This is a genomic window from Umezawaea endophytica, assembly GCF_025061645.1.
In the GTDB taxonomy this organism is placed as follows: Bacteria; Actinomycetota; Actinomycetes; order Mycobacteriales; family Pseudonocardiaceae; genus Umezawaea; species Umezawaea endophytica.
Genome location: NZ_JANYMP010000040.1, coordinates 1 through 57,671, shown reverse-complemented (window position 1 = coordinate 57,671; position 57,671 = coordinate 1). Strand labels below are relative to the sequence as shown.

General features: G+C 71.3%; 46 protein-coding genes and 2 pseudogenes (1 of these 48 running past the window's edge). 31 read left to right on the top strand and 17 right to left on the bottom strand.

Going from position 1 to position 57,671, the window contains the following annotated elements:
- The 6 genes and pseudogenes from NZH93_RS45010 to NZH93_RS51100 all read right to left on the bottom strand — a co-directional run.
- Positions 1–2,422: the 5' portion of an NACHT domain-containing protein gene (locus NZH93_RS45010; RefSeq protein ID WP_259629491.1), read on the bottom strand. Its footprint begins 536 nt before the window's first position; only the first 2,422 of its 2,958 coding nucleotides appear in the window; its start codon is at positions 2,420–2,422; the stop codon falls past the left edge of the window.
- A 78-nt stretch (positions 2,423–2,500) separates the two neighbouring features.
- Positions 2,501–5,308 (bottom strand): hypothetical protein, encoded by a 2,808-nt coding sequence (locus NZH93_RS45005; RefSeq protein ID WP_259629490.1) that lies wholly within the window; start codon positions 5,306–5,308, stop codon positions 2,501–2,503.
- Complete coding sequence (locus NZH93_RS45000; protein WP_259629489.1) at positions 5,305–7,089, bottom strand: HSP90 family protein; 1,785 nt, start codon at positions 7,087–7,089, stop codon at positions 5,305–5,307. Before NZH93_RS45000 ends, NZH93_RS45005 begins: the two co-directional genes overlap by 4 nt.
- Positions 7,090–7,171: 82 nt before the next feature.
- A pseudogene (locus NZH93_RS51490) lies at positions 7,172–7,357 on the bottom strand (hypothetical protein); the annotation flags it as partial.
- 653 nt (positions 7,358–8,010) lie between these two features.
- A complete protein-coding gene (locus NZH93_RS51105) occupies positions 8,011–8,151 on the bottom strand; it encodes a hypothetical protein (protein WP_259629516.1) in 141 nt (46 codons plus the stop codon).
- A gap of 142 nt (positions 8,152–8,293) precedes the next feature.
- Positions 8,294–8,458 (bottom strand): annotated as a pseudogene (locus NZH93_RS51100) (molybdopterin molybdotransferase MoeA); the annotation flags it as partial.
- Positions 8,459–8,553: 95 nt separating this feature from the next.
- Here NZH93_RS51100 and NZH93_RS44980 point away from each other — a divergent pair.
- Genes NZH93_RS44980 through fdhD form a run of 3 tightly spaced genes read left to right on the top strand, consistent with a single transcriptional unit; the run spans position 8,554 to position 11,124 of the window.
- The gene (locus tag NZH93_RS44980) at positions 8,554–9,858 is read left to right on the top strand and encodes an OFA family MFS transporter (protein WP_259629488.1); all 1,305 of its coding nucleotides are present in this window, start codon (positions 8,554–8,556) and stop codon (positions 9,856–9,858) included.
- Positions 9,855–10,430 (top strand): hypothetical protein, encoded by a 576-nt coding sequence (locus NZH93_RS44975; RefSeq protein ID WP_259629487.1) that lies wholly within the window; start codon positions 9,855–9,857, stop codon positions 10,428–10,430. Before NZH93_RS44980 ends, NZH93_RS44975 begins: the two co-directional genes overlap by 4 nt.
- Complete coding sequence (fdhD, locus tag NZH93_RS44970; RefSeq protein WP_259629486.1) at positions 10,321–11,124, top strand: formate dehydrogenase accessory sulfurtransferase FdhD; 804 nt, start codon at positions 10,321–10,323, stop codon at positions 11,122–11,124. The genes NZH93_RS44975 and fdhD overlap by 110 nt, the downstream gene beginning before the upstream one ends.
- A 74-nt stretch (positions 11,125–11,198) precedes the next feature.
- Here the strand turns inward: fdhD and sucD are convergent, their stop codons facing one another.
- Both sucD and sucC read right to left on the bottom strand, forming a co-directional pair.
- On the bottom strand, positions 11,199–12,080 hold the full coding sequence (gene sucD / locus NZH93_RS44965) for a succinate--CoA ligase subunit alpha (RefSeq protein ID WP_259629485.1): 882 nt from the start codon (positions 12,078–12,080) through the stop codon (positions 11,199–11,201).
- 1 nt (position 12,081) lies between these two features.
- Positions 12,082–13,239 (bottom strand): ADP-forming succinate--CoA ligase subunit beta, encoded by a 1,158-nt coding sequence (gene sucC / locus NZH93_RS44960; RefSeq protein WP_259629484.1) that lies wholly within the window; start codon positions 13,237–13,239, stop codon positions 12,082–12,084.
- Between the two features lie 243 nt (positions 13,240–13,482).
- Between sucC and NZH93_RS44955 the strand changes: the two genes are divergently transcribed.
- From NZH93_RS44955 to NZH93_RS44930, 6 genes are all read left to right on the top strand, one after another.
- The gene (locus NZH93_RS44955; protein WP_259629483.1) at positions 13,483–15,237 is read left to right on the top strand and encodes a thiamine pyrophosphate-binding protein; all 1,755 of its coding nucleotides are present in this window, start codon (positions 13,483–13,485) and stop codon (positions 15,235–15,237) included.
- 30 nt (positions 15,238–15,267) lie between these two features.
- Positions 15,268–16,497: a formyl-CoA transferase gene (gene frc, locus NZH93_RS44950; protein WP_259629482.1), complete on the top strand. Its 1,230-nt coding sequence runs from the start codon at positions 15,268–15,270 to the stop codon at positions 16,495–16,497.
- A gap of 21 nt (positions 16,498–16,518) precedes the next feature.
- Positions 16,519–18,663, top strand: coding sequence for an acetate--CoA ligase family protein (locus NZH93_RS44945; protein WP_259629481.1), 2,145 nt, complete (start codon positions 16,519–16,521; stop codon positions 18,661–18,663).
- 167 nt (positions 18,664–18,830) lie between these two features.
- The gene (locus NZH93_RS44940; RefSeq protein ID WP_259629480.1) at positions 18,831–20,237 is read left to right on the top strand and encodes an Nramp family divalent metal transporter; all 1,407 of its coding nucleotides are present in this window, start codon (positions 18,831–18,833) and stop codon (positions 20,235–20,237) included.
- 1 nt (position 20,238) lies between these two features.
- Positions 20,239–20,784 carry a hypothetical protein gene (locus NZH93_RS44935; RefSeq protein WP_259629479.1) on the top strand — a complete coding sequence of 182 codons (546 nt, stop codon included), beginning with the start codon at positions 20,239–20,241 and terminating at the stop codon, positions 20,782–20,784.
- A 2-nt stretch (positions 20,785–20,786) separates the two neighbouring features.
- Entirely contained in the window at positions 20,787–21,773 is a 987-nt protein-coding gene (locus tag NZH93_RS44930; RefSeq protein ID WP_259629478.1) for a TerC family protein, read from the top strand.
- A gap of 273 nt (positions 21,774–22,046) precedes the next feature.
- On the opposite strand, the gene NZH93_RS44925 is transcribed toward NZH93_RS44930, so the two are convergent.
- Both NZH93_RS44925 and NZH93_RS44920 read right to left on the bottom strand, forming a co-directional pair.
- Positions 22,047–22,232 carry a hypothetical protein gene (locus NZH93_RS44925; protein WP_259629477.1) on the bottom strand — a complete coding sequence of 62 codons (186 nt, stop codon included), beginning with the start codon at positions 22,230–22,232 and terminating at the stop codon, positions 22,047–22,049.
- A gap of 225 nt (positions 22,233–22,457) precedes the next feature.
- A complete protein-coding gene (locus tag NZH93_RS44920) occupies positions 22,458–23,192 on the bottom strand; it encodes a GntR family transcriptional regulator (RefSeq protein WP_259629476.1) in 735 nt (244 codons plus the stop codon).
- 213 nt (positions 23,193–23,405) lie between these two features.
- Here NZH93_RS44920 and NZH93_RS44915 point away from each other — a divergent pair, with 213 nt between their 5' ends.
- From NZH93_RS44915 to NZH93_RS44870, 10 genes are all read left to right on the top strand, one after another.
- Positions 23,406–24,395, top strand: a complete 990-nt coding sequence (locus NZH93_RS44915; RefSeq protein ID WP_259629475.1) for a 2-dehydropantoate 2-reductase — start codon at positions 23,406–23,408, stop codon at positions 24,393–24,395.
- Between the two features lie 795 nt (positions 24,396–25,190).
- Positions 25,191–27,146, top strand: a complete 1,956-nt coding sequence (locus NZH93_RS44910; protein ID WP_259629474.1) for a molybdopterin oxidoreductase family protein — start codon at positions 25,191–25,193, stop codon at positions 27,144–27,146.
- Positions 27,147–27,165: 19 nt separating this feature from the next.
- Positions 27,166–28,965: an NAD(P)H-dependent oxidoreductase subunit E gene (locus NZH93_RS44905; protein WP_259629473.1), complete on the top strand. Its 1,800-nt coding sequence runs from the start codon at positions 27,166–27,168 to the stop codon at positions 28,963–28,965.
- Positions 28,962–29,885: a 2Fe-2S iron-sulfur cluster-binding protein gene (locus NZH93_RS44900; RefSeq protein WP_259629472.1), complete on the top strand. Its 924-nt coding sequence runs from the start codon at positions 28,962–28,964 to the stop codon at positions 29,883–29,885. Before NZH93_RS44905 ends, NZH93_RS44900 begins: the two co-directional genes overlap by 4 nt.
- A 16-nt stretch (positions 29,886–29,901) precedes the next feature.
- Complete coding sequence (locus NZH93_RS44895; protein ID WP_259629471.1) at positions 29,902–31,443, top strand: aldehyde dehydrogenase family protein; 1,542 nt, start codon at positions 29,902–29,904, stop codon at positions 31,441–31,443.
- A gap of 17 nt (positions 31,444–31,460) precedes the next feature.
- A complete protein-coding gene (locus NZH93_RS44890; protein WP_259629470.1) occupies positions 31,461–32,522 on the top strand; it encodes an acyl-CoA dehydrogenase family protein in 1,062 nt (353 codons plus the stop codon).
- A gap of 208 nt (positions 32,523–32,730) precedes the next feature.
- Positions 32,731–33,798 carry a phenylalanine--tRNA ligase subunit alpha gene (locus NZH93_RS44885; protein WP_259629469.1) on the top strand — a complete coding sequence of 356 codons (1,068 nt, stop codon included), beginning with the start codon at positions 32,731–32,733 and terminating at the stop codon, positions 33,796–33,798.
- A gap of 3 nt (positions 33,799–33,801) precedes the next feature.
- Positions 33,802–36,276 (top strand): phenylalanine--tRNA ligase subunit beta, encoded by a 2,475-nt coding sequence (gene pheT / locus NZH93_RS44880; protein ID WP_259629468.1) that lies wholly within the window; start codon positions 33,802–33,804, stop codon positions 36,274–36,276.
- A 299-nt stretch (positions 36,277–36,575) separates the two neighbouring features.
- Positions 36,576–37,073, top strand: a complete 498-nt coding sequence (locus tag NZH93_RS44875) for a hypothetical protein (RefSeq protein ID WP_259629467.1) — start codon at positions 36,576–36,578, stop codon at positions 37,071–37,073.
- Between the two features lie 2 nt (positions 37,074–37,075).
- A complete protein-coding gene (locus NZH93_RS44870; protein WP_259629466.1) occupies positions 37,076–37,852 on the top strand; it encodes a hypothetical protein in 777 nt (258 codons plus the stop codon).
- A 2-nt stretch (positions 37,853–37,854) separates the two neighbouring features.
- On the opposite strand, the gene NZH93_RS44865 is transcribed toward NZH93_RS44870, so the two are convergent.
- Complete coding sequence (locus NZH93_RS44865) at positions 37,855–38,526, bottom strand: DNA alkylation repair protein (RefSeq protein WP_259629465.1); 672 nt, start codon at positions 38,524–38,526, stop codon at positions 37,855–37,857.
- 37 nt (positions 38,527–38,563) lie between these two features.
- Here NZH93_RS44865 and NZH93_RS44860 point away from each other — a divergent pair, with 37 nt between their 5' ends.
- Complete coding sequence (locus NZH93_RS44860) at positions 38,564–39,211, top strand: O-methyltransferase (protein WP_259629464.1); 648 nt, start codon at positions 38,564–38,566, stop codon at positions 39,209–39,211.
- Here the strand turns inward: NZH93_RS44860 and NZH93_RS44855 are convergent.
- Together NZH93_RS44855 and NZH93_RS44850 are read right to left on the bottom strand one after the other, a co-directional pair.
- A complete protein-coding gene (locus tag NZH93_RS44855; RefSeq protein ID WP_259629463.1) occupies positions 39,189–39,746 on the bottom strand; it encodes a hypothetical protein in 558 nt (185 codons plus the stop codon). The genes NZH93_RS44860 and NZH93_RS44855 overlap by 23 nt on opposite strands.
- A complete protein-coding gene (locus tag NZH93_RS44850; RefSeq protein ID WP_259629462.1) occupies positions 39,743–40,465 on the bottom strand; it encodes a MerR family transcriptional regulator in 723 nt (240 codons plus the stop codon). The genes NZH93_RS44855 and NZH93_RS44850 overlap by 4 nt, the downstream gene beginning before the upstream one ends.
- A gap of 87 nt (positions 40,466–40,552) precedes the next feature.
- Here NZH93_RS44850 and NZH93_RS44845 point away from each other — a divergent pair, with 87 nt between their 5' ends.
- Positions 40,553–44,149, top strand: coding sequence for an nSTAND1 domain-containing NTPase (locus NZH93_RS44845; RefSeq protein WP_259629461.1), 3,597 nt, complete (start codon positions 40,553–40,555; stop codon positions 44,147–44,149).
- A gap of 13 nt (positions 44,150–44,162) precedes the next feature.
- Here the strand turns inward: NZH93_RS44845 and NZH93_RS44840 are convergent, their stop codons facing one another.
- Genes NZH93_RS44840 through NZH93_RS44830 form a run of 3 tightly spaced genes read right to left on the bottom strand, consistent with a single transcriptional unit; the run spans position 44,163 to position 46,265 of the window.
- Positions 44,163–45,032 (bottom strand): ABC-2 membrane transporter-related protein, encoded by an 870-nt coding sequence (locus NZH93_RS44840; protein ID WP_259629460.1) that lies wholly within the window; start codon positions 45,030–45,032, stop codon positions 44,163–44,165.
- Positions 45,029–45,871 carry an ABC transporter ATP-binding protein gene (locus tag NZH93_RS44835; protein ID WP_259629459.1) on the bottom strand — a complete coding sequence of 281 codons (843 nt, stop codon included), beginning with the start codon at positions 45,869–45,871 and terminating at the stop codon, positions 45,029–45,031. Before NZH93_RS44835 ends, NZH93_RS44840 begins: the two co-directional genes overlap by 4 nt.
- Positions 45,872–45,881: 10 nt before the next feature.
- Complete coding sequence (locus tag NZH93_RS44830; protein WP_259629458.1) at positions 45,882–46,265, bottom strand: GntR family transcriptional regulator; 384 nt, start codon at positions 46,263–46,265, stop codon at positions 45,882–45,884.
- Between the two features lie 157 nt (positions 46,266–46,422).
- Here NZH93_RS44830 and NZH93_RS44825 point away from each other — a divergent pair, with 157 nt between their 5' ends.
- From NZH93_RS44825 to NZH93_RS44785, 9 genes are all read left to right on the top strand, one after another.
- Complete coding sequence (locus NZH93_RS44825) at positions 46,423–47,262, top strand: SAM-dependent methyltransferase (protein WP_259629457.1); 840 nt, start codon at positions 46,423–46,425, stop codon at positions 47,260–47,262.
- 183 nt (positions 47,263–47,445) lie between these two features.
- Positions 47,446–48,468 (top strand): N-acetyl-gamma-glutamyl-phosphate reductase, encoded by a 1,023-nt coding sequence (gene argC, locus NZH93_RS44820; RefSeq protein ID WP_259629456.1) that lies wholly within the window; start codon positions 47,446–47,448, stop codon positions 48,466–48,468.
- Positions 48,465–49,637 carry a bifunctional glutamate N-acetyltransferase/amino-acid acetyltransferase ArgJ gene (argJ, locus tag NZH93_RS44815; protein WP_259629455.1) on the top strand — a complete coding sequence of 391 codons (1,173 nt, stop codon included), beginning with the start codon at positions 48,465–48,467 and terminating at the stop codon, positions 49,635–49,637. The genes argC and argJ overlap by 4 nt, the downstream gene beginning before the upstream one ends.
- Positions 49,634–50,512 (top strand): acetylglutamate kinase, encoded by an 879-nt coding sequence (gene argB, locus NZH93_RS44810; RefSeq protein ID WP_259629454.1) that lies wholly within the window; start codon positions 49,634–49,636, stop codon positions 50,510–50,512. The genes argJ and argB overlap by 4 nt, the downstream gene beginning before the upstream one ends.
- Positions 50,509–51,672 (top strand): acetylornithine transaminase, encoded by a 1,164-nt coding sequence (locus NZH93_RS44805; protein WP_259629453.1) that lies wholly within the window; start codon positions 50,509–50,511, stop codon positions 51,670–51,672. The genes argB and NZH93_RS44805 overlap by 4 nt, the downstream gene beginning before the upstream one ends.
- Complete coding sequence (gene argF, locus NZH93_RS44800) at positions 51,672–52,604, top strand: ornithine carbamoyltransferase (protein WP_259629452.1); 933 nt, start codon at positions 51,672–51,674, stop codon at positions 52,602–52,604. The genes NZH93_RS44805 and argF overlap by 1 nt, the downstream gene beginning before the upstream one ends.
- Positions 52,601–53,098, top strand: a complete 498-nt coding sequence (locus NZH93_RS44795; RefSeq protein WP_259629451.1) for an arginine repressor — start codon at positions 52,601–52,603, stop codon at positions 53,096–53,098. The genes argF and NZH93_RS44795 overlap by 4 nt, the downstream gene beginning before the upstream one ends.
- Before the next feature lie 167 nt (positions 53,099–53,265).
- Positions 53,266–54,627: an argininosuccinate lyase gene (gene argH, locus NZH93_RS44790; protein WP_372506998.1), complete on the top strand. Its 1,362-nt coding sequence runs from the start codon at positions 53,266–53,268 to the stop codon at positions 54,625–54,627.
- Positions 54,617–55,243 (top strand): DNA-3-methyladenine glycosylase, encoded by a 627-nt coding sequence (locus tag NZH93_RS44785; RefSeq protein WP_259629449.1) that lies wholly within the window; start codon positions 54,617–54,619, stop codon positions 55,241–55,243. Before argH ends, NZH93_RS44785 begins: the two co-directional genes overlap by 11 nt.
- A gap of 49 nt (positions 55,244–55,292) precedes the next feature.
- On the opposite strand, the gene NZH93_RS44780 is transcribed toward NZH93_RS44785, so the two are convergent.
- Entirely contained in the window at positions 55,293–55,850 is a 558-nt protein-coding gene (locus NZH93_RS44780) for a hypothetical protein (RefSeq protein WP_259629448.1), read from the bottom strand.
- A 109-nt stretch (positions 55,851–55,959) separates the two neighbouring features.
- On the opposite strand from NZH93_RS44780, the gene tyrS reads away from it, so the two are divergent.
- Entirely contained in the window at positions 55,960–57,234 is a 1,275-nt protein-coding gene (gene tyrS, locus NZH93_RS44775) for a tyrosine--tRNA ligase (protein ID WP_259629447.1), read from the top strand.
- Positions 57,235–57,671 lie beyond the last annotated feature (437 nt).

Genomic DNA, 57,671 nt, shown 5'->3' with positions numbered 1-57,671 from the left:
CCTGGCACCGGATCGCGTACCCGAGTTCGCCGCGGTTCGCCGTCAGCCGTTCCACGAAGGGCAACTGCTCCTGCACGATCGCGCGCAGCGCCTTGACCGCCTGGGTGCTGAGCCCGTCCTCGACGGAGTCCGCGAGGTAGCCCGCGTGGATCGCGAACCACAGGTACACCAGCCGGTCCTGGTCGTCCTCCCGGCCGACCGACCCCCGGAGCAGTTCGCCCAGCAGTTCGATCACCACGTCCTTGTGGTGGTAGGACGACTCCAGGACGAGGCTCATCGCCCCCACGCGCCCGACGGGGACCTGGCGGACCGTGTACCCCAGCAGTTGTTGCAGGGCCGCGCGGCTCATCGGGACGCAGTCGGACATCTTGACCACGTACATGAGGACCGACTCCCGCAGCACGGTCTGCCTGCGGAACGCCTCCCGCAACGATTCCCTCTCCACCCCGGAGGACGTCTTCGTCAGGTCCGGATCGGGGAGCGGCAGCTTCTCCTCCAGCGCGGCCAACATCGACAGGACGACCTCCGACCCGCCCGCCGCGTTGCCGATGTTGTGCAGGGACACGCAGATCTGCGCGTACACCTCCGCCCGGCCGCTCGTCGCGTGCGGCCAGAGGTGCTCCGCCAGTTCGGCGCTGTTCGCGCAGTTCCTGATCAGGTAGAGGGCTTCGAAGTACTCGCGGAAGCTCGCGTGGGTGAAGGCGAACACCTCTTCGTGGTCGACGTCGAGGCCGACGTCGGTGAAGATCCACGCCCTGCCCCGGCAGATCGCCAGCAGGTCCCGCACGAAGGCCGCCGCGGACTTCGCGCTGCCCTTGCCCTCCTGGAGCAGGAAGGGCACCAGGTCCTCCTCGATCACCCGTGACGTCAACCGGGGCGAGGCCTTCTCCAGCCTGGACGAGAGCGACGCGATCCTGGACAGGGTGATTTGCAGCAGTTCGAGGTCGGGGACCTCGTCGATGATCTCCCTCGTCTTGTCCCACTCGCCGAGCAGCAGTTCGACGCACCGGCTGTAGAGCCGGGCCCTGGTGCGCGGGATCGTCTTCCTGCCCCGGTAGAGGATGCAGATGAACGCCAGCAGCAGCGGGTTCGTGACCAGGTCGTTGAGGGTGGCGGTCTCCCGCTTGAACCGGGAGGCGATCTCCGTGGTCGTCCACCGCCCGGCCGCGGTCTGGTTGCGGAACCACTTGTCCACGTAGTCGTCCACCTGCGCGCGGTCGAACGCGCAGATCGCGTACTCGTTGAACTGCGCGGGGTTGAGCCGGGCGATCGGGTAGCCGATGATCCGCGACGTCACCACGACGCGGGTGTAGGGGTACGCGCGCGAGATGCCCTCGATCGTCCGCGCGATCCGGACGCGGTCCGCTCCGCGGGGGATCTCGTCCAGGCCGTCGAAGACCAGCAGGGCTTCACCCTCGTGCAGCAGGCGTTCGACGGACGACCGCGGGACCGTCACCTGGTGGTGGGTCGAGAGTTGGTCGCACAGCAGCCCGGTGATGCTGAACTCCGGTGTGCCGACGTGCCGCAGCACCACGATGAACGGGACCGCCTGCCCGGTCTCGGCCGCGGTGACGGCCAGGATCGTGCTCGCCGTGGACTTGCCCGCGCCCGGATCGCCGAGCAGGACGGCCTGCCTGGTCAACGTGGTGAACCCGACCTCGTCCGCGACCAGTTCCGCTTTCGACCTGGTGGTGCGGAAGAGCAGGGTCTCGCTGTCGATCTCCCGGATCGTGGGTTCGACGAAGAGCTCGGTGTAGGCGACCTCCCGCCGGGTGCCGAGGTCCGGGATGTCGATCATGCGGTGCGCCTCGGCGAACCGCTTCCGGTAGTCGTCGACCCACTTCCGGTAGTCGCCGTGCGATTCCTTCTGTGCCACCAGGGTGGTGGCGTACTTGTCGATGGAGGCCAGCGTCTGCGAGACGATGGTCGACTCCGCCCAGGTGATCAGCTCCTGGGAGTTGCCGATCGAGTCCCGCAGCTTGCGCGCGACGCCTCGGGACGCTTCCAGGAGGTGGTCCGCGAACGCCTGCACGTACGGCGTGATCCGCTCGCGGCTGACTCCCGGCACGTGCGGCGCGATCGACAGGGTGAGGCTCGTCGTGATGGTGTTGCGGTACACCGGTTCCGCGTTCATGATCGCCACCGCGATGGCCTGCCGCGCGCACGTGGCGAACTCGGGGGTCTTCGTGAAGGCGTCGACCTGGCGCTGGGTCACGCCGTGCGGCAGCAGCTCCAGCAGGCTCGCGGGCCAGTAGTTCGCGCTGTGCGGGCCGGGGATCCGCTCCAGCAGCGTCAGCACGTCGGCGGGCCCGTAGCCGCGTTGGGCCAGGTTGCGCTTGAACTTCGCCAGCAGCGGTTCGAGGAGCGGTTTCGACGCCTGGACCGCGGCGCGCCCCAGAGCGGTTTCCACAACGCCGGTCATCGCGCTCCCTCGGGTCGGCGGACCTCCAAGGTCACAGTCGCGGGCCGTGCGGGCTTCGTTAGCCCAGGACGGGCTCCGTCAGCCGTCCAGCCGAGCCGTCAACGCCCGCACGAGCGGATCGGTTCCCGTCGGCCGGTCGAGTTCCGCCAACGCGTCCTCCAGCACCGACACCACCTCGGCCACGACCTCGGTCGGCGTCTCGTCGCCGATCAGCTCGGCGGCCCGGCGGGCGGCCGTCTCGGCGGCGGGCGCGTCGCCCGCGCGCAGGCGGAACCGGCCGCCCCGCGCGACGAGGAACGCCTGCCAGCCCGCGTCCTCCAGGTCGATCGCCGCCTGTTCGGCCAGCGCGTTCTGCTCGATCGCCAGGTCGTACTCGCCCGCCTGCGCGTGCAGGAACGCCCGGATCGCGGCGATCCTGGCGGCGATGTGGGTGCGGCCCCCGACGTCGTCGATCCCCGGCAGCAGGTGCTCCGCCTGGGCGAGGGCGGCCAGGCCCTCGGTGGACTGGCCGGCGGGCAGGACGTTCGCCGCTTCGACCCAGGACCCGGCGGCTTCGCCGGGCTGGTCGATCAGCGTCCAGAACCGCGCCGCCTCGGCGTAGGTGTGCGACGACTCGACGAGCTGGTCGAGCCTGCGGCGGGCGTTGGCGAGCGCGTCCAGCGCGACCGCGCGCTGCCAGTGCTCGTCGGGGCCGATGTGCTCCAGCGAGATCGTCAGGTGGCGCAGCGCGGCCTGGTTCTCGCCGAGCTGCGCGCACGTCTGGCCCAGCCGGAACCGCACCTGGAGACCCAGCTCGGCCTCGACGCCCGCGGACTGGACGAGCCGCAGCGCCTCCTCCAGCGTCTCCGCCGCCTCGACCAGCCTGCCGGTCTTGAGGTAGCCGCCGCTGAGCGAGTAGCACGCCTGCGCGGTGTGCGCCTCGCCGCCGAACTCGCGGCACGCGGCCACGGCTTCGCGCAGCTCACCGAGGTGGGTGGCCTCCAGGCCCAGCTCCTCGACGGTGATCGCCCGCAGCCGCTGCGCCTCCGCCCGCCACCGGCCCGGATACCGGGATGCCCTAGCCACCAGGGTTTCCGCGGTGCGCATGGCGGGTTCGCCCTGCCCCAGCACGGTTTCCAGGCGCAGCTTGATCCTCAGCCCGTCGAACCGCACGCTCTCCGGCAGCTCGTCGGCCAGCACCTCGCCGACCGCGACGAGCGCTCCGGTCAGGTCCTGGCGGCGGGCCAGGTGTTCGGCGTGGTCGACCCGCACCCTGGCCACGAGCTTCGGCGCCTCCGCCTCGGCCTGGGCGCGCGCCTCGGCGATCAGGAACGCGGCGGGCTCGTGCTCGTGCGCGTGGTCGAGCAGTTCGGCCAGCACGAGCCGCGCCAGGACGGCGGTGATCGGCGTGCCGTTGACGTCGGCCTCGGCCAGGCACTCCTGGGCCACGGCGGTGCTCGCCTCCAGTCCGTCCTCCGGCAGCCGCCACACCGAGAGCCTGGCCCGGTAGCGGTTGGCCAGGTCGGCCTCGCCCGCGTCGGCGAGCTGGTCGACGACGTCGGCGAACCCGGCCAGCAGTTGCTCGCGCGGGATGCGGGACGCACCGGCGGTCAAGCGCTTCGCCATGAGCTGCGCGGCGAGCGCGTCCGGCAGCAGCGCGTCCATGTCCGCGGGCAGCGACCGCAGCAGCCTGCTGCCGGTGACGAAGTCGCCCGCGTCGAACGCGGTGTTGGCGCGTTCCGCCAGTTCGACCGGGTCCGACGCGAGGTCGAGCCCGTCCGGTTCCTCCACGACGTCGGCGGGCGTGAGGACGGGAACGGCCAGCGGCACGTGCTCGGTGTCCGGGCGCAGCAGCGTTTCGCGCACCCCGTCGCCGACCGCGCTCGTGCCGTTGCGCTCGTCGAAGCGCTTGGCCAACGCGAGCGCGGACTCCTCCAGCTCCGCGCGGAGTTCCGCCGCGTCGAGGGTGCGCGTGGTGACGCCGTCCGCCTGCGGCACCTCGAACTCGACGTGCGCGGGGACCCGGCTGAGCAGCAGCGCCGCGGCGGCGGCGAAGTCCATCGCCTCGGCCGGGCTGGGGGAGTGGTGGACGCGGTGGAGGTTCCCGGAGAGCAGGTCCACGCCGCGCGCGACGTGCCCCGCCGTGGCGCAGAACTCGAGGTGCGTGTTGAGGTAGTTCGCGAGCTTGTCGTCCTTGATCAGCCTGCACGCCACCAGGTGCGCGTTGCTCGCCCGCTCGTGGTCGCCCAGCGCGATGAACGCGGGCAGCAGCGCCGTGAGGATGCCCTGCGGCTGCGTCGAGCACGTGGTGTCCTGGCGCAGCACGGGTTCCGCGAGCGCCACGGCCTCCGCGTGCCTGCCCAGCCTGCTCAGGTGGGTGGCCTGGTCCTCGACGACGCACGCCTCGCAGTCGCTCATCGGACCGCGGTCGAGCGCGAGGAACTTCGTCAGGTGCTCGCGGTACGCCGCGTCGTCGCCGACGTGCAGCGCCAGCGTCGCCCGCACGCCGTGCACCGGCTGCTGCGAGAAGCCGTGCTTGCGGTAGCGGTCCGCGAACTGGTCGACCACGGCGTTGAGCTGGGCCAGGCTGAACCGGGGGTCGCGGCGCAGCCCGTTCGCGATCCACTTGTGGCACCAGTCGAACGTGTGCGACTCCCAGCGGCCGAAGTCCTCCGGCCCGCGCTTCTCCGCGGCGGTGCACCAGGCGAACGGCGCCAGCATCAGGTCGTAGCGGCCGAGGTCGTAGCAGGAGCGGATCAGCGCGACCCGGCACGACACCGCCAACTGCTGGTGGTCCGCCGCGTCCGCGACCCGTGCCGCCTGTTCGAGCGCCTCGTGCCGCTGCATGCCCGGCGGCAGGTGGTAGGCCTCGGTGAACTGCTCCTCGGCGGCCAGCTTGTCGGTCATCGGTCCCCCACGGCCCGGTTGAGCAACTCCAGGAACGAACGGTTCAGCGCCGCGGTGTCCTTGGGCCGCATCGGGCGTCGCGCTTGCAGCAGCGCGTGCACGTACAGCGACTCGACCGTCAGCGCGACCAGCGCGGGGTCGGACAGCGCGGCCAGCCTGCGCACCAACGGGTTGCGGCAGTTGAGGACCAACTGCTGGCTCGCCGTCGGCGCGTCCCCCACCAGCTCGCCGAGCAGCTCCGCCCACAGCGGGTCCGCCTCACCGGAGATCTCCTCGGTGTCGCGCTTGCGCTGACCGTCCACAGTGGAGATGAGCAGCGCGGGCAGCGACACGGGGTCGAAGTCGCGCGTCACGGCCTCGCAGTCGTGGCGGTCCAGCACGCCGCGGGCCTCGGCCAGCCGCGACTTCAGCTCCGAGTCGAACAGCGGCTCCGGGTGGTCCAGCGCGGCCAGCAGCTCACCTGGCGCGACCTGGCGCGCGGCGACCGCGCCGTCCAGCGCCACCAGCCGGTCCAGGATCTCCACGTCGTAGGCGTACCCCGCGTTGAGCAGCCCGATGCCCTGCGCCTGCGCGACCGGCGCGAGCTGGCGGAACTCGTCCACGTTCGGCACGTACAGCACGGTGCCGTGCATCCGGCGGAACTGCCGCAGCGGCACCGCGCCCTCGGTCGTCTCGAACGGCAGCCAGCGCTCGACGAGGCGCAGCATCTCGTCGTCCGCCCGCGCCAGCGACTTGATGCCGAGGTGGTGCGCGGACAGGAGTTGCGACGTGCGGTCCGGGTCGGTCGCGTCCAGGCGCACCAACCAGTCCCGCACCTGCTTGCCCAGTTCGTCGCGCACGGCCAGCAGCGTTTCGTCCTGGTACAGGGATTCGCGGCTCGCGGTCGGCCGCAGCGCCGACGAGTCGACCACGCAGCGCACGAAGTACGCCCAGTCCGGCAGCAGCCCCTCGACGCCGTCCCCGACCAGCATCCGCTTCAGGTACACCCGGTGCGACTGGCGCGTGCCGGGGTGCACGCCCTCGGGCAGCACGAACGCGACCCCGGACAGCCCGACCGTCGGCACCTCGATCGGGATCGCGTCGAACGGCCGGAACCCGAACAGCTCCTCGCCGTAGTCGGCCATCCGCTCGGTCAGGTCCGAACCGGTCTCCTCCGACCGGCGCCCCCACGGCAGCTCCCCGGTCGTCGCGACCTCACCCGCGACGTGCACCGCGACCGGCAGCAGGTCGCCGTACTCGGTCACCAGGGCGCGCACCATGTCCGTCGTCAGCCAGTGCTCCGCGTCGCGGTTCGGCACCAGCTCGATCGTCGTGCCGACGGCGTCGTGCGCGCCGTCGTCGACCTCGACCCGGTAGTTGCCCGACGCGTCGGCCGTCCACCGCACGGCCGGGCCGCCACCCGCTGACCGAGTGGTCAACCTGATCTCCTCGGCGACCAGGAACGCCGACAGCATGCCGACCCCGAACTGGCCGAGGAAACCCTGCCGCGCGAACCCCAGGTCGTCTCGTTTGGACGTCCTCCCCAGGGTCGACAGGAGGTCGTGCACCTCGCCCTCGGACAGACCGATGCCCGTGTCCGTGACGCGCAGCACACCGCCCGCCGTCTCGATGGGCTCGATGCGCACCTCGGCGGGGGCGTCCGGGTCCAGAGCGCGGCGCGCGGTGATGGCGTCGACCGCGTTTTGCAGCAGTTCCCGCACGTAGACGCGAGGGCTGCTGTACAGGTGGTGGCTCAGGAGGTCGATCATCCCGCGCAGGTCGACACCGAAGGTGTGGGACATGGGTGTGCTGCTCACCTCGGGGTCGCGTGGTCTGAACCTACGATCCTAGTGCGCCACACGCCTTCACAGGCGGTCGTTTCCACTAGCCGGACAGGTGCAATACCTCGACCGGGCTACCGGACCAGCCCGGAGGCACGACGGCGAGCGCGTCGGCCAGCGCGGCGCCCCACAGCGTGCCCGGTCGGTCATGACCGACCGGTGCGGCGGTCGAACCGGACAGGACGACCGGAACCAGCCGGGTGTCCCGCGGGTGCGCGACCACGGCCCCCCGCAGCTCCACCGTGACCGCGGGCTTCACGAGCCGTCCCGCCAGGGCTCCTACCAGCGGTTCCACCAGCGTGACGCACGCTCCGAGCGCCGCGAACGGGTTCCCCGGCAGCCCCACCACGCACCGCCCGTCCGGGAAGACGGCCAGCAGTTGCGGATGCCCCGGCCTGCACGCGACCCCGGCGACCCGCACGTCGGCCCGCAGGTCGGTTGGTGGGGAACTGCTAGGGCCTGGCGCGGGGTCGGTGGGGGTCGGTTCGGGGCTGTGAAGGTCGGGCGCGGAACCGGTGGGGGTCGGTTCGTAATCACAGGAGGCCGGCTGAGAGTTGTCAGAGGGTGACCTGAAGTTGCTGGAGGCTGGCTCGGGACTGCTGGAGGTCGTGCGGAGTCCCGCGTAGCTCTCGCTTTCGCGGCACCCGGTAGGCGCTCCCGAGGCCCCGTCCGCCCCTCGCTCGCCCTCGCCCACCAGCGCATCGCACGACCGGACGGCACGATCGACCACCGGAATTTTCCAGTCGTCCGCGCTCAGGCCTCGCTTGGCCCGGTCTCCCACGCTTGCCTCTCCCGCATCTCGATGTCCCGCGCCCCCGCTTCCCAAGCCTTGTTCTCCTGCGTCTCCGTCTCCCCGGCCTTGGTCTCCTGCGCTCCCGCTTCCTAGGCCTTGGCGGTCCGCGCCCCAGCCTCCTGATTCTTGGTCTCTAGTGGTCCCGCCTCCCGGACCTTGGTCTCCAGTGGCCCCGCCTCCCGGACCTTGGTCTCCCGCATCCCCGCCTCCCCGGCCGAGATCTCCCGCACCCCCACCTCCCCGACCCAGGTCTCCCGCAGCCCAACCCACCCCGGCCCAACCCACCCCACCACCCCCATCCCCCCGACGAACCACCACAAGCCCACCCGCCCGCACCTCCCCGACCAGCGTCCACGGCGGCGGGCCCGCGACGGCGTAGCCGTCCATCGCCGCCGTGTCGAAGGCGGGCATGGGGGTGTGGGCCATGAGTGGTTCGGCGAGCGCGGCGCCCAGGGCGTCCGCCAGTGGGACCTCCACCGCTTCCAGGGGCTTCGCGGCGTCGCGGGCCGCTTGTCGGGCTGCTGGCCAAGTGGTCATGAGAGCGCTCCCGACGTGGACATCCGGCACGGGCGGTGTTATAAAAGAGGTTACTTAATACTGTATACGATCTCCAATGTAAGTGGGGTGGGAGTGTGCCCGAACCACAGGAGATGCGGGACGTCTACGGCAGGCGGTACCGCGTTGGCGAGTCGGACCGGGAGCTGCTGGGCCGGTCGAGGAACTGGATGTTGTGGTCCGCCTGGGCGGCGATGTTCGCCGCCGGGATCCAGCAGTACGGGTTCGGCGCGGTGGTCCCGGTGCTCGTGGAGCGCCACCGGCTGACCGACGTGGTCTGGGCGCTGGCGTTGTGGACCGTCTGCCAGGCGGGCACGGCGTTCCCCGCCGCGTGGCTGCGCGACCGGGGCCACCTGCCCCCGGCGCTGGCGGTGGTCGTCGGCGGGGTGCTGTGCGGGATCGGTCTCACGACCCTCGCCCACGCCACGAGCCTGGTCACCATCTACCTGGGCTACTCGCTGCTCGGCGGCGTCGGCGCCGGTCTGGTCTACGCGGCCTGCGTGGGCACGGTGGTCCGCTGGTTCCCCGAGCGCGTGACGTCCGGGGTCGGCGTCGTCAGCGGAGCGTTCGCCTACGGCTGCGTCCCGTTCGTGCTGCTGGCGGGTCTCGTGCTGAACACGGGCACCAAGACCCTGTTCCTCGACGCCGCGGCGATCGTCGTGCTCGCCGTGATCGTCGGCGCGGGCATCGCGCTGGAGGACCCGCCGAAGCACTGGTGGCCCGCGCACGTCGAGCCGCGCGCGTGGGCGCTGGACAAGGCCCGGCGGCGCAACCAGTCGGCGGTCCGCCAGTACCTGCCCGCCGAAGCCCTGCGCAGCGGGGCGGTCGCGCCGATGTTCCTGGCGGTGGCGCTCGCGGCGGCCGTGTCGCTGTTCGACCTGGCCTTCCTGGCCACGTTCAGCGGCACCGACCCGCTGTGGGCCGCGGTGGCGCTCAGCGCGCTCGCCGCGTGCACGGGCGGCGGCCGGGTACTGGTCGGCCGGATCTCCGACCGGCTGGGCCGACGCCGCACCTGGTACCTGTCGCTGCTCACCGGCAGCGCCGCCCAGTTCCTCCTGCTGTGGGCGGGCACCCACGACCGCCCGGCCGCGCTGCTGCTGGGCGCCTGCCTCGCCGGGCTGGGCACGGGCTGCTGCTACACGCTGCTGGTGGCGCTGGTCCGCGAGTACTTCGGCGAGGAGAGCGGCTTGCAGAACTTCGGCCTCCTCTACAGCGCGAAGGCGCTCGGCGGTGTGCTCGGCGTCGGCGTCGCGGGCGCGGTGGTCACCACCCACGGCTACCCGGTCGCGTTCATCGCCGCCGGACTGGTCGGCCTCACCGGCGCACTGCTCACCAGGGCTCTGGTGCAGCCGGGCCGCTCCCGACTCCTCCCGACGTCATGACCCGCGTGCCGAGGCTGTCGCGCGGCAGGCACCCGACGCCGGGCCACGGCCAGTGCCTGCTGGAACTGGTGTCGACGCTGGCGGGTGAGGTCTGGTCGGACCGCCCCGCCGCCGTCCACCCGGTGCTGGCGTCGATCGCGAGGTCCGTCAACGACGAGTGCACCGACGACGGACGGCAACTCCTCCTCCCGTTCGCCGCGGGACTCCTGCACACGACCCGCGCGCCGGTGGTGGACCTGGTCCTGCACTGCACCTCGCTGGCGGGCATCAAACCGTTGCGCGGCAGGCTGATCGCGCCGACCGTGGTGGCGCACGCGACCAGGATCGTCGCCCTCAGGGCGGGGGACCGGCGCGACGACGTGCTGCACCACCTGCTGGCCGACTGCCTGGCGCTCTGCCACGACCCGACGACGAACTGGTGGACCAATGGGACGAGTGACGACCAGACGCAGGGTGTTCCGCGTGCTGGACGGGAAGGTGACCGCGCGACCGGACACGCTGACGGTGGAGGAACCGCTGGAGATCCGGGTCGGCGGCAAACCGCTGTCCGTCACGATGCGCACCCCCGGTGACGACTTCGACCTGGCCGCGGGATTCCTGGTGGGCGAGGGCGTGACCAGGGGAGTGTCGGACGTGGCCGCGATCCGCTACTGCGCGGGCGCGACCGCGGACGGCGTCAACACCTACAACGTCCTCGACGTGAGCCTCGCGGACGGCGTGGCGCCGCCGGACCCGTCGATCGAGCGCAACTTCTATACCACGTCGTCGTGCGGCCTGTGCGGCAAGGCGAGCCTGGACGCGGTCCGGATGGCGTCCACCTGGCCGGTGCACGACGACGCGCTGCGGATGGACCTGGCGACGCTGTGCACGCTGCCGGACAAGCTCCGTGCGGCACAACGGGTCTTCGACCGGACGGGGGGCCTGCACGCGGCGGGGCTGTTCTCGGCCGAGGGTGAACTGCTGTGCCTGCGGGAGGACGTCGGCAGGCACAACGCCGTGGACAAGGTCATCGGCTGGGCGGCGCGGTCGAACTGGCTGCCCGTCAGCGGGACCGTGCTCATGGTCAGCGGCCGGGCGTCGTTCGAGCTGGTGCAGAAGGCGGTCATGGCCGGCATCCCGATGCTGGCCGCGGTGTCCGCGCCGTCGTCGCTCGCGGCCGAGTTGGCGGCCGAGATGGGCCTGACGCTGGTCGGTTTCCTGCGCGGCACGTCGATGAACGTCTACACAGGACCGCACCGCCTGGGCCTGGTGCCCGCGCCGGTGTGAGGTTTTCGGGAGCGCCGTCCCCCGCTCCCGAATCCCTGCCGGGGCCCACCCGCGACGGGTGGGCCCCGGCAGGTTCACGCCTCCAGCAGGGCCCTCGCCAACGCCGCCGCCTCACCGGGCGTCCGCCCGACCCGGATCCCGGCCGCCTCCAGGGCTTCCTGCTTCGCCGCGGCCGTGCCGGACGAGCCGGACACGATCGCGCCCGCGTGCCCCATCGTCCTGCCCTCGGGCGCGGTGAACCCGGCGACGTACCCGATGACGGGCTTGGACACGTTGTCCCGCACGAACTCCGCGGCCCGCTCCTCCGCGTCACCGCCGATCTCGCCGATCATCACGATCAGCTCGGTGTCCGGGTCCTCCTCGAACGCGGCGATGGCGTCGATGTGCGTGGTGCCGACGATCGGGTCGCCGCCGATCCCGACGCACGTGGAGAACCCGAAGTCCCGCAGCTCGTGCATCAACTGGTAGGTCAGGGTTCCCGACTTCGACACCAGCCCGATGCCGCCGGGTTTGGTGATGTCGGCCGGGATGATGCCCGCGTTGGCCTTGCCGGGGGAGATGACGCCGGGGCAGTTCGGTCCGACGATCCGCGTGCGCCCTGATCTCACCGCGTGCGCCCAGAACGCGGCGGTGTCGTGCACCGGGATGCCCTCGGTGATCACCACCGCCATCCCGATGCCCGCGTCGACGGCCTCGACCACGGCGTCCCTGGCGAACCTCGGCGGCACGAACAGCACGGACACGTCCGCGCCGGTCTTCGCCATCGCCTCGGCCACGTCGCCGAAGACCGGCAGCGAACGGCCGTCGAAGTCGACGGACAGCCCGGCCTTGCGGGCGTTCACCCCGCCGACGACGTTCGTGCCCGCGGCCAGCATCCGCCGCGTGTGCTTGGTGCCCTCGGAGCCGGTCATGCCCTGCACCACGACCCGGCTGCCCTCGTTGAGGAAGATCGCCATCTCACACCCCCTGAGCCGCGAGCGAGGCCGCCTGGTGGGCCGCGCCGTCCATGGTGTCCGCCAACGTGATCAGCGGGTGGTCGGCGGTCTTCAGTATCCGCCGCCCCTCGTCGACGTTGTTCCCGTCCAGCCGCACGACGATCGGCTTGCGCGCCTGGTCGCCGAGGATCTCCAGGGCCCGCACGATCCCGTCCGCGACGGCGTCGCACGCGGTGATGCCGCCGAAGACGTTCACGACGACGCTGCGCACGCCGGGGTCGCCGAGGACGACCTCCAGCCCGTCGGCCATCACCTGCGCCGACGCGCCGCCGCCGATGTCCAGGAAGTTCGCCGGACCCGACCCGCCGAGTTCGGTGCTCGCCTGCGCCACGACGTCCAGCGTCGACATCACCAGCCCGGCGCCGTTGCCGATGACGCCGATCTCGCCGTCGAGCTTGACGTAGTTGAGGCCCTTCTCCCGCGCCGCCCGTTCCAGCGGGTCGCCCGCGTGGTCGTCGGCGAACGCGGCGTGCCCCGGATGCCGGAACGCGGCGTTGTCGTCCAGGGTCACCTTGCCGTCCAGGGCGAGCACCTCACCGGTCTTGGTGCGCGCCAACGGGTTCACCTCGACCAGGGTGGCGTCCTCGGTGACGAACACCTCCCACAGCGCGACGACGACCGGTGCGACCTCGACCGGAAGTCCCGCCGCCGCAACGATCTCGTGCGCCTTGGCGAGGTCGACGCCCGCGAGCGCGTCGACGGGGACCCTGGCGAGCGCGGAGGGGGTGGACGCGGCGATCTCCTCGATCTCCACGCCCCCCTCCACGGACGCCATCGCGAGGAACGTCCGGTTCGCCCGGTCCAGCAGGAAGGAGAAGTAGTACTCCTGGGCGATCTCGCTGGCCGCGGTCACCAGCACCTTGTGGACGGTGTGGCCCTTGATGTCCATGCCGAGGACCGCGTCCGCCGCACTCGCCGCGTCGTCGGGCGACGGGGCGAACCGCACCCCGCCCGCCTTGCCCCTGCCACCGGTCTTGACCTGCGCCTTGACCACCACGGCCCCGCCGATCGCGGTGGCGGCGGCGCGGGCCTCCTCGGGTGTCGTGGCGACGAGACCGGCGGACACCGGTACTCCGTGGGCGGCGAACAGGTCTCTCGCCTCGTGTTCGTAGAGGTCCAAGGCGGCCGTCCTCTCTGCGCGCGACCGGGCCGCACGGGCGTGGGACCCCGTGCGGCGACCGGTCTGGGAGGGATAACGGGCCGACCGGGTCACGTCACCGAAATCTTCCTGACGCCCTCTGGACATCGGCCCCAACGAGGCGTAACTATATGCCTACCCCATACGGTATGCAATCTACAGAGAACATCACCGGAGCGGCCAGCCGGACCGGCCGAGTGGAGCGAACTAAGGAGTTGACCAGTTATGGCGCGGACAGCGACCGAGGCTGCCTCAGGCGGCAGCGTTGCGCCCGGCACCGACGGCACCCCGACCGATCCCACCCCGGCCGGTCCGGAACTGATCTCCGGTGGACACCTGGTGGCCAAGGCGTTGAAGGCCGAGGGCATCGACACGATCTTCACCCTGTGCGGCGGCCACATCATCGACATCTACGACGGCTGCGTCGACGAGGGCATCAAGGTCATCGACGTGCGCCACGAGCAGGTGGCGGCGCACGCGGCCGACGGGTACGCCCGCGTCACCGGCAAGCCCGGCTGCGCCGTCGTCACGGCGGGCCCCGGCACCACCGACGCGGTCACCGGTGTGGCGAACGCGTTCCGCGCGGAGAGCCCGATGCTGCTGATCGGCGGCCAGGGATCGTTGAGCCAGCACAAGATGGGCTCGTTGCAGGACCTGCCGCACGTCGACATGATGACGCCGATCACCAAGTTCGCCGCCACCGTCCCGGCCACCGCGCGGATCGCCGACCTGGTGTCGATGGCGTTCCGCGAGTGCTACCACGGCGCTCCTGGCCCGTCGTTCCTGGAGATCCCGCGCGACGTCCTGGACGCCAAGGTTCCCGTGGACAAGGCCCGCGTCCCCGAGGAGGGCCGGTACCGCGCCTCCACGCGTTCCGGCGGCGACCCCGCGGACGTGGAGCGGCTGGCGGACCTCCTGGTGGGCGCCAAGAAGCCCGCGATCCTGCTGGGCAGCCAGGTCTGGACGACGCGCGCCACCGACGCGGCCGTGGACCTGGTGCGGCAGCTCAACATCCCGGCCTACATGAACGGCGCGGGCCGCGGCAGCCTGCCGCCCGGCGACCCGCACCACTTCCAGCTCTCCCGCCGGTACGCGTTCGACAACGCCGACGTGATCGTCATCGTCGGCACGCCGTTCGACTTCCGGATGGGCTACGGCCGCAGGCTCTCGGCGAAGGCGACGGTCGTGCAGGTCGACCTGGACTACCGCACCGTCGGCAAGAACCGCGACATCGACCTCGGCATCGTCGGCGACGCGGGCCTCGTGCTGTCCGCCGTCGCCGCCGCGGCCTCCGGGCGGGTCGACAACGGCGCCGTGGGCCGCAAGGCGTGGCTGGAGGAGCTGCACGGCGTGGAGGAGCAGGCGCGGCAGCGCAGGCTCCCCAACCTGATGTCCGACGCCTCGCCGATCCACCCGTACCGGCTGGTGCACGAGATCAACGAGTTCCTGACCGAGGACTCGATCTACATCGGCGACGGCGGCGACATCGTCACGTTCTCCGGCCAGGTCGTGCAGCCCAAGTCCCCCGGCCACTGGATGGACCCCGGCCCGCTGGGCACGCTCGGCGTCGGCGTCCCGTTCGTCCTCGCCGCCAAGCTCGCCCGCCCGGACAAGGAGGTCGTCGCGCTGTTCGGCGACGGCGCTTTCAGCCTCACCGGCTGGGACTTCGAGACCCTCGTCCGCTACGACCTCCCGTTCGTCGGCATCGTCGGCAACAACTCGTCGATGAACCAGATCCGCTACGGCCAGGCCCAGAAGTACGGCGTGGAGCGGGAACGCGTCGGCAACACGCTCGGCGACGTGAAGTACGACCAGTTCGCCAAGATGCTCGGCGGCTACGGCGAGGAGGTGCGCGACCCCAAGGACATCGCGCCCGCGCTCCGGCGCGCTCGCGAGTCCGGGCTGCCCTCGCTGATCAACGTCTGGGTCGATCCGGACGCGTACGCGCCCGGAACCATGAACCAGACCATGTACAAGTAGCGCGCGCCCCTCTAGCGGGAGGACTTCCCCATGGGAAAGGCACTGGAGGGCGTCCGCGTCCTCGACATGACGCACGTCCAGTCGGGACCGTCGTCCACGCAGCTCCTCGCGTGGCTCGGCGCCGACGTGGTGAAGCTGGAGACCCCCGGCCGCGGTGACATCACCCGCGGCCAGCTCCGGGACATGCCCGGCGTGGACAGCCTCTACTTCACGATGCTCAACGCCAACAAGCGCAGCATCACGCTGAACATGAAGAGCGAGCAGGGCAAGGAGGTGTTCACGAAGCTGGTCGAGAACACCGACGTGCTGGTGGAGAACTTCGGCCCCGGCGTGATCGACCGCTTCGGGTTCCCGTGGGCGAGGCTGTCCGAGCTCAACCCCGGCCTGATCTACGCCTCAATCAAGGGTTTCGGCCCCGGCCGCTACGCGGACTTCAAGGCCTACGAGGTCATCGCGCAGGCCATGGGCGGTTCGATGAGCACCACCGGCTTCGAGGAGGGCCCGCCGACCGCGACGGGCGCGCAGATCGGCGACTCCGGCACCGGCATCCACCTGGTGGCGGGCATCCTCGCCGCGCTGTACCAGCGGACGTCCACCGGCCGCGGCCAGCGCGTCCAGGTCGCCATGCAGGACGCGGTGCTGAACCTGTGCCGGGTCAAGCTGCGCGACCAGCAGCGGCTCACCCACGGCCCGCTGGGCGAGTACCCCAACGAGTCCTTCGGCGAGGACGTCCCGCGCTCGGGCAACGCCTCCGGCGGCGGCCAGCCCGGCTGGGCGGTGCGCTGCGCGCCGGGCGGGCCGAACGACTACATCTACGTGATCATCCAGCCCGTCGGCTGGAAGCCCATCACCGAGCTGATCGGCAAACCGGAACTCGGCGCCGACCCGGAGTGGGCGACGCCGGAGGCTCGTCTGTCCAAACTGGACAAGGCGTTCGCGCTGATCGAGGACTGGACGCTCAAGCACACCAAGTGGGAGGTGATGGACCGGCTCAACGCCCACAACGTCCCGTGCGGGCCGATCCTGTCCACCAAGGAGCTGATCGAGGACGAGACGCTCGCGGCGATCGGCACCGTCGTCGAGGTGCCGCACCCGCAGCGCGGCTCGTTCAAGACCGTCGGTTGCCCGATCAAGCTGTCCGACTCGCCGGTCGACATCGAGACCTCGCCGCTGCTCGGTGAGCACAACGACGAAGTGCTGGGCGCACTGGGCTACAGCCCCGAGCAGCTCGGCGAGCTCCGCACCGCAGGCGTCATCTGATACCCGAGGAGACAGCCGGACATGCCTGACACAGCAACGGGTTACGACCGCGCGGCGGTCGAGGGAGTGCTCAGGGCGGTGAGCGCCGACGGCCGCGACTCGCTGACCGCGCCCGAGGGCAAGCGGGTCTGCGACGCCTACGGCATCAAGACGCCGGAGGAGGCTCTCGCGGTCTCGTCGGAGATGGCCGTCGCGATGGCCGAGGAGATCGGCCTCCCGGTCGTCCTCAAGATCGTCTCACCGGACATCCTGCACAAGACCGAGGCGGGCGGCGTGCTCGTCGGCCTGAAGACGGCCTCCCAGGTGGCCGAGGGCTTCCGGACGATCGTCGACAACGCCAAGGCCTACCGGGCGGATGCGAAGATCGTCGGCGTGCAGGTGCAGCAGATGCTGACCGAGGGCCAGGAGGTCATCGTCGGAGCGGTCACCGACGAGACGTTCGGCAAGATCGTCGCGTTCGGCCTCGGCGGCATCCTGGTCGAGGTGCTCAAGGACGTGACGTTCCGGCTCGCGCCGACCGACTCCGAGACCGCCGCGTCGATGGTCGACGGGATCGCCGCCGCGGAGATCCTGCGCGGCGTGCGCGGAAACCCCGGTGTGGACCGCAAAGCCCTCGCCGACCTCATCACCAGGGTGTCCGACCTCGTCACGGACTTCCCGCAGTTGGCCGAGGTCGACCTGAACCCCGTGCTCGCCACGCCGACCGGCGCGACCGCGGTCGACGTGCGGATCCTGGTCGACGCGGACGCGGCGAAGGTGCCGCACCGCTTCACCCAGGACGAGATCCTGGCCTCGATGAACCGCGTCATGCGGCCCGTCGCCGTCGCCGTGATCGGCGCGTCGGCGGAGGAGGGCAAGATCGGCAACTCGGTGATGAGGAACCTGGTCGACGGCGGCTACGCGGGGGAGATCTACCCGATCAACCCCAAGGCCACCGAGATCATGGACCGCAAGGCGTTCAAGAGCATCACCGACGTGCCGGGCGACATCGACGTCGCGGTGTTCGCCATCCCGGCCAGGTTCGTGCCGCAGGCGCTGGAGGAGGTCGGCGCCAAGGGCGTGGCGGGCGCGATCCTGATCCCGTCCGGCTTCGGCGAGACCGGCAACCACGAGCTCCAGGACGAGGTCGTGGCCATCGCCCGCAAGCACGGCACCCGGATACTCGGACCGAACATCTACGGCTACTACTACACGCCGGAGAACCTGTCGGCGACGTTCTGCACGCCCTACGACGTCAAGGGCGGTGTGGCGCTCACGTCGCAGAGCGGCGGCATCGGCATGGCCATCCTGGGCTTCAGCCGGTCGGCGGGCATGGGCGTGTCGTCCATCGTGGGCGTGGGCAACAAGGCGGACATCGACGAGGACGACCTGCTGACGTTCTTCGAGTCCGACCCCAACACCCAGCTCATCGCGATGCACCTGGAGGACCTCAAGGACGGGCGCTCGTTCGCCGAGACGGCCAAGCGCGTGTCGGCGAAGAAGCCCGTCGTGGTGCTGAAGGCCGGGCGCACCGCTCAGGGCGCCAAGGCCGCCAGCTCGCACACCGGGGCCCTCGCGGGCAACGACCGCGTGTACGACGACATCCTGCGGCAGAGCGGCGTCATCCGGGCACCGGGCCTCAACGACATGCTGGAGTACGCGCGCGGCATCCCGCTGCTGCCCACCCCCAAGGGCGAGAACGTCGTCATCATCACCGGCGCGGGCGGCTCCGGCGTGCTGCTGTCGGACGCCTGCGTGGACAACGGCCTGACGCTCATGGAGATCCCGGACGACCTGGACGCGGCCTTCCGGGAGTTCATCCCGCCGTTCGGCGCGGCGGGCAACCCGGTCGACATCACCGGCGGGGAACCGCCGTCGACCTACCGCAACACGATCGCGCTCGGGTTGGCGGACGAGCGGATCCACGCCCTGATCCTGGGGTACTGGCACACGATCGTCACGCCGCCGATGGTGTTCGCGAAGCTCGTGGTCGAAGTGGTGGAGGAGTACCGGAGCAACGGCATCGACAAGCCGGTCGTCGCCTCGCTCTCCGGGGACGTCGAGGTGGAAGAGGCCAGCGACTACCTCTACCGGCACGGCGTCGTCGCGTACCCGTACACCACCGAGAAGCCGGTCGCGGTCCTCGGCGCGAAGTACCGCTGGGCGCGGTCCGCCCGGCTGCTCTAGCGCCGACCACCGCTGCCTTGGAGGTCAGTCGAGAAGCCAGTTCCGCATCTCCCGTGGGAGGCCCAACCGTGGACTCGTCGAACGCCCCGGCCGCAAGCTCGTCCGAGAGCGGAGTGACCCCTCCGCCCTCGGTCGAGCGGGTGTGGCCAGCGGGGCGACTGGAACCGATGCCCATCCGCAAGTTGCCCGACGCACCACCTTCCATCCACCTGCTAGGACCGACCGTCTTCCTCGTCGCGCTCGGCGTCGGCATGGGGGAGTCGTACATGTGGCCCCGTCTCGTGCTGCTGTTCGGGCCCGAGATCCGGTGGCTGTTCCTCATCGGCGTCACGCTCCAGGCGGTCGTGATGCTGGAGATGGCCCGCTACGCCATGGCCACCGGGGAGAGCATCTTCTTCGGCGCCGCGCGCGTGTTCAAGCCGATCATGTGGTTCTTCTTCGTGGTCGCGATGCTCGTCTACATCTGGCCTGGCCACCTCTCGGCCGGTGCGGCCGCGCTGGAGAGGATCACCGGTATCCCCTGGGTGGTCTCGGCCTGCGTGGGCCTGGTGCTCGTCGGCATCCTCTTCAGCATGGCCAGGGTCATCTACCCGTTGCTGGAGAACGTCCTGGCCATGCTGATCGGTCTGCTCGTCGTGAGCACGTCGGTCGTCGCGGCGATGGTCGGCCAGTGGTCGGACGTCGTCTCCACGATCACCGGGATGTTCCACTTCGGGTACTTCCCCGAGCAGGCGATGTCGGCCGCGTGGTTCCCGATCATCGTCGGCTCGATCGCGTTCGCGGGCCCGTCCGGCATGCAGCAGATGTGGTACACGCTGCACCTGCGCGACAGCGGCGCCGGCATGGGCGCGCACATCCCGAAGGTGCGCGGACTCCGGCACGCGGGCGAAGAGGAGGAGATGCCGTCCCGCGGCTTCATGTTCGACACGTCCGACGCGGACGAGATGAAGAAGTGGAAGGGCTGGCGGCGCTGGGTCACGTTCGACGCGCTGCTGCTGTTCTGGGGCATCACGATGCTCGTCACGATCTCCTTCACCGTGCTCGCCCAGGCCGCGTCGCGGCAGAGCCCGGACGTGAAGGGGCTCATCGAGTCCGGCGAGCGCGAAGCGGCGCTCAACGCCATGTCCGACGCGTTCGCCTCGGCGGGCGGATCGGTGCTCGGCGGCGTGTTCCTCGGGTTCATCGCGCTGATCGGCCTCAACGCCACGCTGGGCCTGTTCGACTCGTTCTCCCGCGGCCAGTCCGACATGGCGTACCACTTCGTGCCCGGTGCCAAGAAGTTCGGCGTCTCCAAGCTCTACGCCGGGTTCCTCTGGGGCGTCATCCTGTTCGGCATCGTGATCCTGCTGTGGGGTCCCGCCGACGGGCCGGGCGCGATCCTCGACGTGCTCGCGTTCCTGTCGACGTTCGCGATGGGCGCCTACTGCGTCGTGCTCCTGCTGGTGAACAACAGGATGCTGCCGAAACCCATCCGCCCCAAGCTGGTCACGAACCTGATCATCGGGTTCGGTGCGGTGTTCTACCTGGGGATGCTCATCTTCAGCCTGGTCAAGTTCGGCGTCGTGGTCGGCTGACATGGCCATCGCACAGGTGAGACGACTCGGCGAACTGGCCGTGCCCGGCGCGGTCGTCGGCATGACGGCGGGCTTCGTGGCGGGCGCGCTGGCGCTGGTGGTGGGGCAGCCACCGGGGTGGGCGATGGTCACCGCGCTGACCCTCGGCGTGCCGCTGGCCGTGCTCGGCGGGATCTACGGCGTGCTGGTCGGATCGGGGAAGGTCCGGATCGGGGTCTTCGCACCCGCCGCGCTGTTCTGGTTCGTCGGCTTCCCGTTGGCGCGACTGGCGCACGAGGTGCTGTCCGGGTGGATCCTCGGCGGCGCACCGGGTCTGCCGTCCGACCTGCTCGGGTTCCTGGCGTACCAGGCGATGGTGAGCGTCGGCTGGGCCATCGGGTTCCTCTGGCTGCACGAGCGGATCGCGCCGGGGTGGATGAGGCGCGTGCGAACGGGTAACCCAGCGGCAGCCGAGCTGTTCGAGCGGTACGTCGCGCACGCGGCGGCGTTGGCGGAAGCCCGTGAGCGCAGGCGGTCCCGACATCCGTCCCGCGCCGGAAAGGCTTGAGCATGGACCTGCACACCTGGGTGTGGCTGGCGACCATCGGCGGGCTCGTGGCCGTGATCGCGTTCGACTTCTGGCTCGTGGCACGGAATCCGCGCGACCCCTCGTTCCGGGAATCACTGCTGTGGGTGCTCGGCTACGTGTCGCTGGCCGTCGTCTTCGGCCTCGGGGTCACGCTGTTCGCGGGCGGTCGGTACGGCGGGGAGTTCTTCGCGGGCTGGATCACGGAGTACTCGCTCAGCGTCGACAACCTGTTCGTGTTCGTGCTGATCATGTCCAGGTTCGCCGTGCCGCGCGAGTACCGGCAGAAGGTGCTGCTCGTCGGCATCGTGCTGGCGCTGGCGCTGCGGGCGGTCTTCATCGTGGCGGGAGCGAGCGCGATCTCCCGGTTCGACTGGCTCTTCTACGTCTTCGGCGCCTTCCTCGTGTTCACGGCGTGGAAGCTGCTGAGGCAGGACGAGTCGTCTGGCGAGGCCGAGTTCTCCGAGAACGCGGCGCTGCGCCTGGTGCGGCGGGTGGTGCCGACCTCGGACGGCTACCGCGGCGCGGCGATCACCACCCGCGTCGGTGGGCGGCGGGTCGTCACGCCGATGCTGATCGTGATGGTCGCGGTCGGCACCACGGACCTGCTGTTCGCCGTCGACTCGATCCCGGCGATCTTCGGGCTCACCAAGGAGCCGTACCTGGTGTTCACGGCCAACGCGTTCGCCCTCATGGGGCTGCGCCAGCTCTTCTTCCTCGTGGGCGGGCTGCTCGACCGGCTCATCTACCTGAGCAAGGGCTTGGCCTTCGTGCTCGCGTTCATCGGCCTCAAGCTGATCTTCGAGGCCCTGCACCACCACGGCGTCCCGTGGGCGCCGGAGGTGCCGATCACGCTGTCCCTCGGCGTGATCGTCGTGACCCTGCTGGTCACCACGGTCGCGAGCCTCGTCGGGACCCGACGTCGCGCCGCGGCCGTGATGAGGGAAGCGGAGTCGCGGAGCGGAGGATGACGGACGGTCGGGTGGTGCCGCTCAGTCCACCACCCGGCTGTTCTTCCACCGGACGTGCAAGCCTGCCTCCGCGCCCCACCCGGCGCGGAGGCGGTGCCGGTACCGCACCGCCCGGCTGCCGCGCCACCGCCGACCCTGCCCGCCGCGGTGCCGAACCGCCGCGGCGGCGGTGGTGGTCGCGGGGGCTCTGTGCTGAACCGTCGTGGCTGTTCTGCGCCGAACCGCTGAGCCGCCTCGGCCGTCTTGGCTGCCCTGGTGCTCGTGGACGCGGTGTCAGTGCATCGCCGAGCTGCCCTGGTCCTTCGCGGCGGTCTCGCGGAGGTAGTCCTCGACGTCGGTGACGGACTCGTCCTTGCGGCGCTGCGCCTCCATGGCGGTCGCCAGGCCGAGACCCAGCACGCGGCCGTCGGCGGAGAACCCGCGCGGACGGCGGAACGCTTCGGTGAACCGGTTTCCCATGATCTTCTCCTCACTGTGATCCGTCCACTGTGGACGGTTGGTTTCGGGTGCGCGCCCTCCCGTCAACGATGGCCCTTCCAGGCCTGACGTGCCGGGTGGGGGCTCCTCGGGTCGACGCTGACCCTGCCCTGATGGATTCAGAATACAGGCTTTCGTATGCAATGTGGGCGGTAGTGGTGACCATCACCGCCCTCGTGGAGGTAGGTGCTGGTGCCACCGCTGTTGTTACGCCCGATCGCCCCGAGGCCGGTCGTGGTACGCCTGCCGGGTCCGGTCGGTGTGCTGGGTCATGATCGTGCCCGCGAGTTCGACGTCCTTCGCGGAGATGGCCCGGATCAGGTCGGCGTGCTCGATCCAGGAGTCCGCGCCGCGCCTGCCCGCGATCGGCGTGTAGTACCACCGCACGCGGCGGTCGACCATGCCGATCATCTCGGCGAGCACGGTGTTGCCGGACAGTTTGGTGACGAACGCGTGCAGTGCGGCGTTGGCGGCCACGACGCCGTCGATGTCGTTGACCTCGACGGCGGCCTGGCCCCTCGCCTGGAGTTCCCACAGGTGGTCGACGTCGGCTTCCTCGGCGCGTTCCGCCGCGAGGCGGGCCGAGTGCGTCTCCAGCACCGCGCGGACGCTGAGGAGCTGGTCGGCCTCTTCCTCGGTCGGCATGTGCACGAACGCGCCCTGCGCGGGCCGCAGGTCGACCCAGCCCTCGGTCTGGAGGCGTTGGAGCGCCTCGCGCACCGGCTGCCTGCTGACCCCGAGGTACTCGGCCAGCTCCACCTCGACCAGGTGTTGGCCGGGCTGGAGGGTGCGGTTCACGATCAGGTCGATCAGCGCCTCGTACACCGCCTGGCGCAGCGGTGCCGGTCGCTCCACGCGCTTGGCCGCGGCGCCGCTCAACGCGGCTCGCGAACCGCGGCGTCCGGTGGTCACGTCGCCGGGGAACGGTGTCGGCTGGTTCATGGCCACCTCCTCGCTCGTCGGATGAATGGTTTCAGCATACAGGTTGTTGTATGCAAAGTTCAGGTGCGGTACGTCACGTTGATCGTCAACCGGGTCAATTGTCGCCGATGTCGGACTCTGGGTAATCACCCGATTGCGTTTCGTGCGCGATGGCCTGGTGTTGTCCAGGTTATTCAGTATACTGTATGCAATCACGCAGAGATGAGGCAGGACATGAGAGTCGCCGTTCTCGGAGCAGGAGCGATCGGCGCCTATGTGGGCGCTGCCCTGCATCGCGCTGGAGTCGAGGTCCACCTGGTGGCACGGGGGCCGCACCTGGAAGCGCTGCGGGCGCGCGGGGTGCGGGTGCTCAGTCCGCGGGGGGACTTCACCGAACACCCGCACGCCACCGACGATCCGGAGGAGGTTGGGGAGGTCGACCACGTGTTCCTCGGGTTGAAGGCGCATTCGTACGCGTCGGCCGGGCCGTTGCTGAAGCCGCTGCTCGGTCCGGACACGTCGGTGATCGCGGCGCAGAACGGGATTCCCTGGTGGTACTTCCACGGGCTGACGGGGCATCCGCTGGAGGGGCGGCGGATCGAGGCGGTGGATCCGGGAGGGGCGGTCAGCGCGGTGCTCGACACCCGTCGGGCGATCGGCTGCGTCGTGTACTGCTCCACCGAGATCGAGGCCCCCGGCGTCATCCGGCACCTGGAGGGCACCCGGTTCTCCATCGGGGAGCCCGGCGGCGGGGTGTCGGACCGGTGCCTGGCGCTCAGCGAGGCGATGGTCGCGGGCGGGCTGAAGTGCCCGGTGGAGTCCAACCTGAGGGATGACATCTGGATCAAGCTGATGGGGAACGTGGCGTTCAACCCGTTGAGCGCGTTGACCAGGGCGACGATGGCGGAGATCTGCGCGCACCAGGACACCCGCCGGTTGGTCGCCGACATGATGGCCGAGACCGTGGCCATCGCCCGCGCCGCCGGGAGCAACCCCGAGATGTCCATCGAGAAGCGGATCGACGGGGCGCAGCGGGTGGGGCACCACAAGACGTCGATGTTGCAGGACCTGGAGGCCGGGAAGACGCTCGAGATCGACGCGATCATCGGCGCGGTGGTGGAAATCGCCGACCTGACCCGGATTCCGGCGCCTGCGTTGCGGAACGTGTACGCGGCGATCGACCTGCTGAACCGCACCACGGCCGCTGTGGTGCCTACGGCTTGAGGGATTCGCACCGTGGGGCACGTGCCTCGGTGGGTGGTTTCGCTCGTCAGGGCGGGAAGGTGCCTTGGCGGGCGGAACATCCGCGAACGGGCTGAGGGCAGGGCAGGGCGGCAGGGCAGGGTGGCGGGGGAGAGGGGTGGCGGGGGAGAGGGGTGCCTGCCGGTCGGTGGCGCGGCAGGCAGGTGGCTGGGTCTGGTTTCAGACGGTTGGTTGGTGATGCGGCGGTGGAGTGGTTGGGGCGTGGCGTCTGCGGTGCGGTTGGTCGGTGGTGCGGCGGGGGCGAGTGGCTGAGGCGCGGTGTCGGCGGTTGGTCGGTGGCGCGGGTGTTGGTGGTTGTTGGGTGTGAGGTGGTTGTCGGGTGGGGCGAGCGTTGTCGTGGCTGTGGTGTGGTGGTGGGTCATTGGTTGGTTCTGGCTTTGGTTGCGTTGGTGGCCCGGCAGCAGTTCTTGCCCCACCCCCCTGAGGCTGGCCTCGGTGCCACCTTCTAGCCCCAGCCCTTTGGTCCGACTTGGCGCCACCTTCTAGCCCCGACCCCTTGGCCCGACTTGGTGCCACGTGCCAGTCCTAACCCCTTGGCCCAACTCGGTGCCACCTTCTAGCGCCAGCCCCATGGTCCGACTCAGCGCCACCTGCTAACCCCAGCCCCGGCCCAACCCCGACCCCACCCTCCGGTTTCGCCCAGATTCCGCCCACCCGGCCAGCCTTCACCGCCCTTCCCCCTTCCCTTCCCGCGATCACTCGAATAACGTATGTTGCATACAGTCGACGATCAGCGACGTGTGTGGAGGTCTGCCGATGAGGCGCAGGAAGAGTGAGCCCTACGTGCGACTGGTCGAGCCGTTGGTGCGGGAGCACGGGGTGTTGAGGCCTGCCGGTTGGGAAGAGGCGTTGGAGCGGGCGGCTGAGGGGTTTCGGCGGAACGTCGCTGCGAAGGGGCCGGACGCGTTCGGGATGTTCTCGTGTGCGCGGGCCACCAATGAGATGAACTACGTGGCGCAGAAGTTCACCCGTGCGGTGATCGGGACCAACAACGTGGACTCCTGCAACCGCACCTGTCACGCGCCCAGCGTCGCCGGGTTGGCCCGTGTGTTCGACAGCGGTGGTGGGACGTCGTCGTACCGGGAGATCGAGGACGCCGACGTGGTGGTGCTGTGGGGGTCTAACGCGCGGGAAGCGCACCCGATCTTCTTCCAGCACGTGCTGAAAGCGGTGCACAAGGGGGCGAAGCTCTTCGTGGTCGACCCGCGGAAGACGAGCACCGCGAAGTGGGGGCACCGGTGGCTCCAACTGCACGTGGGCACGGACATCCCGTTGGCGCACGCCGTCGCGCGGGAGATCATCCACTCCGGGTTGGCGAACGAGGCGTTCATCGAGCGGGCGACCGAGGGGTTCGCCGAGTTCAAGGCGTCGGTCGAGCCGTGGACGCTGGAGGTCGCCGAAGAGGTCACCGGGGTGCCGAAGGAGCTGATCCGGGAACTGGCCCACGCCTACGCGCGCGCCGACCGCGGGCAGATGTCGTGGACGCTCGGGATCACCGAGCACCACAACGGCACCAACAACGTGCTGTCGTTGATCAACCTGGCGCTGCTCTGCGGGCACGTCGGCCGCTACGGGGCGGGCCTGAACCCGTTGCGCGGGCAGAACAACGTGCAGGGCGGTGGTGACATGGGGGCGATCCCGGACCGGCTGCCGGGGTTCCAGGACATCCTCAGCCCCGAGGTCCGCGCGAAGTACGACGCGCTGTGGGGCTCGACCATCCCGCCGTACAAGGGCCAGAACCTCACCCAGATGCTGGAGGCGATGGAACGCGGGGACATGACCTGCGTGTACATCATCGGCGAGAACCCGGTGCAGTCCGAGGCCGACTCGGAGCACACGCGCAAACGCCTGTCGAACCTGGACCACGTGGTGGTGCAGGACATCTTCCTCACCAAGACCGCGCAGCTCGCGGACGTCGTGCTGCCCGCCTCTGCCGCCTGGTGCGAGACCGACGGCACCTTCACCAACAGCGAGCGCCGCGTCCAACGCGTGCGCAAAGCACTCGAAGCGCCCGAAGGAGCGCGGGACGACATCGCGATCCTCTGCGACCTGGCCCGCAGGCTCGGGCACGACGAGTGGGACTACACCAGCGCCGAACAGGTGTGGGACGAGCTGCGGCAGCTCTCGCCGATGCACGCCGGGATGACCTACCAGCGGCTCGCCGACCTCGGTGGGATCCAGTGGCCCTGCTACAGCGAGGACACGATCGAGCCGAGCTTCCTGCACGGTCGGCTGTGGGAGGAGGACCCGGCCAAGCGCGGGCGGCCCGCGCCGTTCTCGGTGCTGGACCACAGCCCGCCGGTCGACCTGCTCTCCGACGAGTTCCCGTTGCGGCTCACCACCGGCCGACGGCTGGACTCCTACAACACCGGTGTGCAGTCGAGCGGGTTCGAGTCGCCGCTGCGGCGCGGGGAAACGCTCGACCTGTGCCAGGAGGACGCCGAACTGCTTGGCGTGCGCCAGGACGAGTTGGTGCAGATCTCGTCACGACGCGGCGCGATCGTCGCGCCGGTCCGGATCGACGACGGGCTCAGGCCGGGGCTGGCGTTCATGACGTTCCACTTCCCGGACGAGATCGACGTCAACTCGATCACCATCGAGGCGACCTGCCCGATCGCGGGCACCGCCGAGTACAAGGCGTCCGCGATCCGGGTGGAGAAGCTGCCGCCGGGGATCACCGAGGACGACCGGTTCACCGTCGTGCCCGTCTGAACCAGCGTGAGGAGTCACCGTGGACCTCCAGTTCCTCAGCTCCACGCCCACCGACGACGAGCGGGCCGCCGTGGACGCGGCGGTCGCCGGGCAGGCGCCGTCGCGGGACCTGCTGCTGCCCGCGCTGCACGCGGTCAACGACCGGGTCGGCTGGATCAGCCAGGGCGCGCTCAACCACATCTGCCGGACGCTGGAGGTGCCGCCCGCCGACGCGTACGGCGTCGCGAGCTTCTACTCGCTGTTCTCCCTGGTGGAACGGCCGAAGCGGGTCGTGCACGCCTGCGTCGACCTGGCCTGCAAGGTCAACGGCGCGGAACGGCTGACCGACGCGCTCACCGACGCGTTCGGCCCGGCGAGCGGCAAGACCGGTGACGTCACGTGGTTGCGCAGCCCGTGCCTCGGCGTCTGCGAACGCGCGCCCGCCGCGCTGGTGTTCCAGGCGGGCGAGCCCGCGACCGAGCAGCTACTGGCGCCGGTCGCGTCGGAGGCGCTGGTGGAGGTCGCCACGCTCGGTCCCTCCACTGTGGACGTCCCGACACTGGTTCCCCAGCAGGGGGACGGCGGTCTGCGGCTGCTCAAGCGGATCGGGGTCGTCGACCCGACCAGCCTGGACGACTACCGCGCCACCGGCGGGTACTCGGGCCTGCGCAACGCGCTGCTGCTCGGCCCGGTCGGCGTGATCCGCGAGGTCTCGGACTCGAAGCTGATGGGGCGCGGTGGCGCGGCGTTCCCGACCGGCCGCAAGTGGGACGCCACGGCGCGGCAGCCGGTCCGGCCGCACTACCTGGTGTGCAACGCGGACGAGAGCGAGCCGGGCACGTTCAAGGACCGCGTGCTGATCGAGGGCGACCCGTTCGCGCTGGTGGAGGCGATGACCATCACGGCGTTCGCCACCGGCTGCGCCAAGGGCTACCTGTACCTGCGCGGCGAGTACCCGAAGGCGCTGCACCTGCTGGAGAACGCCATCGCGAAGGCCCGCGAGCGCGGCTTCCTCGGCGAGAACATCATGGGGCACCAGGGTTTCTCGTTCGACATCGAGATCAGGCGCGGCGCGGGCGCGTACATCTGCGGCGAGGAGACCGCGATCTTCAACTCGATCGAGGGCTTCCGCGGCGAACCCCGCAGCAAACCGCCGTTCCCGGTAGAGCAGGGGCTGTTCGGCAAGCCGACCGTGGTCAACAACGTGGAGACGCTGGTCAACATCCCGCTGATCCTCACCGAGGGCTGCGAGGCCTACGCCCGGATCGGCACGGCGGGCTCGTCCGGCTCGAAGCTGTTCTGCCTGTCGGGCAACGTTCGCAGGCCCGGCGTCTACGAGGTCCCGTTCGGCGCGACCCTCGGCGAGCTGCTGGAACTCGCGGGTGGTGTGCCGGAGGGCCGCGAGCTGCGGGCGATCCTGCTCGGCGGCGCGGCGGGCGGGTTCGTCCGGCCCGACGAGCTGGACCTCAAGCTCACAATGGAGGACGCGCGCGCCGCGGGCACCACGTTGGGCTCGGGGGTGGTGCTGGTGCTGGACGACACCGCCGACCTCGGCGGGTTCCTGCTGCGCATCGCCGCGTTCTTCCGCGACGAGTCGTGCGGGCAGTGCGTGCCGTGCCGCATCGGCACCGTGCGCCAGGAGGAGGCGCTGCACCGGGTCGTCGGCGGGAAGAAGCTCAGCACCGGCGGCGACGACCTGCTGGTGCTGCGCGAGGTCGGCCAGGTCATGCGGGACTCGTCCATCTGCGGGCTCGGCCAGACGGCGTGGAACGCCATCGAGTCGGCCATCGACCGGCTAGGAGCCCTGGAGAAGCCGCTGGAGAGGGGAAAGCGCGCATGACCGCCATCGACATCGGGTTGCCGCGCAGGCTCGTCGAGTTCGAGCTGGACGGCGAACCCGTGCGGGTGCCCGAGAACGCCACGATCCTGGACGCCTGCACGGCGGCGGGCACGAAGATCCCCACGCTCTGCCAGGGCGACACGCTGCAACCCGCGAACGCCTGCCGCGTCTGCATGGTGGAGGTCGAGGGCTCGCGGACGCTAGTGCCGTCGTGCTCGCGCAAGGTCGAACCCGGCATGGTCGTGCGCACCGACACCGAACGCACGAAGACCAGCCGCAAGGTCGTGCTGGAGCTGCTGGCGTCGGCGACCGACCTGTCCACCACGCCGGAGGTCAAGGGCTGGCTGGAGGAAACCGGCGCCGAGCCCGAGCGCTTCGGCCCGCCCGCGCCGCCGAGCGACGACCGCGACCACCGGCAGCCGGGCGAGCACGAGGTCCCGGACGGGATGACCGCGGCGACCGTGCGGCAGCCGGTCAAGGTCGACAACGACCTCTACGTGCGCGACTACGGCAAGTGCATCCTCTGCTACAAGTGCGTCGACGCGTGCGGCGACCAGTGGCAGAACTCCTTCGCCATCACGGTCGCGGGCCGCGGTTTCGACGCGCGGATCTCCACCGAGTTTGCGAACCCGTTGCCGGAAAGCGCTTGCGTGTACTGCGGCAACTGCGTCGAGGTGTGCCCGACGGGCGCGCTGAGCTTCAAGGCCGAGCACGACCGGCGCGAGAACGGCACGTGGGACGAGGAGCGGCAGACCGAGACCACGACCATCTGCACGTTCTGCGGCGTCGGCTGCAACCTCACGCTCCACGTGCAGGACAACGAGATCGTCAAGGTCACGTCACCGCACGACAGCTCGGTGACCCACGGCAACCTCTGCATCAAGGGCCGTTTCGGGTGGCAGCACGTGCAGAACCGCTAGACCGGGAGGTCCGCACATGTCCTTGATCCTCAAACCGGGAACGTCGTGGCGCGAGCTGTACGCCCGCTGCGCCGAGATCGCCCCGGAGGCGTTCCACGACGACCGGCTCCTCAACTTCTACGGCGGCCGCTGGCGCCGCGAGGGCTTCCCCAGCCCGGCCACGTCCCCGGTCGACGGCACCACCGTCGCCGGACCACCCCGACTCGACGCGGGCAGCGCCCGAGCCGCCGTCGCCGCCGCGGTCGACGACCACCGCGTGTGGGCCGAAGTCCCCCTGGAACAGCGGAAGGCCCGCGTCACGGCCGCGCTGGACGACCTCCAGGCGCACCGCGACCTGCTGGCCCTGCTGCTGGTCTGGGAGATCGGCAAGCCGTGGCGGCTCGCGACCGCCGACGTGGACCGGTGCGTCGAAGGGGTCCGCTGGTACGTCGAGGAGATCGACCCGATGCTGGACGGCCGCGCGCCGCTGAGCGGCCCGGTCAGCAACATCGCGAGCTGGAACTACCCGATGAGCGTGCTGGTGCACGCGATGCTCGTGCAGGTCCTCGCGGGCAACGCGGTCATCGCCAAGGCGCCGACCGACGGCGGCGTGAGCTGCCTGACGCTGGCGACCGCGCTGGCGTCCCGCCACGGCCTGCCGCTGACGCTGATCAGCGGCAGCGGCGGCGAGCTGTCGCCGGTGCTGGTCGGCTCGCCGGACATCGGCTGCCTCTCGTTCGTCGGCGGGCGCGGGGTCGGCGGCGAGATCGTGGCGAGCCTGGTCGACTCCGACAAGCGGCACGTCCTGGAGCAGGAGGGCCTGAACTGCTGGGGCATCTGGGAGTTCGGCGACTGGGACAGCCTCGGCCCGCAGATCCGCAAGGCGTTCGACTACGCCAAGCAGCGCTGCACGGCCTACCCGCGCTACGTCGTGCAGCGGGAGCTGTTCGACCGCTTCCTGGCCGTCTACCTGCCCGCCGTGCGCGGGGTCGCGTTCGGCCACCCGCTGGCGGTCGAACACCCGGACGACCCGTTGCCGGAACTGGACTTCGGCCCGCTGATCACCGACGCGAAGGCCAAGGAGCTGGCCGACGTGGTGGACGAGGCAGTGCGGATGGGCGGTGTCCCGCTCTACCGCGGGTCGCTCGCCGACGGCCGCTTCCTGCCCGGCCAGCAGACCGCCGCCTACCTGCCGCCGACCGCGATCCTCTCGCCGCCGCGCTCCTCACCCCTGCACCACGCCGAGCCGTTCGGACCCGTCGACACGATCGTCCTCGTGGACACGGAAGCCGAACTGCTGTCCGCGATGAACGCCAGCAACGGTGCCCTCGTGGCCACGCTGGCGTGCGACGACCAGGCCACGGCCAGGAGGCTGGCCGCCGACCTCCAGGCGTTCAAGGTCGGCATCAACAAACCGCGCTCGCGCGGCGACCGCGACGAGGTCTTCGGCGGCCGGGGCGCGTCGTGGCGCGGCGCGTTCGTCGGTGGCGCGCTGCTGGTGCACGCCGTCACGGAGGGGCCGTCCGGCGAGCGGCTGTACGGCAACTTCCCGTCCTACTCGCTCTACCCGCCGACCTGACCCCGAAGGGGAGGACGATGTCGCTCCGCTCCGACCTCACCCGGATCACCAGGACCGTCGTCGCCCCCGCCGCGGTCGAGACCGACCGCGGCCACCGGTTCCCGCGCGCGGCCGTCGAGGCGTTCGGCCGCGCCGGGATCCTCGGCATGACGGTCCCGCGCGGCCTGGGCGGCGGCGGACAGGGACCGGCGGAGGCGAGCCGGGTCGTGGAGGAGGTCGCCCGCCACTGCGGCGGCACCGCGACCGTCCTGCGCTCGCACTTCGCCGCGGTCGCCGTGCTGAACCGGCACGGCGACCGCGCCCTCCGCGCCGAGGTCGCCGCCGGGCGGCACCTGAGCACGCTCGCGGTGTTCGGGACCGGCGACCTCCTCACCCCGACCGGCACCGCCCGGCAGCGCGGCGACGTCGTCTCCCTGCACGACCGCAAGACGTGGGTGGTCTCCGCGGGCGAGGCCGACAGCTACGTCTGGTCCTCGCAACCGGTCACCGCCAAGGGCACGTCCACCCTGTGGCTCGTCTCCGGACAGGCCCCCGACCTGCTCGTCCCCGCGTCCCACGACGGCATCGGCCTGCGCGGCGGCGCCTCCACCACGGTCTGGGCCGACCCCGTCCGGGTGCCCGCGAGCTGCCGACTCGGGGCCGACGGCGCGGGCCTCGACACCGTGCTGCACGACGCACTGCCGTGGTTCGCGCTGCTCGGCTCCTCCGTCGCCCTCGGCCTGATGGAAGGCGCCCTCGCCGCCACCCTCGAGCACCGCCGGGACCGGACCGCCGACCTCGCCCGGATGCGCCTGCGCACCGACGCCGTCCGCGTCCTGCACGACGACGCGGTGGCCGCGCACGGCTGGGAGCCCGAACGGGCCAGGCGGAAGGTCTGCCAGCTCACGCTCGCCGCCGCGGACGCCGTCCTCACGGTGACGGACCTCGCCATGAAGCTGTGCGGCGACGCGGCGTTCCGCCGGGACCTCGGCGTGGAGCGGCGGTTCCGCGACGCGAGGGCCGCCACCGCGGTCGAGCCCACCGCCGAATCGGTGCTCGACCTGGTCGCACGGGGCCCGTGGCCGGACGCGAGACCGTGACCTGGGGAGCGGCATTCCGGGTCGGGTGGATTCGTGGCGGCCGTCACCCGTTCCGCTGACGTCACAGATCGCCCGCTGGGCGCACGGGCGGCACGCGGGAGAAGTCCGTTCGGCTGATCGCCTACTATCGGCCTGCTCCGCCGCGTGTCGGGTGGTGGAGTCGATTCCGCCTATCCGCGACGTGCCCAACGGGAGCTGTCCACCAACCATGTCCGGAGCAAACGACCCGTACGACCCCAAGGAGGTCGCGGCGCTCGCGCCGGAGGCCCTCGACGCGGCCGTGCAGAAGGCCCAGGAGGCGTTCGCCGCCGCGGCCGACCTCGACGCCCTCGCCGCGCTGAAGCCCGCCCACGTCGGCGACCGGTCGCCCGTGCTGCTCGCGCGCCGCGAGATCGGCGCGCTGCCGCCCAAGGCGAAAGCCGAGGCGGGCAAGCGGGTCAACGTGGCCCAGGCCGCCGTGAAGAAGGCGTTCGAGGAACGCCTCGTCGTGTTGCAGGCCGAGCGGGACGAGCACGTGCTCCGCGAGGAGTCCGTCGACGTCACGCTGCCGTGGGACCGGACGCCGCGCGGCGCCCGCCACCCGATCACCACGCTCGCCGAGCGGGTGGCCGACGTCTTCGTGGCCATGGGCTACGAGGTGGCCGAAGGCCCCGAGCTCGACACCGAGTGGTTCAACTTCGACGCGCTGAACTTCGGCAAGGACCACCCGGCGCGCACGATGTCGGACACGTTCTACGTCGCGCCCGCCGACTCGGGCCTGGTGCTGCGCACGCACACCTCGCCGGTGCAGGCCCGCACGATGCTGGAGCGCAAGCCGCCGATCTACGTGGTGTGCCCCGGCCGCACGTTCCGCACGGACGAGCTGGACTCCACGCACACGCCGGTGTTCCACCAGGTCGAGGGCCTCGCCATCGACGAGGGCCTCACCATGGCGCACCTCAAGGGCACCCTGGACGCGTTCGCGCGGTCCATGTTCGGCGAGGGCTCGAAGACGCGGCTGCGCCCGCACTTCTTCCCGTTCACCGAGCCGTCCGCCGAGGTGGACGTGTGGTTCCCGGAGAAGAAGGGCGGCGCTGGCTGGGTCGAGTGGGGTGGCTGCGGCATGGTCAACCCGAACGTCCTGCGCGCCACCGGTGTCGACCCGGACGTCTACTCGGGCTTCGCCTTCGGCATGGGCCTCGAACGCACCTTGCAGTTCCGCAACGGCCTGCCCGACATGCGCGACATGGTCGAGGGCGATGTCCGCTTCACCCTGCCCTTCGGAACGGAGGCCTGACCGGTGCGTATTCCGGTTAGCTGGTTGACCGAGCACCTCGAGTTCGCCGAGGCGCCCACGCCGGAGGAGTTGGCCGACGCCTTCATCCGGATCGGCATGGAGATCGACGACGTGCGCCCGCTCGGGCCCGTCACCGGTCCGATCGTCGCCGCGCGGGTCGTCGAGATCACCGAGCTCACGGAGTTCAAGAAGCCCATCCGCTACTGCCAGGTCGAGGTCGGTCCCGACCAGGTCAACGGCATCGTCTGCGGCGCGACGAACTTCGTCGAGGGCGACACGGTCGTCGTGGCGCTGCCCGGCGCGGTCCTGCCCGGCGACTTCACCATCTCCGCGCGCAAGACGTACGGGCACACCAGCGACGGCATGATCTGCTCCGCCTCGGAGCTGGGTCTCGGCGACGACCACTCGGGCATCCTCGTGCTGCCCAGCGGCACCGCCCAGCCCGGTGACGACGCCGTGGAGCTGCTCGGCCTGGACGACACCGTCCTGGAGGTCACGCCCACGCCCGACCGCGGCTACGCGTTCTCGGTGCGCGGACTCGCCCGCGAGATCGCCTGCGCGTTCGACGTGGCGTTCGGCGACCCGGCCGTGGTCGAGGTCCCGGAGGCCGAGGGCGAGGTGTGGCCCGTCCACCTCGAGGACGGCGCGGGCTGCGCCCGGTTCGTCGCGCGCCAGGTCAGCGGGGTCGACCCGACGGCGCCGACGCCGTGGTGGATGCGCCGCAGGCTGATGCTCGCGGGCATCCGCTCGATCTCGCTGCCGGTCGACGTGACCAACTACGTGATGATCGAACTCGGGCACCCGCTGCACGCGTTCGACGCCTCGAAGGTCCGCGGCGGCCTGGTCGTGCGGCGCGCGAAGGCGGGCGAGAAGCTCACCACGCTCGACGACACCGTGCGCGTCCTCGACGCGGACGACATCGTCATCACCGACGACAGCGGCGTCATCTCCATGGCCGGTGTCATGGGCGGCGCGTCGACCGAGGTCGGCGACAAGACGGGCGACATCCTGCTGGAGGCCGCCATCTGGGACCCGGCGACCATCGCCCGCACCGTGCGCAGGCACAAGCTGCCCAGCGAGGCGGCGAAGCGCTACGAGCGCACGGTCGACCCGGCGCTGTCCCCGGTGGCCCTGGAGCGCGCGGCGAAGTTGCTGCACCTCTACGGCGACGGCTCGATCAAGCCCGGCCGCACCGACGTCGGCTCGCCGGAGCTGCCCGGCCCGGTCACCATGCCGATCAACCTGCCGGACCGCGTCGCGGGCGTGCGCTACGCCCGCGGCGTGACCGCGCGCAGGCTCGGCCAGATCGGCTGCCAGGTCGAGGTCAGCACCGGCGATGACGGCACGACCCTGGTCACCGCGACGCCGCCGACGTGGCGCTCGGACCTCGTGCAGCCCGCCGACCTGGTCGAGGAGGTGCTGCGGCTGGAGGGCTTCGAGACGATCCCGTCCACGCTGCCGCCCGCCCCGGCCGGTCGGGGCCTGACCGAGCAGCAGCGCCGCCGCCGCACGGTCTCCCGCGCGCTGGCCGAGGACGGCTACACCGAGGTGCTGCCGTTCCCGTTCATCTCGCCCGCGGTGTTCGACTCGTTCGGGCTGATCCCGGACGACTCGCGCCGCAACGTGGTCAGCGTGCTGAACCCGCTCGAGGCGGAGAAGCACGCGCTGGCGACCACGCTGCTGCCCGGCCTGCTGGACGCGGTGCAGCGCAACCTCGCGCGCGGCCAGAAGGACGTGGCGCTGTTCAACATCGCCCAGGTCACGCTGCCGCGCACCCAGCAGGTGCCGGTGCCGGACGTCGGCGTGGCCGAGCGGCCGACCGACGCGCAGGTGGCGTCCATGTTCGCGGCGCTGCCGCAGCAGCCGGTGCACGTCGCCGTCGTGCTGGCCGGGCACCGCGAGCACGCGGGCTGGTGGGGCAAGGGCCGCCAGGCCGACTGGGCGGACGCGGTCGAGGCCGCGAAGCTCGTCGGCAAGGCGTACGGCGTCACGCTGCGCGTGGTCGCGTCCGACCTCGCCCCATGGCACCCCGGCCGCTGCGCCGAGCTGCGCGTCGGCGACTGGCCCGTGGGCCACGCCGGTGAGCTGCACCCGAAGGTGGTCGAGGCGCTCGGGCTGCCCAAGCGCACGGTCGCGATGGAATTGGACCTGGACGCGCTGCCGCTGAACGACAACCGGCCCGCGCCGATCATCTCGGCGTACCCGCCGGTGCTGCTCGACGTCGCGGTCGTCGTCGACGCGGCCGTGCCCGCCGCTGAGGTCTCCGCTGTGCTCGAATCGGGCGGCGGTGACCTCCTGGAGGACATCCGGCTGTTCGACGTCTACACGGGCGAGCAGGTGGGCGAGGGCAAGCGTTCGCTGGCGTACGCGCTGCGGTTCCGCGCGCCGGACCGCACGCTGACGGTCGAGGAGGCCACCGCCGCGCGGGACGCCGCCGTGGCCTCGCTGGCCGAGCGGCACGGCGCCACCCTGCGTTAGCGCCACGTCACCCGGTCGGTCTGACTAGGCCGACCGGGTGAATCGCGGTCGCGCGGAATATCGGTGTACTGCCTGATCACCGTCCTGTGGGTGGTCGTAGAGGGGTCCTAAGTCTCTAGTGACGCGGGCTCACGTTAGGTGAATGGTCCTTGCGTCTCAGTTGAAAGTTCTCCAAGATTGGCGGGCGGCCCGCAGGGCCGAGGGGCGAAGCGATGAACTGCCGGGCGAGTTGGTCGCCGGTCCGGTAGGGAGCTAGCGGCGAACCCACCGCCTGGAGCAACGGCCTGTGGAGTTGCGCCATGCGAAGTCTGGGCCCGCGAATGGAAGTCGCCGTCGCCACGACCATTCTGGGTGTCGGCGCGGCCGTCGTCGCCGCCATGCACCTGACCTGGCCGGACCCCCAGCTCCCCGCGATGGCGTACTCCGTGAGCGCGGGCGAGGCCGGTGTCTCGGACCTCAAGCCGTTCGAGATCAACGACGTGTCCGGTGCGGCCGTGGAGCTGTCGCCCGGCACCGAGGGCGTCCGGCAGGTCCGGCTGTCCAACCCGAACGCCGTCGACATCATCGTGGTGAAGCTGTCCGCCATCCCCGGCCAGCCGGTCGACTCGGCGCGCAACAAGGTCGACGGCTGCCCGTCCGGCCTGCTCAGCGTGGTGCCGATGGACACCCCCGTGATCATCCCGCCTGCGGGCGAGATCGAGGTCCGGATGGTCGTGCAGGTGGCGCACGACGTGCCCGCCGCGTGCAAGGACCTCGTGTTCCCGCTGACCTACTCGGGTCACGCGACCAGGGGCTGAGATTGACCCGCTGGACCGTCGAACCGGTCGACCGCACGACGTTCGCGGGGAGTTCGTCCTTCTCGCGGGACGCGCTGGAGCCCTTCTCCGCCGACGTGACCGCGCTGGTGGCCGCGGGGTGGCGGCACGAGTGCGGGGCCAAGCCGCGGGCGGCGCACGTGAGCGCGGACCGGGTGCTGGTGCTGACGGACTCGCTGGAGTACCACGAGTGGGGCGTCCTCGGGCCCGCGCTGCTGCTGGACCTGCGCACCGGGGCTCGGATCGCCGAACTGCGCGGCGAGCGCGGTGCGGCCCTGTCCGGTGGTCGGTTCCTGCTGGGGCTGGAGGGGTACGACGTCTTCGACACCTGGCTGCACGACCGCGACGGCTCACTGGTGACGGCGTGGCGCGGGTTCGGCCACTACGTGGTCGGCGCTGACGACGACGTGCGGGTGGTGGAGTGCGACCGGCGTCAGCCGACGCGGTCCGCCGTGGTGCGGCTGCTGCCCGGTGGCGCGGTCGAGCGCGGTCACCCGTTGCGGCACGGCCAGGTCGCGGCTCCCGTGGTGCTGCCGGACGGGACGGTCGTCGTGTTCGACGGCGGCGCGCTGGTGGCCGTGGACCGCGACCTGCGCGGGACCGTGCTGGCCGAGGTGCTGGACGTGGGGGACGAGTCCTGGCGGTTCACGGCGAGGCTGGAGCTGCGGGACGACGTGCTCGCGGTGACGGTGGTGGAGCGGGACCGCACAACGTCTACTGAATACAGTACGCATCAGATTGTCTACCGGCTGCGACCGTAGGGTCAGCCGAGGTGCTTCAGTGCTTCCCGCCGGGACAGCGGCGACAGCGCCGGGTGGGTGTCCACGAACGTCCGCACCCAGTCGGGGTCGGTCTTCGCGTGTTCGCGGAGGGCCCAGCCGATGCCCTTGCGCAGGAAGAAGTCCGGGTCGGCCAGGTTCGCCTCGACGCACTCCGCCAGCAGGTCGGTGTCCGTCGCGGCTTTCGAGCCCAGTTGGCAGATCACCGACGTGCGCCGCCGCCACCGGTCGTCGTCGCGCGCCCACGTCCGCATCAGCGGGGCGACGACGTCCGGGTCGGAGCGCAGCAGGGGGCCGACGCGCCTGCTCGCGATCTCGTCGACGAAGTCCCACCAGGCGCCGGTGACGACCAGTTCGTCGTACAGCGGCAGCAGGCTCGTGCTCCACCACCTCGGGTAGGCGCCGAGCAGGTCCAGCGCCAGGTAGCGCTCCTCGCGGTACCCGGCGCCGCGCCACAGTTCCAGCACCGTCGCGACCCACGTGTCGGCGTCCGGCAGCGGGTGCGCGGCGAACAGCGCCTTCGCCAGCTTCGACCGCTCGGGCTTCGCGACCCCGCGGAACGGGAGTTCGGACTTCATGTACCGGCGCATGTCCTCGGCCTTCGCCGGGGCCGCGACCCGAACCAGTCCGGCTCGCGCCGCGCCGACCAGATCCATGCCGGTCAAGGTAGGCGAAGCCCGCTACTTTGGCGTCATGGACCTGATCAACCCCGCCGTGAGCGACTACCTGCTGGCCCACTGCACGCCCGCCGACGACGTCCTGCGCGACCTCGCGGAGGAGACCCGCGCGGCTACCGGAGGCTCGGCCGGGATGCAGATCTCGCACGACGAGGGTGAGTTCCTCACCATGCTGGTCCGGCTCATCGGCGCCCGCCGCGCCGTCGAGGTCGGCGTGTTCACCGGGTACTCGTCGATCTGCGTCGCCCGCGGCCTCCCCACCGACGGCCACCTGCTGGCGTGCGACGTCAGCGAGGAGTGGACGTCGATCGCCCGCCGCTACTGGGACCGCGCGGGTGTCGCGGACCGGATCGAACTCCGGCTGGCCCCTGCGCTGGAGACGCTGCGCTCGCTCCCGCGGGACGAGGTGGTCGACTTCGCGTTCATCGACGCCGACAAGGTCGGCTACCCCGACTACTACGAGGAACTGGTCACGCGCCTGCGGCCCGGCGGCCTGATCGCGCTGGACAACGTGCTGCGCGGCGGCCGCGTCCTGGACGACTCGTTCCAGGACGAGTCGGACGTCGTGATGCGCCGGATGAACGACATCGTCGTCGGCGACGAGCGGGTCGACTCGGTCATGCTGCCCCTGCGCGACGGCGTCACGCTCGCCCGCAAGCGCTGATCCGCGGGCACCGGGCGCTGATCGCCGTCACCGCCGCCGCGGGGTCGTCGGCGTGGAAGCGCAGCGCCGTGGCGGCGCACCGGGCACCGCCCGGCAGCGGCACGTCCAGCGGCTCGGCCAGGTCGAGCCGCACGGTCGTCCGGTCACCGGCGACGACCACCACCTCGGTGCCGTCCCGCCGCACGGCCCGGAACCCGGTGTGGTGCTCCCGCCGCACCCGGACGGCGGCCACCAGCCGCAGCGGCACGACGACCTCGAACGCGCCGCCGTCCCGCAGCACCAGCGAGTCGGCGCGCAGGACGTGCGGCCGGGTCACCGCCCTGGCCAGGAGCACCAGCACCTGGAGCACCGCGCAGACGTCGAGCACGTGCACCACCGGCCACGGCACCAGCAGCCCCACCACCGCCGTCTCCAGCGCGAGCAGGCAGGCCATCGCGATCATCAGCGGCACCCGCTCGGCCGCGTGACCGAGCGCGACGTCGTCCGGCCCCACTCCCACCCGCCCGCGTCGCACCCACAGCAGCAGGCTCTTCACCGCCGTGCCACCAGGCGGAGGGCACGCCGGACGACCTCGGCCTGCGCGGGCGCCATCGACTCCAGCACCGCTTCGCCGAACGACCCGCCCTCGACCTCGCCGGACACCAACCCGGCGGGCAGGCTCTCGGCCAGCGCGGCGGCCAACGGCCCGACGCGGGGGTCGTCGACCTCCGCGTCGACCAGCGCGTCCAGTTCCCGGTTCAGCGCCGAACCCCGCTCGACGGCCGCCGGGTCGTCGGCGAGCGGGCGGAGGACGGCCAGCACGCGGTCGCGGTCCGGGCTGGTGTCGAGCAGCGCGAGCAGTTCCCGCTCCTTCGCCGCCGTCGACCCCGGCTGGTGGCCGATGGCCTCCAGCAGCGCGGCCAGGTCGGCGGACAGCGGGTCCTCGCCGGTCGGGACGCCCCGCAGCAGCGCCGCCAACCTGGCCCGGCGGTCCCGGATCCGGGTTTCCTGGCGGGTCAGGTCGTCGTCGAGTTCGAGGAGGATCTCGTGGAAGTCGCGGCCGGTGCCGTCGGCGAGGACGTCGCGCACCTCGTCCAGGCTGAGACCGAGTTCGGAGAGCCGTCGGACGCGGGCCAGGACGAGCGCGTCGCGCAGTCCGTAGACGCGGTAGCCGTTGGCGCGCCGCGGCGGTTCCGGCAGCAGACCCCGCCGGTGGTAGTGGCGCACCGCCCGCGTCGTCACCCCGGCCAGTGCGGCGAGCTCCCCGATTCGCATGGCACCCAGTACAAACCCCTACCCCGCGACAAGGTCAAGTCGTGCTCCCAGGTGCTCTCGGTACGATCACCGCCGGGGGAGGGGATCATGCCGCGTCCTGAGAGTCCGGTGGATCCGCACGCCGGGCCGGTCCAGCACTTCGCGTTCGACCTGAGGAAGCTCCGGGAGCGAGCGGGCTCGCCCGGCTACCGGGAACTGGGTCGCGCCACGCACTACTCGCCGACGACGCTCGCCGAAGCCGCCAGGGGCCAGCGGCTGCCCAGCCTGCCGGTGCTCCTCGCGTACGTGCGCGGCTGCGGCGGTGACGAGGGGGAGTGGGAGCGGCGGTGGCGTTCGCTCTCGGAGTCGAGGCTGTCGGTCTCGCCCTACGTCGGTCTCGCCAGCTTCGGTGAGCAGGACGCGGACCGGTTCTTCGGCCGGGAGCGGCTGCTGGAGAAGCTGGGGGACCGGCTGGCCGAACGCGGTCTGGTGGCGGTGGTAGGCGCGTCCGGGTCGGGCAAGTCGTCGCTGCTGCGCGCGGGCCTGCTGGCGTCCGCTGGTGGGCGGGCGAGGCTGATCACGCCGGGCGCGCACCCGTTGGCGAAGCTCGACGACCTGAGGTCGACGACGCTGCTGGTGGTCGACCAGTTCGAAGAGGTCTTCACGCTCTGCGGCGACCACGGGGAGCGGGCCGCGTTCATCGCCGGGCTCGTCGCGCTGCCGCACCGCACGCGGGTCGTGCTCGGGCTGCGGGCGGACTTCTACGGTCGCTGCGCCGACCACCCCGAACTGGCGGAGGCGGTGGAGGCGGGCCAGCTCCTGGTGGGGCCGATGTCGACGGAGGACCTGCGGCGGGCGATCACCCAGCCCTCGGTCAAGGCGGGCTGCGTCGTGGAGGCGGACCTGGTGGCCAGGCTGGTCGCCGACGCGACCGGTGAACCCGGTGTGCTCCCGCACCTGTCGCACGCGCTGCTGGAGACGTGGCGCCGCCGCCAGGACGACACGCTGACCCTCGCGGGCTACGAGGCGACCGGCGGCATCGCCGGGGCCATCGCGAAGTCGGCGGAAGACGTCTACGCCGAGTTCGACGAGGAGCGCAGAACCCTGGCGCGCCAGGTGTTCCTGCGGCTCATCGCACCCGGTGACGGCACGGAGGACACCAAGCGCCGGGTCCGGCGGGCCGAGTTGGACGGCGACCACGCGGTGGTGCTGGAACGCCTCGCGCGGGCCCGGCTGCTGACCGTGGACGACGACGGGGTCGAGCTGAGCCACGAGGCGGTGCTGCGGTCGTGGCCGCGACTCGTGGAGTGGATCGCCGAGGACCGCGCGGGCCTGCGGGTGCACCGGCACCTGACCGGGGCCGCACAGGCGTGGGAGTCGCACGGGAAGGACGCGGGCTCGCTCTACCGAGGCGTTCCGCTGGCCCTCACGAAGGACTGGGCGCAGCGCGATCCGGGTGTGCTCAACGAGCGGGAGCGGGCGTTCCTCGACGCGAGCGTCGCCGCCGAGGCGGGGGAACGGGAGACCGCGCGGCGGCGGACGCGCAGGCTGCGGCAGCTCGTCGGGGTGCTGTCGGTGCTGCTGGTGGTCGCCGTCGCGGCCACGGTCGTCGCCGTCCGAGCCCGCGGCGACGCGGACGCGCAGCTCGCGGTCACGTTGGCGCGCAAGGCGGTCACGGACGCCGACGTGCTCGGCCAGACCGATCCCGCGCTGGCGGCGCAGTTGCGGTTGGCCGCGTACCGGCTGGCGCCGCTGCCCGAGGCGCGCGACAGCCTGCTCAGCACGTTCGCCGCTCCCTACGCCACCAGGATCACCGCGCACAGCGAGGCGACCACCGCGGCGGTCTTCCACCCCGGCGGCGCGCTGCTCGCGACGGCGGCGCGCGACCGGGTCGTGGTGCTCTGGGACGTCCGCGACGTGCACCGGCCGCGGGAACTCGGCAGGCTCGTCGGCCACGGCGACGCCGTGCACGCCATCTCGTTCAGCCCGGACGGCTCGAAGCTGGCGACCGCGAGCTACGACGGCACCGCGCGGCTGTGGGACGTGGCCACCCCGTCCGCCCCGGTGGAACTGGCGGTCATCGGCGCGCACGTGGGCCACGTCGAGGCCGTGGCGTTCCAGGCCGACGGCGCGGCGCTCGCCACGGCGGGCGAGGACGGGACGATCCGGCTGTGGGACCTGGCCGAACCCCGCCACCCGGCGCCCCTGCGGACGTTCGAAGGCCACACCGCGCTGGTGCACGGGCTGGCGATCAGCGGCCGGGTCCTCGCCTCCGCGGGCTGGGACGGCACGACCCGCCTGTGGGACATGGACAACGGCCTGCAACTGTCCATCGTGGACACCCCGCCGGAAGGGCTCGCCGTGGCGTTCAGCCACGACGGCCGCACGCTGGCCACCGGCGGCGGTGACCGGAAGACGAGGCTGTGGGACGTCACCGATCCGCGCCTGCCCGTGCTGCTCTCGACCACCAGCGCCTTCGCGGGAATGGTGCACGGCCTCGCGTTCAGCCCGGACGACCGGATGCTCGCCACCGCCACGGACGACAAGACCGCGCGGCTGTGGGACGTCGCAGACCTCCGCGCGCCCTCCGAGCTGGTGGCGTTCACCGGCCACACCGACGCCGTCTGGTCGGCGTCGTTCAGCCCGGACGGCAAGACCCTCGCCACCACGAGCGACGACCGCGTGGTCCGGCTGGAGGACCTCGGCGGCCTCGCCGTCGCCCGGCACACGGGAGCGGTGTGGTCGCTGGACTTCAGCCCGGACGGCCGCACGCTGGCGTCCGGCTCCGAGGACGCGACCGCGCGGACGTGGCGCCCGGAACCGCTGCACGCCGCCGAAACCGCCCGACTGCCCGCGCACACCGGTCCGGTCGGCTTCGTGGAGTACTCGCCGCGCGGCGACGTCCTCGTCACCGGCGACGTCAAGGGTCCCGTCCGGCTGTGGCGGGGGACCGAGCCCACCGCGCTGCCCGCCGAGTCCGACGGCGCGGTGACGGGCGCGTTCACCGCCGACGGCTCGCTGCTGGTGACGTCGAACGTCGACGGGCTGGTCGCGCTGTGGGACGTGACCGACCCGCTGCGCCCGCGGCTGCGGAGCACGGTCACCAGCAACCCGTACGACCAGTTCTCGAACCTGGCGATCAGCGGCGACGGCCGCACGCTCGCCGTCGCCACCGACCACTGGGAGGTGGCCCTGTGGGACGTCGCCGACCCCGACCACCCGGTGGCCCTGCCGCCGCTGACCGGCCACAGCGGCACCGTGTCCGCCGTGGCGTTCGCCGGGTCCGTGCTCGCCACGGCGAGCATCGACGCCACCGCGAAGCTGTGGGGCCTCGCCGACCCGCGTCGTCCCGCGCTGCTCACGACGCTGACCGGGCACCAGGGGCCGGTGCAGCGGGTCGTGTTCAGCGCCGACCACCGGCTGGTGGCGACCGCGGGCAACGACGAGACGGTCCGGGTGTGGACCGTGGCCGACCCGCGCGACCCGCTGGTGCTCAAGGGCCACTCCGACCGGATCTGGGCCGTCGCGTTCAGCCCGGACGGCCGGGCCCTCGCCTCGGCCGGAGGCGACCACACCGTGCGGATGTGGGAACTCGACGTCGACCGGGTGGTGGACCGGATCTGCTCGATCGCCGCCCCGCCGATCAGCGCCGACCAGTGGGCCCGGCACTTCCCCGGCCTGCCCTACCGGCCGCCGTGTCCATAGTGGACATGGCGGACTAGTGGATCCGGCGCACCGCCCACGCGCCCGCGCCGAGCAGCGCGGCGGCGGCGAGGACGAAGATGCCGCTCTCCAGGAGCTGGAAGTCCCAGAACCGCTCCACCGGGTGGAACCTGGTGAACTGGCTGGCGATCCCCTGGTCCGCCATGCACTTCGGGAACGAGTCCAGCCCGCAGTCACCCGCGGCGAAGTTCATCGGTTTGCCCAGCGCGTCGAGGTAGCCGATCTCCACCCGCCACACGCCGGGGTCGGCCGAGCCGGACGCCGTGAACTCCGGTGTCGCGTAGTGCGGTCGGGCCGCGTTGCCGACGACGACCAGGAGCGCGAGGTACCCGCCGATGGTGACCGCCATCGCGCCGAGGGTGCCGCGCACGAGCAGCCCCGCCGTGGCGCCGAGCGCGAACGCGAACGCCGTGTACATGCCGAGGACGATCCCCTGGCTCTCGAACATCGGCGTCTGGAGCCTGCTGGTCATGATGAAGCTCAACGGTCCCAGCGCTTTCGCGTTGAGCAGGCCGAGCAGCGTCATCGCGACCGTCACCGGCACCCCGGCCACCAGCAGCTTCGTCGCCCACCACCGGCCGCGGCCGACGGACTGGGTCAGGCCGAAGACGTGCGTCCCCTGCTCCAGTTCCCGCGCGAACACCGGGGCTCCCGCGAACATCCCCAGCAGCACCGGAAGCACCAGCATCACCATCGGGACGTAGGACAGGAAGTCGGAGTACCGCTCGCCGAGCGGTCCGAGGTCCATCGGCAGCACCGAGGACACGTCGGCCCACAGCCAGGCCATCCCGGCGGCCACGACCGCCACCAGCCCCAACGACACCAGCGTCAGCAGCCGCTGCTGCCGCCACGCCACCCAGGTCACGCCGCCACCCCCCGTTCCGCCGCCGCGCGTCCCGCCCGGAAGTAGCCGAGCGTCAACTCCTCCAGGGTGGGGTCGAGCACCTCCACATCCGGCAGGTCCGCCAGTCCCCGCACCAGCACCGTCGACTGGCGTTCCACGTCACGCCGCTCCACCACGAACTCCGGCGGTACCTCCAGCGAGCGCGGCCCGATCAGCAGCCGGTGCTCGGCCAGCAGGTCCTCCACGTCGCCCGCCAGCCGCACCCGGCCGTCGGACAGCAGGAGCAGGTGGTCGCAGATCCCGTCCAGGTCCGCGATGACGTGCGACGACAGCACCACCGTCGTCCCGGTCTCGGCGACCTCCGACAGCAGCGCCTGCATGACCTCCTGGCGCGCCAGCGGGTCCAGGTCGGCCAGCGGCTCGTCCAGCAGCACGACCTCCGGCCTGCGGCCGAGCGTCACGGCCAGCGCGACCCGCGTCCGCTGCCCGCCGGACAGCGTGCGGATCCGCGCCCCCAGCGGCACCCGCGCCTCGTCGACCAGCCGCCGCGCGTACTCGTCGTCCCAGTCCGGGTTCAGCATCCGGCCCGCCCGCAGCATCTCCTGGACGGTGAACCCCTGGTACAGCGGTTTGCCCTGCGCCAGGAACCCCGGCCTGCCGAGCACCTCGACGCTGCCCGCCGTCGGCCGGAGCAGCCCGGTGGCCAGCGACATCAGCGTCGACTTGCCCGCGCCGTTCGGTCCTACCAGCGCCGCGATCCGGCCTGACGGCAACGTGAACGTGCAGTCCTCCAGCGCCCAGCCCCGCCGGTAGCGCTTGCCCAATCCGGCCGCGACGAGCGCGGCCGACCCCTCGTCCATGGAAACTTCCTCACGTCCCGTAGTGCTCGTCCAGCACGGCCTTCACCAGTGCCTCCACGTCTTCCCGCTCCAACCCGCCCGCTTCGGCCTCCGCGAGCCACGCCCCGAGCCCCTCGCGCAGCGGCCCGTCGTCGCTCGCGCCCGGTCTCGCCAGCGTCCCGATCACGAACGTCCCCAGCCCCCGCCTGCCTTCGACGAGCCCCTCGCGTTCGAGCTCCCGGTACGCCTTGAGCACCGTGTTGGGGTTCATGGCGGTCGCCGTCATGACCTCCTTGGCCGTCGGCAACCGATCGCCGGGTCGGAGCAGGCCCAACCGCAGCGCCTGCTTCGTCTGGTGCACGAGTTGCAGGTAGGCGGCGACCCCGGAGCGGCGGTCGATCCGGAACTCGATCACCTAAGACCCTTTCACTACTTAATTGGTGAAAGCATGATGCAGGGCGAACCGCGGGTGACGCAAGTCCCGTCCGGCAGTCGATCTTCCGTCCCGACGGCGGTACCGGCCGAGAAGCACCCGGTGCGACCCTCTGGCGGACTTTCGAGGAGGGTGGCAAGTGGGAGATGTAGAGCAGCGGGTCCGGGCCTACTACGACGTGGCGGGACCGGCCTACGAAGCGCTGATGGGCCCGTTCTGGCACCACGGCGACCTGGCGTCGGAGGAGGCGGGCCACTCGCCCGCCGAGGCCGCGCGCGCACTGGAGGAACGCCTGGTAGCGGACGCCGGTCTCGCCGCGGGCGGGTTCGCGCTCGACTTCGGCTCCGGTGTGGGTGGCGCGACGGTCCACATGGCGTCGGTCAGCGGGGCGCACATCGTCGGCGTGAGCAACAACGAGTGGCTGTCCCAGCGGGCCCGCGAGTACGCCCGTGACCAGGGGCTCGGCGAGCAGGTCACGTTCCACACGATCGGCGACGACGACTACCGCACCCTCTCCGCGTGGCCGGACGGCTGCCTGGACGCCGTGACCTGGTACGAGTCGGTCTGCCACCTCCCCGACAAGGCGGCCTTCTTCCGCGCCGCCGCGCGGATCCTCAAGCCCGGCGGGCGCCTGGTCGGCCTGGACTGGCTCCAGCGCCCGTTCGGCGAGCACCGGACCGACGAGCAGATCGCGCGGTGGATGGGCCCGGTCGAGCACCACATCTCGATCCCGTGGCACGGGACGGTCGAGGGCTACCGCGGGATGATCGAGGACGCGGGCCTCGTCGTGGAGCGGGCCGTCGACCTCTACCCCGACGTGCAGTGCTGGGGCAGCACGCCGCCGGAGGACGGCCAGGGCTGGTACTCCTACGAGGGCCAGGAGAGCGAGGTGTTCGCGGAGGGCAAGAAGGCGCTCGACGCCGCGCGCGCCGCTGGCGTGTTCACCGTCGGTGAGTTCGTCGCGGTGAAGCCGGGCTGATCCGGGGTGCTTGGTGGGGCCGTGGTCGGGTCGACCGCGGCCCCTCGTGCGTTCTACCTGGTGTTTTCGCGGGTTTCACCGCCCTGCTCTTGCGCGCGGCCCTTCGTGCGGGTGTGCTGGGGTAACCCCGGCACGGGTGAACAAGGGTTGAGTAAGTTTGCATTGCCATGCATAATTATCCGCATGACAGTGCGGATCGCGGTCGCCGGAGCCAGCGGGTACGCGGGGGGCGAGGTGCTCCGGCTCCTGCTCTCCCACCCCGACGTGGAGATCGGCGCCCTGACGGCGGGGGGCAACGCGGGGAGCCCGCTGCTCGCCCACCAACCCCACCTGCTGCCGCTGGCGGACCGGGTGCTGGAGGACACGACCGTCGAGGTACTGGCGGGCCACGACGTGGTGTTCCTCGCGCTGCCCCACGGCAAGTCCGCCGACATCGCGGCCCGGCTCGGTGACGACGTGCTCGTCGTCGACTGCGGCGCGGACCACCGGCTGGTGGACGCGTGGGCGTGGGAGCGCTGGTACGGCGGGGAGCACGCGGGCCACTGGCCGTACGGCCTGCCGGAACTCCCCGGCCAGCGGGAGAAGCTGGTCGGGACCAAGCGCGTCGCCGTCCCCGGCTGCTACCCGACCGTGTCGTCGCTCGCGCTCGCCCCGGTGGTCGCGGCCGACCTGGTCGAGCCCGAGGTGGTGGTCGTCGCGGTGTCCGGCACGTCCGGCGCGGGCAAGGCCGCGAAGACGAACCTGCTGGGCTCCGAGGTGATGGGGTCGCTGAGCGCGTACGGCGTCGGCGGCACGCACCGGCACACGCCCGAGATCGTGCAGAACCTCAGCGCCGTCGCGGACCGGCCCATCGGGGTGTCGTTCACCCCCGTGCTCGCGCCGCTGCCGCGCGGCATCCTCGCCACCTGCTCGGCCCAGTTGAGGCCCGAGGCGCAGGACGTGCGGGCGGTCTACGAGAAGGCGTACGCGGACGAGCCGTTCGTGCACCTGCTGCCCGAGGGCCTGTGGCCCACGACCGGCGCGGTGCTCGGGTCGAACGCGGTGCAGTTGCAGGTCGCGGTGGACCCGGACCTGAACCGCCTCGTCGTCGTGGCGGCGATCGACAACCTGACGAAGGGCACCGCCGGTGCCGCCGTGCAGTGCATGAACCTGGCGCTCGGCCTGCCGGAAACCACCGGCCTGTCCACTGTGGGAGTGGCTCCATGATCCGCGACAAGGGTGTTACCGGGCCCAAGGGCTTCACCGCGGCGGGCGTCGCCGCGGGCATCAAGCCGACCGGTGCGCCGGACCTGGCGCTGGTGGTGAACACCGGTCCGCTCGACTCGGCGGCGGGCGTGTTCACCACGAACAAGGTCAAGGCCGCCCCGGTGCTGTGGTCGCAGCAGGTGATCAAGGAGCGCAGGCTCGCGGCGGTCGTCCTCAACTCCGGCGGCGCGAACGCGTGCACCGGCCCCGAGGGCTTCCAGGACACCCACGCCACGGCGGAGAAGGTCGCGGAGGTGCTGGGCCGCGGCGCGATCGAGGTGGCCGTCTGCTCCACCGGTCTCATCGGCGAACGGCTGCCGATGGACGCGATCCGGTCCGGTGTGGACAGTGCGGCCAAGGCGCTCGACGACACCGTCGAAGCCGGGTTCAACGCGGCGACCGCCGTGCTCACCACGGACTCGCGGGCGAAGCAGTCGTGGGAGGCGCACGCCGACGGCTGGTCGGTCGGCGGTTTCGTGAAGGGCGCGGGCATGCTCGCCCCGAACATGGCCACGATGCTCTCGGTGATCACCACCGACGCCGTGGTCGACGGTCCCGCGCTCGACGCGGCCCTGCGCTCGGCCACCGGCCGCACGTTCGACCGCCTCGACGTCGACGGCGGCACGTCGACCAACGACACCGTGCTGGTGCTGGCCTCCGGCGCGTCCGGCGTGACGCCCACCGCCGAGGACTTCACCGCGCTGCTCACCGCCGTCGCGGGCGACCTGGTCAAGCAGCTCCAGGGCGACGCCGAGGGCGTCACCAAGGAGGTCTCGATCGTCGTGCGGGGCGCCGCGACCGAGGCGGAGGCCGTGCTGGTCGGCCGCACGGTCGCCGAGGACAACCTGGTCAAGACCGCGCTGTACGGCTCCGACCCCAACTGGGGGCGCATCGCGATGGCGCTCGGCCGCGCGGACGCCGTGATCGACCAGGACAAGCTCGGCATCACGATCAACCGCGCCGTGCTGTTCTCCAACGGCGCCAGGGCCGAGGACCGCTCGGCCGCCGACCTGTCCGGCCGCGAGATCGAGATCGTGATCGACCTCAACGTCGGCGACGGCACGGCCACGATCCTCACCACCGACCTGTCGCACGAGTACGTCGAAGAGAACAGCGCGTACTCCTCGTGACCGGGACCCCGCAGGAGAAGGCGGCCGTCCTGGTCGAGGCCCTGCCGTGGTTGCAGCGGTTCCGCGACGCGGTCGTGGTCGTGAAGTACGGCGGCAACGCCATGATCGACGACCGGCTCAAGCAGGCCTTCGCGCAGGACATGGTGTTCCTCAAGCTCGCGGGCCTGCACCCGGTCGTCGTGCACGGCGGCGGCCCGCAGATCGGCGCGATGCTGAAGAAGCTGGGCATCGAGAGCGAGTTCCGCGGCGGCCTGCGGGTCACCACGCCGGAGGCGATGGACGTCGTCCGCATGGTCCTCGTCGGCCAGGTCGGCCGGGAGCTGGTCGGCCTGATCAACGCCCACGGCCCGCACGCGGTCGGCATGTCCGGTGAGGACGCGCACCTGTTCACCGCGAGCCGCCGCCCGGCGATCGTGGACGGTGAACCGGTGGACATCGGCCTGGTCGGCGACATCGTCGGCGTGAACCCGGACGCGGTGCTGGACATCGTGCGGGCGGGCCGGATCCCGGTCGTCAGCTCGGTCGCGCCGGACGTCGACGGCGTGGTGCACAACGTGAACGCGGACACCGCGGCGGGCGCGCTCGCCGTCGCGCTGAACGCCAAGAAGCTCGTGGTGCTGACCGACGTCGAAGGTCTGTACTCGGACTGGCCGGACAGGTCGTCGCTGCTGCACGAGGTGGGCGCGGACGAACTGGAGAAGATGTTGCCGCACCTGGACAGCGGCATGGTCCCGAAGATGGAGGCCTGCCTGCGGGCGGTGCGCGGCGGGGTCCCGCAGGCGCACGTCATCGACGGCAGGCTGGAGCACTCCGTGCTGCTGGAGGTCTTCACCTCCAGCGGTGTCGGCACGATGGTCATGGGGGATGAAGCGTGAACGACCAGCAGCGGTGGCAGGCCGCGATGATGAACAACTACGGGACACCGCAGATCACGCTCGACCGCGGCGAGGGCGCGTTCGTCTGGGACACCGACGGCAACCGCTACCTCGACCTGCTGTCGGGCATCGCGGTGAACGCGCTCGGCCACGCGCACCCGGCGATCGTCGCCGCGGTGACGGAGCAGATCGGCAAGCTGTCCCACACCTCGAACTTCTACATCAACCAGCCGTCGCTGGCGCTGGCCGAACGCCTGCTCGAACTGTCCGGTGTGGACGGTGGTGGCCGGGTGCTGTTCTGCAACTCCGGCGCCGAGGCGAACGAGACCGCGTTCAAGATCAGCCGCCGGACCGGCCGCACCAAGGTGGTCGCCACCGACGGCGGGTTCCACGGCCGCACGATGGGCGCGCTCGCCCTCACCGGCCAGCCGCCGAAGCGCACCCCGTTCGAACCGCTGGTCCCCGGCGTCACGCACATCCCGTTCGGTGACGTCGCCGCGCTGGAAGCCGCCGTCGACGACGAGACCGCCGCGTTCTTCGTCGAACCGATCCAGGGCGAGAACGGCGTCGTCGTCCCGCCCGCCGGGTACCTCCAGGCTGCCCGCGAGATCACCTCCGCGCACGGCGCGCTGCTGGTGCTGGACGAGGTGCAGACCGGCATCGGCCGCCTCGGCACCTGGTTCGCGTTCCAGCAGGCAGGCGTCGTGCCGGACGTGTTCACCCTGGCCAAGGGGCTGGGCGGCGGACTCCCGCTCGGCGCGTGCGTCGCGGTCGGCGACACGGCGGCGCTGCTCGAACCCGGCCAGCACGGCACGACGTTCGGCGGCAACCCGGTGAGCTGCGCCGCCGCGCTCGCGGTGCTGGACACCATCGTCTCCGAAGGACTGCTCGAACACGCCTCGACGCTCGGCAAGGAGATCGCCACCGGCATCGAGGCGCTGAACCACCCGCTCGTCTCCGGGGTGCGCGGAGCGGGCCTGCTGCTCGGCATCACGCTGCGGGAGGCGGTCTCGGCGAAGGCCGCCGCGGCCGCGCAGCGGGCCGGTTACCTGATCAACGCCGTCCAGCCCGACGTCATCCGCCTCGCCCCGCCGCTCGTGCTCGACGAGACCGACGCCCTTCGCCTCGTCGCCGACTTCCCGACGTTCCTGGAGCCGTGATGACCCCGAGGCACTTCCTCCGCGACGACGACCTGAACCCCGACGAGCAGCTCGCCGTCCTCGACCTGGCCGACGCCTACAAGGCCGACCAGTTCTCCGCGAAACCGCTGGCGGGCCCCAAGTCCGTCGCCGTGATCTTCGAGAAGAACTCCACCCGAACCCGGCTCTCGTTCGAGGTCGGCATCGCGCAGCTCGGCGGCAACCCGGTCATCATCGACGGCCGCTCCATGCAGCTCGGCCGCGAGGAGACCATCGAGGACACCTCCCGCATCCTGTCCGGCTACGTGGACGCGGTGGTGTGGCGGACGTTCGCGCAGAAGCGCATGGAGGCGATGGCGTCCGTGTCGCGGGTGCCGGTCGTCAACGCGCTCACCGACGAGTTCCACCCGTGCCAGGTGCTCGCGGACCTCCAGACCATCCGCAGCAGGCACGGGAAGCTCGCGGGCCTCACCGCGACCTACCTCGGCGACGGCGCGAACAACATGTCGCACTCGATGCTGCTCGGCGGCGCCACGGCGGGCATGAACATCCGCATCGCCGCGCCCCCGTCGTTCGTGCCGCTGCCCTGGATCCTGGAGGACGCGAAGAAGCGCGCCGCCGAGACCGGCGGCTCGGTCGAGCTGGTCACCGACCCGCGCGAGGCCGTCGACGGCGCGGACGTGCTGGTCACCGACACGTGGACGTCGATGGGCCAGGAGAACGACGGGCTCGACCGCGTCAGCCCGTTCCGGCCGTACCAGGTGAACGCCGCGCTGGTCGCCGCGACGGGCGTCACGACCACGGTCCTGCACTGCCTGCCAGCGCACCGCGGCTGGGAGATCACCGACGAGGTGCTCGACGGCCCGGACAGCGCGGTGTGGGACGAGGCCGAGAACCGGCTGCACGCCCAGAAGGCGCTGCTGGTGTGGCTTTTGGAGAACTCGGGGTCATGACCAGGACCGCGCGTCAGGGCCGCATCGTCGAACTCGTCTCGCAGAGGGCCATCCGAAGCCAGTCCGAGTTGGCGAAAACCCTGGCCATGGAAGGCATAGAGGTCACCCAGGCGACCCTGTCGCGCGACCTCGACGAACTCGGCGCGGTCAAGCTCCGCGGAGCCGACGGGGGAGCGCCGGTCTACGTGATCCCCGAGGACGGCAGCCCGGTGCGCGGGGTCCAGGGCGGCACGTCGCGCCTGGCCCGCGTGCTCGGGGAACTGCTGGTCTCCGTGGACCACTCGGGGAACCTGGCCGTGCTGCGCACCCCGCCCGGCGCGGCCCAGTTCCTGGCCAGCGCGCTGGACCGGGCCGCGCTCAACGACATCGTCGGCACGATCGCGGGCGACGACACGATCATCGTCGTGGCCCGCGAACCGCTCACCGGAGCGGACCTGGCCGAACGGATCGCGTCGCTGTCGGAAGGCCACCAGCAGGACGAGGACACTGCGTGAGCACCCCAGAGCCGATGGGGTGAACCCGTGGCCATCGGAGACCGCGCCCTGGACACCCACGACGAGGGCGCTACCGTCGACCAGTTGTGGGATCTGCCGAGCAAGAGGGATTTGAACAAGTGAGCGCACTGTGGGGCGGAAGGTTCGCATCGGGACCCGCGGAGGCGATGGCGCTGCTGTCGGCGTCGACGCACTTCGACTGGCGACTGGCTCCTTATGACATCGCGGGCTCGCGGGCCCACGCGCGCGTCCTGCGCGCGGCGGGGCTGCTCACCGACGACGAGCTGACCCGCATGATCGAGGCGCTCGACCTGCTGGAGACCGACGCGGCCTCCGGCGCGTTCGAGCCCGTCCTCGCCGACGAGGACGTGCACACGGCGCTCGAACGCGGCCTGATCGAACGCGCGGGCCCGGAACTCGGCGGCAAGCTCCGCGCGGGCCGGTCGCGCAACGACCAGGTCGCCACGCTGTTCCGGATGTGGCTGCGGGACGCGGCCCGCCGGGTCGGCGACGGCGTGCTCGACGTGGTGGACGCGCTCGTCGGCCAGGCGCAGGCGCACCCGAACGCGGTCATGCCCGGCCGCACCCACCTCCAGGCCGCGCAGCCCGTGCTGCTCGCCCACCACCTGCTCGCCCACGCGCAGTCGCTGCTGCGCGACATCGAGCGGCTCCAGGACTGGGACAGGCGGACGGCGTCGTCGCCCTACGGCTCCGGCGCGCTGGCGGGCTCGTCGCTCGGGCTCGACCCGGCGGCCGTCGCGGCCGAACTCGGCTTCGACGGGCCGGTGGAGAACTCCATCGACGGCACGGCGTCGCGCGACTTCGCGGCCGAGATCGCGTTCGTGCTGGCCATGATCGGCGTGAACCTGTCGCGGATCGCCGAGGAGGTCATCATCTGGACCACGTCGGAGTTCGGCTTCGCCGTGCTCGACGACGCGTGGGCCACCGGCAGCTCGATCATGCCGCAGAAGAAGAACCCCGACGTCGCGGAGCTGACCCGCGGCAAGTCCGGCAGGCTGATCGGCAACCTGACCGGCCTGCTGGCCACGTTGAAGGCGCAGCCGCTGGCCTACAACCGCGACCTCCAGGAGGACAAGGAGCCGCTGTTCGACTCGGTCGAGCAGCTCGAACTCCTGCTCCCCGCCATCGCCGGGATGCTCTCGACGATCCGGTACGACACCGACCGCATGGCCGAGGTCGCGCCGCTGGGCTTCACCCTGGCCACCGACATCGCCGAGTGGCTGGTGCGCCAGGGCGTGCCGTTCCGGATCGCGCACGAGGCGGCGGGCGAGTGCGTCCGCGTGGCCGAGGGCCGCGGGGTCGGACTGGACGAGCTGACCGACCAGGAGTTCGCCGACGTGTCGCCCCACCTCACACCGGCTGTCAGAGACGTGCTGACCGTGCACGGCTCCATCGCGTCCCGCGACGGCCACGGCGGCACCGCGCCCGACCGGGTCGCCGAGCAGCTCAAGCGGCTGGTCGACCGCGTGTCGATCGCGCGGGGGTTCACGGCAGGCCGTGCCAGGTAGGCAGCTCACCGAGCAGGAGCTCGCCGTCGAACCGGTCGACGCGGCGCGGCTCCTGCTCGGCTGCGTCCTGGAGAGCACGACCCCCGAAGGCGTCGTGGGCGTCCGGATCGTGGAGGTGGAGGCGTACCGGGGGTTCGACGACCCGGCGTCGCACTGCCACCGCGGCAAGACCCCGCGCAACGAGGTGATGTTCGGTCCGGCCGGGCACCTGTACGTCTACTTCGTGTACGGCATGCACTTCTGCTGCAACGTCGTGTCGCTGACCGACGGCGAGCCCGGCGCGGTGCTGATCCGCGCGGGTGAGGTCGTGAAGGGCTCGGAACTGGCCCACATCCGCCGCCCGTCCGCACGCGGCCAGGCCGAACTCGCGAAGGGGCCCGCGCGGCTCACCAGCGTCCTCGGGCTCGACCGCACGCACAACGGCGTCGACCTGACGTCGTCGAAGGCGTCGGTCCGGCTGTACGCCGGGGACCCGGTGTCGGACGCCGAGGTCGTGACCGGCCCCCGCGTGGGGATCACGGTCGCGATGGAGGTGCCGTGGCGGTACTGGCTGGCCGACTCGCCCGCCGTGAGCACGTTCCGCAAGGGCGCCAAGCGCCGCCCGACGACACCCTGAGGTCGTGCGGCCCCGCGTGAGTGGCGGGGCCGCCCCCACGACGGTCGTCCTAGTAGGTGGCGGTCCGGCGGTACCAGACGCGGCGCTGGCCGACCGGCAGCGCCAGCCGGGTGATCAGGTTCGTGAGCACGGCCCGCAGCACCAGCCAGATGACCGCGGCCAACCCGTCGTTCAGCAGCGTGCGCGCGCCGAGGTTCTCCGGGGTGAACAGGTCGCGCAGCCCCAGCGACACCGCCGCCGACCAGCCCTCGATCATCTGCGCGAAGCCGTTGGCCGCGTTCGCGCCACCGATCACCAGGAAGATGTGCACCGCCAGCACGATGGCGAACAGCAGGCACACCACGTCGATGACCGCGCACACCACCATCACGGTCTTCACGCGGGCGTGGTCGTCGCGCGGACGCTCCACGACCTCTTCCTCGCGCCGCACCACGTTCTCGCGGCGCGGGTCGTCCTGGAGCGGGACGGGCGCGCCCACCTGCGTCGGGTAGTCGTCGCGCCGGACGTCGCGCGCGGGCATCTGCTCGGTCCGCTGCTCCTCGACGGAGTACCCGCCCTGCGGGTGCCTCTCGGCCGGGCGCCGCGGTTCACGATCCGGATACGTCATCGGTCGAGTCCTCTCGGTTACCCCCAGGACCCGACTACCCCTCCGGGGCCAGGCACAAACCGCACTGCACGGTGAACCCCCTCGACCTGGTAGGGGAGAATCGACCCCCGTGAGCGAGCACATCCTTGACGAGCTGTCCTGGCGCGGCCTGATCGCGCATTCCACCGACCTCGACGCACTGCGGAAAGACCTGGACTCGGGCCCGCTCACCCTCTATTGCGGCTTCGACCCGACCGCGCCGAGCCTGCACGCGGGCAACCTCGTCCCGCTGCTGCTGCTCCGCCGGTTCCAACGGGCGGGCCACCGGCCCATCGTCCTGTCGGGCAGCGCGACCGGCATGATCGGCGACCCGCGCGACAACGGCGAGCGGACGCTGAACACGCTCGACACGGTCGTCGAGTGGGCCACCCGGATCCGCGGCCAACTGGAGCGGTTCGTCGACTTCGACGACACCCCGACCGGTGCCATCGTGGCGAACAACCTCGACTGGACCTCCCAGATGCCGGTCCTGGACTTCCTGCGCGACGTCGGCAAGCACTTCTCGATCAACATGATGCTCGGCCGCGACACCGTGAAGCGGCGCCTGGAGAACGACGGGATGTCGTACACGGAGTTCAGCTACCTGCTGCTCCAGTCGCACGACTACCTCCAGCTCAACCGCGCGTACGGCACCTCGCTCCAGGTCGGCGGGTCGGACCAGTGGGGCAACATCCTCGGCGGCGTCGACCTGGTCAGGAAGGTCGACGGCAAGTCGGTGCACGCGCTGACCGCGCCGCTGGTCACCGACGCGGAGGGCCGCAAGTTCGGGAAGTCCACCGGCGGCGGCAGCGTGTGGCTCGACCCGGAGATGACCTCGCCGTACGCCTGGTACCAGTACTTCGTGAACGTGGGCGACGCCGACGTCGTCCGCTACCTGCGCCTGTTCACCTTCGTGTCCAAGGAGGAGATCGAGGAGCTGGAGCGGGACACCGCCGAACGCCCGCACCTGCGGTCCGCGCAGAAGCGGCTGGCCCAGGAGTTCACCGACCTGGTGCACGGGGAGCGCGAGACGCAGCAGGTCATCGCGGCGAGCCAGGCCCTGTTCGGGCGCGGCGAGCTGGGGGGCCTCGACCTGTCCACGCTCGACGCGGCGATGGCCGAGGCCCCGACCGGCACCGCGGTGCTGTCGGAGTCGCCGACGATCGTGGACCTGCTCGTGAGCTCCGGGCTGGCCGAGAGCAAGGGCGCCGCGCGCCGCACGGTGAAGGAGGGCGGCGCGTACGTGAACAACGTGAAGGTCGTCGACGAGGAGTGGACTCCGGGCAAGGAGGACCTCGTGCACGGCAAGTGGCTGGTGCTCCGGCGGGGCAAGCGCAACACCGCGGGCGTGCAGGTGCAGCTCTGACCTGCGTTTTCGTCGATCCGACGGCCGTCGTCCCGCTTTGGGGCGGCGGCCGTTTGGTTCTCTTTTGGGTGATGGCGGTCACACTGTTGCGCGGAACGGCGGTGCGATAGCGTGCTCGTAGGGCTGGAGCACCTGACCTGACCTGCGGTTTCTTGGTGTGCGCCGGGTGTTGGACCCCCGATTTGACCTCCAGTTCCGGCACGTGTAACTTTCTCCAAGTCAGGCCAACACGGACCGCCCAGCGGGCCGGAGCCAGACGGAGAGTGCGAACCAAGCTCCCAGAAGTTGTGGTAGAGTGGGCAGTCTCCGAAACGGGAAGACCCAGTCGGCGGTCCCTAAGGGCCGATTTGACCAGGGCGTCTAGTTTCACCTAAGCAAAATCTTTAGCTTTGAATATATGCACATGCCCCGGATCGGGCCGCAGTTTTGCGGCTGGT

What these genes read in the sequence shown, in the direction of transcription:
- NZH93_RS44975 (WP_259629487.1), top strand. Translation starts at nt 9,855, where the DNA reads ATGACCCGCGTGCCGAGGCTGTCGCGCGGCAGGCACCCGACGCCGGGC.
- NZH93_RS45005 (WP_259629490.1), bottom strand. Translation starts at nt 5,308, where the DNA reads ATGACCGACAAGCTGGCCGCCGAGGAGCAGTTCACCGAGGCCTACCAC.
- NZH93_RS44920 (WP_259629476.1), bottom strand. Translation starts at nt 23,192, where the DNA reads ATGAACCAGCCGACACCGTTCCCCGGCGACGTGACCACCGGACGCCGC.
- NZH93_RS44850 (WP_259629462.1), bottom strand. Translation starts at nt 40,465, where the DNA reads ATGCGAATCGGGGAGCTCGCCGCACTGGCCGGGGTGACGACGCGGGCG.
- NZH93_RS44935 (WP_259629479.1), top strand. Translation starts at nt 20,239, where the DNA reads ATGGCCATCGCACAGGTGAGACGACTCGGCGAACTGGCCGTGCCCGGC.
- NZH93_RS44795 (WP_259629451.1), top strand. Translation starts at nt 52,601, where the DNA reads ATGACCAGGACCGCGCGTCAGGGCCGCATCGTCGAACTCGTCTCGCAG.
- argF (WP_259629452.1), top strand. Translation starts at nt 51,672, where the DNA reads ATGACCCCGAGGCACTTCCTCCGCGACGACGACCTGAACCCCGACGAG.
- NZH93_RS44890 (WP_259629470.1), top strand. Translation starts at nt 31,461, where the DNA reads ATGTCGCTCCGCTCCGACCTCACCCGGATCACCAGGACCGTCGTCGCC.
- NZH93_RS44845 (WP_259629461.1), top strand. Translation starts at nt 40,553, where the DNA reads ATGCCGCGTCCTGAGAGTCCGGTGGATCCGCACGCCGGGCCGGTCCAG.
- sucD (WP_259629485.1), bottom strand. Translation starts at nt 12,080, where the DNA reads ATGGCGATCTTCCTCAACGAGGGCAGCCGGGTCGTGGTGCAGGGCATG.
- NZH93_RS45000 (WP_259629489.1), bottom strand. Translation starts at nt 7,089, where the DNA reads ATGTCCCACACCTTCGGTGTCGACCTGCGCGGGATGATCGACCTCCTG.
- NZH93_RS44910 (WP_259629474.1), top strand. Translation starts at nt 25,191, where the DNA reads ATGAGGCGCAGGAAGAGTGAGCCCTACGTGCGACTGGTCGAGCCGTTG.
- NZH93_RS44885 (WP_259629469.1), top strand. Translation starts at nt 32,731, where the DNA reads ATGTCCGGAGCAAACGACCCGTACGACCCCAAGGAGGTCGCGGCGCTC.
- NZH93_RS44895 (WP_259629471.1), top strand. Translation starts at nt 29,902, where the DNA reads ATGTCCTTGATCCTCAAACCGGGAACGTCGTGGCGCGAGCTGTACGCC.
- NZH93_RS44915 (WP_259629475.1), top strand. Translation starts at nt 23,406, where the DNA reads ATGAGAGTCGCCGTTCTCGGAGCAGGAGCGATCGGCGCCTATGTGGGC.
- argJ (WP_259629455.1), top strand. Translation starts at nt 48,465, where the DNA reads ATGATCCGCGACAAGGGTGTTACCGGGCCCAAGGGCTTCACCGCGGCG.
- NZH93_RS44900 (WP_259629472.1), top strand. Translation starts at nt 28,962, where the DNA reads ATGACCGCCATCGACATCGGGTTGCCGCGCAGGCTCGTCGAGTTCGAG.
- NZH93_RS44835 (WP_259629459.1), bottom strand. Translation starts at nt 45,871, where the DNA reads ATGGACGAGGGGTCGGCCGCGCTCGTCGCGGCCGGATTGGGCAAGCGC.
- frc (WP_259629482.1), top strand. Translation starts at nt 15,268, where the DNA reads ATGGGAAAGGCACTGGAGGGCGTCCGCGTCCTCGACATGACGCACGTC.
- argH (WP_372506998.1), top strand. Translation starts at nt 53,266, where the DNA reads ATGGCGCTGCTGTCGGCGTCGACGCACTTCGACTGGCGACTGGCTCCT.
- argC (WP_259629456.1), top strand. Translation starts at nt 47,446, where the DNA reads ATGACAGTGCGGATCGCGGTCGCCGGAGCCAGCGGGTACGCGGGGGGC.
- NZH93_RS44955 (WP_259629483.1), top strand. Translation starts at nt 13,483, where the DNA reads ATGGCGCGGACAGCGACCGAGGCTGCCTCAGGCGGCAGCGTTGCGCCC.
- NZH93_RS44945 (WP_259629481.1), top strand. Translation starts at nt 16,519, where the DNA reads ATGCCTGACACAGCAACGGGTTACGACCGCGCGGCGGTCGAGGGAGTG.
- NZH93_RS44875 (WP_259629467.1), top strand. Translation starts at nt 36,576, where the DNA reads ATGCGAAGTCTGGGCCCGCGAATGGAAGTCGCCGTCGCCACGACCATT.
- NZH93_RS44860 (WP_259629464.1), top strand. Translation starts at nt 38,564, where the DNA reads ATGGACCTGATCAACCCCGCCGTGAGCGACTACCTGCTGGCCCACTGC.
- NZH93_RS44925 (WP_259629477.1), bottom strand. Translation starts at nt 22,232, where the DNA reads ATGGGAAACCGGTTCACCGAAGCGTTCCGCCGTCCGCGCGGGTTCTCC.
- NZH93_RS44940 (WP_259629480.1), top strand. Translation starts at nt 18,831, where the DNA reads ATGCCCATCCGCAAGTTGCCCGACGCACCACCTTCCATCCACCTGCTA.
- NZH93_RS44930 (WP_259629478.1), top strand. Translation starts at nt 20,787, where the DNA reads ATGGACCTGCACACCTGGGTGTGGCTGGCGACCATCGGCGGGCTCGTG.
- NZH93_RS44865 (WP_259629465.1), bottom strand. Translation starts at nt 38,526, where the DNA reads ATGGATCTGGTCGGCGCGGCGCGAGCCGGACTGGTTCGGGTCGCGGCC.
- NZH93_RS44780 (WP_259629448.1), bottom strand. Translation starts at nt 55,850, where the DNA reads ATGACGTATCCGGATCGTGAACCGCGGCGCCCGGCCGAGAGGCACCCG.